Here is a 55,204-nt window from a genome sequence, read left to right as displayed (position 1 = left end):
AAATAGCCGATATAAGCCCCGGACAGAATCAGGATCAGCTGCGCCTCCATACTCTCCACCGTCGCCGCGCTGTGCTTGAAACCATGCCGGGCCAACTCGGCCTGGCTCCAGTAGCCACGCCCTACCATGCGTTGCTGCGTCACCACCGGCTCAGGGATGCGCCGCTCGGTATACAACGGGTGACGGCTGCTGCAGTACAACCAGTGCTGCTCACGGTACAACGGCTGGTACAGCAGGCCGCTCATGCGCGAGGAGAACGCGCCAATGGCCAGGTCCAGGCGGTTGTCCTGCACACCCAGTTGCAGCTCGTAGGGGCTGGACACCGACAGGTGCAGGTGCACCGCCGGGTGCTCCTGGCTGTAGGCGCCGATGGCTTCGGCCAGCGGCAAGGCCCGGTCACCGACCGTGGAGTCGATCACCCCAAGGTTGAGGGTGCCGCGCAGTTCACCCTTGAGGGCAGCGGCATACTGCTCGAAGCCGTCCAGCTCGGCCAACAGGCGCAGGGTTTCCTGGTGGAACAGTTCGCCTTTGCTGGTGAGGCTGAAGCCGCCCCGGCCACGGTGACACAGCACGATACCCAGGGCCCCCTCCAACTGGCTCATGTAAGTACTGATGGCCGAGGTTGAAAGGTTCAGCTCGCGCTGGGCGTTGGCAAAGCCCTGGTGGCGCACCACGCTGATAAAGATGCGCAGCAGTTTCAGGTCGGGCAAGGTCGAGGCCATGGTGCAACGGTTCCGCAGGGGTATTTGCGCGCAGTCTAACCGCTCTGCCCGCCTTTAGTTCAGAAATTCCTGAACTAAGTTTTTGTCGGTAGCGATTCTTCCCCGCCACTACCTTCAGCAGACTTGGCCGAAATGTCCCTGCCCGCCGGCAAAACCACACTTGAAATGGCGCGCGGCGGCACAGGTTCGAACAAACAGAACAATCGACCGACTGATGAGGCCCACCGTGGACAAGACTCTCCACCAACCACTGGGCGGCAACGAAATGCCGCGTTTCGGCGGCATCGCCACCATGCTCCGTCTCCCCCACCTGCAAAGCGCCGAAGGCCTGGATGCCGCCTTCATTGGCGTGCCGCTGGACATCGGCACCTCGCTGCGCTCCGGCACCCGCTTCGGCCCACGGCAGATTCGCGCCGAGTCGGTGATGATCCGCCCGTACAACATGGCCACCGGTGCTGCACCGTTCGACTCGCTGTCGGTGGCCGACATCGGCGACGTGGCGATCAACACCTTCAACCTGCTGGACGCCGTTCGCATCATCGAAGAAGCGTATGACGAGATCGTCGAGCACAATGTCATCCCGATGACCCTGGGTGGCGACCACACCATCACCCTGCCGATCCTGCGCGCACTGCACAAGAAGCACGGCAAGATCGGCCTGGTGCACATCGATGCCCACGCCGACGTCAACGACCACATGTTTGGCGAGAAGATCGCCCACGGCACCACCTTCCGCCGGGCCGTGGAAGAAGGCCTGCTCGATTGCGACCGCGTGGTACAGATCGGCCTGCGCGCCCAGGGCTATACCGCCGACGACTTCAACTGGAGCCGCCGCCAGGGCTTCCGTGTGGTGCAGGCCGAAGAGTGCTGGCACAAGTCGCTGGAGCCACTGATGGCCGAAGTGCGGGAAAAAGTCGGCGGCGGCCCGGTTTACCTGTCGTTCGACATCGACGGCATCGACCCGGCCTGGGCGCCTGGCACCGGCACCCCGGAAATTGGCGGCTTGACCACCATCCAGGCGATGGAGATCATTCGCGGCTGCCACGGCCTGGACCTGATCGGCTGTGACCTTGTCGAAGTCTCCCCGCCTTACGACACCACCGGCAACACCTCGCTGCTCGGTGCCAACCTGCTGTTCGAAATGCTCTGCGTGCTACCGGGCGTAGTGCGTCGCTAATACCGCTACACCCCGGCAGGAGCCATGAGGGAGGGCCACTGAGGCCCGCCAACAACACGACAAGACCGCCGGGCGCCGTGCAACCGCCCGCGTGGTCGATCTCGCCATAATAAAGATAATCGGGAGACCCCCAATGGCCTTGGACATCATTGTTGTAATGATCTATACCGCCGGCATGCTCGGGCTTGGCTGGTATGGCATGCGGCGCGCGAAAACCCACGAAGACTACCTGGTAGCCGGGCGAAACCTCGGCCCTGTCCTGTACATGGGCACCATGGCCACGACCGTGCTCGGTGGTGCTTCTACCGTTGGCACCGTACGCCTGGGCTACGTCCACGGCATTTCCGGCTTCTGGCTGTGTGCAGCCTTGGGCCTGGGCATCATCGCCATCAACCTGTTCCTCGCCAAACCGTTGCTGCGCCTGCGCATCTTCACCGTGACTCAGGTGCTGGAGCAGCGCTACAACCCGACTGCTCGCCAGGCCAGCGCCGTAATCATGCTGGCTTACGCGCTGATGATCGGCGTAACCTCCACCTTGGCCATGGCCACCGTACTGCAAGTGCTGCTGGACCTGCCATTCTGGGCCTCGCTGATGCTCGGCGGCGGTGTAGTGGTGCTGTACTCCACCATTGGCGGCATGTGGTCGCTGACCCTGACCGACATCGTGCAGTTCGTGATCAAGACCGTCGGCCTGATGTTCATCCTGTTGCCAGTGTGCCTGTACAAGGCCGGTGGCTGGGACACCCTGGTGGCCAAGCTGCCGGCGGCCAGCTTCCAGCTGACCACCATTGGCTGGGACACCATCATCACCTACTTCCTGATCTACTTCTTCGGCATCCTCATCGGCCAGGATATCTGGCAGCGGGTGTTCACCGCCCGTGACGAGAAAGTCTGCCAGCGTGCCGGTACCACCGCCGGTGTGTACTGCGTGCTGTACGGCCTGGCCTGCGCCGCGATCGGCATGGCTGCACATGTGCTGATGCCCGACCTGGCCAACCCGAACAATGCGTTCGCCGAAATGATCAAGACCACCCTGCCCGATGGCATCCGTGGCCTGCTGATGGCGGCAGCGCTGGCAGCCATGATGTCCACCGCCAGTGCCGGCCTGCTGGCGGCCTCGACGACCGTGACCGAAGACCTGCTGCCCAAGCTGCGTGGCGGCAAGCAGTCGAGCCTTGGCGTCAGCCGCCTGTTCACCCTGCTCACCGGCCTGGTGGTACTGGGTATCGCGCTGATGGTGAACGACGTGATCAACGCACTGACCCTGGCCTACAACCTGCTGGTCGGCGGCATGCTGATCCCGCTGATCGGGGCGATCTTCTGGAAGCGTGCGACCACCGCCGGCGCCATTGCCAGCATGTCGCTGGGCTTTGCCACCGCGCTGCTGTTCATGTTCAAGGACGGGCTGGAGGCCAATACGCCAATCTACTACAGCCTGGCTATTGGCCTGGTGAGCTTTGTGGTGGTTAGCCTGATGTCGCGTAAGTCGGTGGCAGCAGTGAAGCTGGCCTGATAGATCCTGACAGATAAAACAAGGCCGCTGCATCCAACCGGATGCAGCGGCCTTTGTTTTTTATCAGCGACGACGCGGCTGGCGCTTGCGCTGCTCTTCATCAGTCGGGATCGGCACCGGCTGCAAGGGTGGTGGAATCAGCCCCAAGGCAACCGCCAGGTCGTGGAGCCAGTTGGACAGTGGTTTATTCATAATGCCCCCTTGACGGGTCAGCCTCACGGCAAATCAATCCTGCGATGTTTCATACAGATCATAGCCCGATGTCCTGTATTACGCATGCCTCTGCTCTTACAGATAAGGGCCATTTTGACGCGGATCAAGCCGTAACGGCGCATTCCGACGACTGGTTAATCGTTTCGCTTTGTTGCAGGTCGATCCACGCCTGCAAATTGGCGCCGCGCATACCCTGGCGCCACATCAGCCAGGTGACCGCCTGATCGAACGGTGCTTGCAGACGGTGCACCCTTACCCGGTCGCGCCCAGGCAAGCTGTCGAGCATCGACTGGGCCATCATCGCCACCCCTGCGCCAGCAATCACGCAGGCCAGCATGCTCTGGTAAGACTCGATCTCCATGACCCGGCCCATAGGCGTATGCGCATGGGCATACCAGGCCTCCAGGCGCATACGGTACGAGCAGCCCTGGCGGAACGTGAACACCGCCTTCCCTGCCACATCCTTGGCGGTATGCACTGCCGGGTGCTCCGGGCTGGTGATCAGCACCAGATGTTCGTCACACAACGGCACGCCATCCAGCCCGGCCAGGTTCAGCGGCCCATCCACCAGGGCAGCGTCCAGGCGGTGGCTTAGCAGGCCTTCCAGCAGCTCGCCACTAGGGGCAGCGCGCACCTGCAGGTTCACCGCCGGGTAGGCCTGGTGATAGCGCGCCAGCAACGCCGGCAAATGGGTTGCCGCCGTGCTGTACATGGTCCCCAGCACAAAATCCCCGGCCGGTTGGCCGCCCCGCACGGCAGCCAGCGCCTCGTCGCGCAAGGCCGACATGCGGTGGGCGTAATCCAGCAACACCTTGCCCGCCGGCGACAGCTGCAGGCGCTGGCGTTCACGCAGGAACAGCTCGACACCCAATTGCTCTTCCAGTTGGCGCAGGCGCGTCGAAAGGTTTGACGGCACCCGATGCAGGCGCTCTGCGGCACGGGTGACCGAGCCTTCCTCGGCCACGGCCTGGAAGATACGCAGTTGGCTGAATTCCACGGCATTCTCCAAAACAGAACAAGTTGATCATCATTATTCAATTTTATTGAAAAAGAAACCGCCCTAACCTGCCGGCTATCGCTTACATCCGTGCAGGAGACTTGTCATGTCGCCACTTATCCAACTGCTGGCCAGCGCCGTGGCGCTGATGATGGCCATGGGCATCGGCCGTTTCGCCCTCACGCCACAATTGCCGCAACTGATCGCCGAAGGCCAGTTCGACCTGGCGGTTGCCGGGCTGGTCGCGGCAGCCAACTACCTGGGCTATTTCATTGGCGCGGTAGATGCCATGTTCGCCCGCTCACCCGGCCAAGTGCGACTGCGCCTGCAAGGCGGGCTGTGGCTGTGCGTGCTGCTGACCCTGGCCTCGTGGGCCGCTGATGGGTTGTGGAGCCACCTGCTGCTGCGCTTTGGTACCGGCGTGGCCAGTGCCTGGGTGCTGGTGATGATCACCAGCCTCAGCCAGCAAGTGGCCAATGCACACAACCGCCAGCGCCAAGGCGCCCTGGTGTTCGCCGGGCCGGGCCTGGGCATTGCCGTGACCGGGCTGCTGGCCTTGGTGGCGCATGTGCTGGGGCTGGGCTCGGCCGCCCTGTGGCTGATCTATGCCGTGGCTGCGCTGATGATGTTGCTGGCCGTGCGGCCATGGCTGCCACGCGCCCTGCAAGCGGCGCCAGCCCCGTCGCCAGTGCGCCAAGGCCCTACCCGCAGCGTCGGCATTGGCCGCCTGGGCCTGGTGTATGCGCTGTACGGCGTGGGTTACATCCTGCCGGCCACCTTCCTGTCGCAAATGGCCAACCAACAGTTCCAGGGGCAGTGGCAGGCCGACCTGTTCTGGCCGGCGTTTGGCCTGGCGGCGGCCTTGGGCGTGCTGCTGGTAAGCCTGCGCCGTGGCGGCCGCACCTCAACCTGGCTGACCGCCACGCTGTGGCTGCAAGGGGTCGGCGTGCTGGCCTGCCTGTTGGGCGGGGGCATCGGGCTGGCGCTGGGCGTGGTGCTGTGTGGCGGGCCGTTCCTGGCCTGCATGCAACTGGTGATGCAACGCTCGCGAGAGCTGGCCCCCCATGCCACGCAACGCAATGCCGGGCTATTGACCGCATGCTTTGCCCTGGGGCAACTGAGTGGCCCATTGCTGGCAGCACTCAGCATCCAGTACAGCGGCGGGCTGCAGCCGGCACTGATGGCGGCGGCGGGCGGGTTGGTGGTGGCCGGAGGGCTGGTGCGATTGGCACGCAGCGAGCGGGCCGGCGGCGCCTGCCCAGCAAACCTTTAACCTACATACCGCCGTAGCTGCTTCTTCACCCAAGGCTCGGCACTTACCAGAATCACCCCCAGCAGCACCATCAACGCGCCAATCACAAAGTTGACGCTCAGCGGCTCATCCAGCAGCAGTACACCAAAGGTCACCCCGAACAGCGGGGTGATGAACGAAAACACAGCGAGGTTTGATGCCAGGTACTTGCGCAGCAACCAGAACCAGGTCAGGTAGCTGACGAACGACACCACAATCCCCTGGAACAGCACACTGCCCATGGCCAATGGCGTCAGCGATACGGCGCCGATCTGCCCACTGAGCAAGGCAATCAGCAACAGCCCGGCAAAACCCACCGCCAACTGATAGAACAGGGTCAAGGTCGCCGGGGCCTCCGACAGCCGCGAGCAGCGCACCACCACCGTGGTCGCGCCCCAGGCCAGGCCGGCGATGACACCGAAGGCATCACCCAGCAACATGCGGCCATCCATCTCCTCGAACGACATGCCACCGGCAAACGCCATGGCAATGCCACCAAATGCCAGCAGAATCCCCAGCCACTGCAACAGCCTCAGGCGCTCGCTGGGCAACCGGAAATGCAGGCCCAGCGCGGTAAACACCGGTGCGGTATAGAGGAACACCGACATGTGCGCGGCCGACGTCAGCTTCAGCCCCTCGGCGATGAACAGGAATTCAAGGCCGAACAACCCACCCGCCACCACCCCGGCGCGCCATGTACTGCCGACTTGTTCCCAGCCACCGCGCCAGCACAACATCAGGCCTACCAGAACGGCAGCGATACCATTGCGCAGGGCCGCCTGCATCACCGGGGCGATATCCACGGCGGCGGTTTTGATCAGCACCTGCTGGCAACCCCAGATCAGGCACAGCCCCAGCATCACCTGGAAAGCGAAGGCGTCAGGGTTCTTGCGGACCGCGCTCATGGGCGGGCCTCTGAAGTGATCGTAGGCATGGGCAAAGGCTCGGCAGTATTCAGAAGTTACCGATTATCGGGTTTCCATGCCCACCGTTGCCAGCCTCAAAACGACCTCAAGCAATCTGCGCCTTTGCTGACACCTGTTCGAAGGTGGCTTCATCCAGCGCATCCGCCTGCTCGTCCAGCACCTGACGCGGGTGCTCGAAGCCGGGGATGCTGCTGTCGATCAGGCTCATCAGGCGCAAACCGCGCTCGGTCAGCACAAAGTTTTCGCCATTGCCGCCCTCTTCTTCAGGCCGGCTTTCGATGAAGCCACGCTTGAACAGCAGCTTCTCGTACTCACAGGCAAGGGTTTTAAGCAGGTCCAGGTCTCCCACCGGCTCACCCTTGGCAGCCAGCGCTGCAGCGTGCTGCTCGGCATAGGGGCGTGGGGTAAAGCTGTGACCAGCGCCGTTCTGCACCTCGTGCAACAAGCGCTCGATCAGGTCCCAATCGTAGGGGATGCTCATGGTGATGGGCTCCAGCTATGGTCGGAAGGGGTACACAGGTTGGGACCGGAGAGTGGGTGGTGACGTTCCGGAAAGTTAAATGAGAGCCACGATATGAGTGCCCCACCTCGCTGGATGACTAACCGTTATCGCCATCGGTCGCAATCGCTGAACTTGCCCGCGCCTTTTGCCCTCCACCGCACATAGCCATCGCTGGAGGTAGAAAGGATGAAACCGCTACTGTCCCTCACTTGCGCCATTGCTCTGTCCTGCGCCCTGCCCGCCTGGGCCTGCACACCGGAAGAAGCCACGCAGAAACGTGAAGAGCTGGCCGGGCTGGTTACCCAGTTGACCGAGCAGAATCCGCAAAAGGCCAAGGAGATCAATGATGAACTTCAGGGGATGGATCTGGAGACGGCGAGCAAGGACTTGCCCGACAAGTGTCAGCTGATAGACCAGCGGATCAAGGAATTGAAAACGGCGGAGAAGAAGGCTGAGTAGTTGTCGCCTGTACTGGCCTCTTCGCGGGCACGCCCGCTCCCACAGGTATTGCACAGCTTTCGAAGACTGTGAAAGACCTGTGGGAGCGGGTTCACCCGCGAAGAACCTAGCACCGCAACTAAATGTTACTCAGCAGCCGGCTTGCGCTTTTTCAGCGGTGCCAGGCCGTCAGCGCTGGCCAGTGGTGCGTTGGGCCGTGGCTTGGCGGTCGGCTTGCGCTTGGCAGCAGCTTTCTTGTCGCCGCCCTTCTTGTCGACCTTCTTCTTCTTGGCCCCAACAGCCTTGCCCGACGCCTTGACCTTCTTCGGCCCGCTGTAAGTACCCTTCACTTCCTTGATCACCCGGCGCTCGAACTGCTGCTTGAGGTAGCGTTCGATGCTCGACATCAGGTTCCAGTCGTTGTGAGTGATCAGCGAGATCGCCAGGCCTTCGCCACCGGCGCGGCCGGTACGGCCCACACGGTGCACGTACTCGTCACCGCTGCGTGGCATGTCGAAGTTGATCACCAGGTCCAGGCCGTCGATATCCAGGCCGCGGGCCGCCACGTCAGTAGCCACCAGCACCTTGGAGCTGCCCTGCTTGAAGCGTTCGATGGCCAGCTTGCGGTCCTTCTGGTCCTTTTCGCCGTGCAGCACGAATGCTTTCACGTCCTTGGCCACCAGGTGGCCGTAGATACGGTCGGCCAGGGCGCGGGTGTTGGTGAAGATGATCGCCTTGTCGAAGGTTTCGTTGGCCAGCAGCCACTGCACGATCGCCTCTTTGTGCTGGTCGTGGTCGGCGGTGATGATTTGCTGGCGGGTGCCTTCGGCCAGCTGCGACACGCTGTTGAGCATCAGGTGCTCAGGGTCTTTCAGCACCTTGCCGATGATGTCGCGCAGGGCCGCGCCACCGGTGGTGGCCGAGAACAGCAGGGTTTGCTCGCGGTTCTCGCACTCCTTGCACAGGCGCTCCATGTCTTCGGCGAAGCCCATGTCGAGCATGCGGTCGGCTTCGTCGAGGATCATCACTTGCACGTGGGACAGGTCGAGGTTGCCGGCATTGAGATGCTCCAGCAGGCGGCCCGGGGTGCCGATCAGCACGTCCGGCACCTTGCGCAGCATGGCGGCCTGTTCCTTGAAGTCTTCACCGCCGGTGACCAGGCCCGCCTTGATGTAGGTGAACTGCGAGAACAGCTGCACTTGCTTGAGGGTCTGCTGGGCCAGCTCGCGGGTCGGCAGCAGGATCAGCGAGCGGATCTCTACCCGTCCACCTTTCAGGTCGACCAGTCGGTTGAGCAGCGGCAGCACGAAGGCTGCCGTTTTACCGCTACCGGTCTGCGCAGTCACGCGCAGGTCACGCCCTTGCAGGGCCAGGGGGATGGCCGCGGCCTGCACCGGGGTTGGCTCGACAAATTTAAGCTCGGCCACGGCTTTAAGCAGGCGTTCATGCAGGGCGAATTGGGAGAACACGGAGGTAACCTCGGGCAAGTGCGGGAAATTCAGTTGCATAGGGTAACGTTTTCTGCCGGCTTAGCCGAATTTCTTTTGGCAACTTTGCCGCCATCCGCGCTCTAATGGCACTTCGTTTCGCAACAAGACTGTACGCAAGCCCATGGATATCCAACGAATCTGGCGTGACTCCCTCGACCTGTGGGGCACCCTCGACCAACACCCCATGCTGCACGCGGCCATTGGCCTGGCGGTGCTGCTGCTGATTTCCCTGGTCATCGGCCGGCTGGCACGCTTCCTGGTACTGCACAGCGCCCGCCTGCTGGCACGCCAACCGGCGCTGAAGTGGCTGGACGACCTGCGCCACAACAAGGTGTTCCACCGCCTGGCACAAACCACACCGTCGCTGGTGCTGCAGTTTGGCCTGAAGCTGGTGCCAGAGCTGTCCGACACCGCCCAGCACTTCCTCGGCAATGTCGCCCTGGCCTTCACCCTGCTGTTCATGACCCTGGCGTTGTCGTGCCTGCTGGATGCCCTGCTCGACATCTACGCCCGCACCGAACACGCCCGCACCCGCTCGATCAAGGGCTACGTGCAGCTGGCCAAGATGATGCTGTGGATTTTCGCCGCCATCGTCATCATCGCCACCCTGATCGACCGCTCGCCGCTGTTGCTGCTGTCGGGCCTGGGTGCCATGTCGGCGGTGCTGCTGTTGGTGTACAAGGACACCCTGCTGTCGTTTGTCGCCAGCGTGCAACTGACCAGCAACGACATGCTGCATGTGGGCGACTGGATCGAAATGCCGCAGGTGGGTGCCGACGGCGATGTGGTGGACATCACCCTTCACACCGTCAAGGTACAGAACTTCGACAAGACCATCGTCTCCATCCCCACCTGGCGCCTGATGAGCGAGTCGTTCCGCAACTACCGCGGCATGCAGCAGTCCGGCGGCCGGCGGATCAAGCGCAGCCTGTTCATCGATGCCGCTGGGGTACGCTTCCTCACCCGCGAAGAGGAACAGCGCCTGAGCCAGGTGCAGCTGCTGGGCGACTACCTGGCCGGCAAGCGCCAGGAGCTGCAAAACTGGAACGAGGCCCTGGGGCCGGTGGCGGAGCTGGCGGCCAATCGCCGCAAGCTGACCAACATCGGCACCTTCCGTGCCTTTGCCCTGGCCTACCTGAAAAACCACCCCAACGTGCACCCGAACATGACCTGCATGGTACGGCAGATGCAGACCACCGCCGAGGGTGTGCCGCTGGAGATCTACTGCTTTACCACCACCACGGTGTGGGCGGACTACGAGCGGATTCAGGGGGATATTTTCGACTACCTGCTGGCGGTGTTGCCGGAGTTCGGGTTGAGCCTTTATCAGCAGCCAAGTGGCAATGACATGCGGGCCGGGTTGGCGGGGCGCACAACGCCGGAATCGGCGCCGCGCCGCCTGGAAGCGATGAGCGAGGCTTGAAAACACAGGGGCTGCATTGCAGCCCTTTCGCTTTTCAAGGCAGCCCTAGGGCGCACATTCCAGGGTTGTCGGAAGCGGTTTGCTTTCGCGGCCGTGGACCATGCAATACAGCGCGCCGGCCAGGATCAAGCCCATGGCCCAACTGATGTCCACACCCAGCCATTCGGCCACGAACCCCGTGTAGAACGACAGCTTCATGAACGGGATGGTGCCGATGATCGACACAGCGTATACCGCCAGGCTTCGACGATTGAAACGTCCGTAGCGCCCCTTGGCGTCATACAGCGCTCCCACATCATAGTGGCCCCGGCACACCCAGTAGTAGTCCACCAGGTTGATCGCGCTCCATGGAATCAGCAGGTACAACTGGCCGATCAGGATGTCGGCAAAGAACGTGTCGAAGTTGTACTGGGTGGCGATGGCGATCACCGTTGCCGCTGCAGTCAGGCAGGCCATTACCATGGCTTTGGCAGTTGAGGTCACGTGAGCGATCGTCTTGAACGCACCAAAGATCGTGACTGACGACATGTACGCGCTGTACAGGCACAGGACGTTGTACTGGATCACTCCCAGTGCGATCACTGCCAGCGCCAACGGCGCCAACGGGCCAAACAACGCGGCAATGGCCGTTGCAGGGTCATGTCCCAGTGCGGCGGGCAATTCCACGGCCACCAGCGCACCCAATGCCATCATGGCGAAGGAGCCCAGCGCACAACCGCAATAGGTGGCCCAGAACGTGGCGCGAGGGTTGACGTTGGCCGGGAGGTAGCGCGAGTAATCGGCCACATAGGGGCCGTAGCCCAGTGTCCAGGAGGCAGACTGGGCAACGATCAGGTTGAAGGCGGCGAACGAAAAGCCCGTGCTCACTGCCGTTGTGCTGTTGATGTCGCCAGGGTGCAGCAGGATCAGCACCAGGGCGCCAGCGAAAACCAGGGTGGAGAGCAGGCTCATCCATGCCCCCAGGCGGTGGATGAGTTCGTAGCCGATAAAGCCAATGATGAAGGTCAGTACGCCCACCACCACAATGGCCAGGTCATCGCTCATGGGCACCAGCGCCTGCAACGCTTCACGCATCAGCACGCCGCTTGCAGCAAGGAACAGGACGGCGGCCGTGACCATCACCAACAAAGGGATCGCCGCGCCATGCACACCGAATTGGGCCCGGCTCTGGATCATCTGTGGCACGCCGAGGTGAGGCCCTTGGGCAGAGTGCGCCGCCATGAACACGGTGCCGATCAGGTTGCCGACCAGCAGCGCCAACAATGTCCAGCCAAAACTTAGCCCCGACGCAGCACCCAGGGTGCCGACCATCAAGGCGGTTATCTGGAAGTTGGAGCTGAACCAGATGGTGAACAGACGTTTAGGCGTGCCATAACGCTCAGCGTGTGGGACAAATTCGATACTTCGCGTTTCTAGCTTCACGCCGGTCTCCCGATTCATTTTCATGATTATCGGGTAGGCACCGGCGGGGTTTGGGCTCAGTAACGAACGCGTCATAGCTGGTTGCGCCATGGCATGCTCGATAACGTCAGGGCCGATGAGCGGCCCCGCTTCGGCAGGAAAATGCATTGTTTGTAGGCGCGAGTTTACTCGCGAAGCGGCCTTCAGCTACCCCGCATACCCCAACAGGTACAACAGCCCGGTCAAGGTCACCAGCGAAGCCACGGTCGATAACAGGATCGTCCGCGATATCAGCCCCGCCTCGCGGTTGTAATACTCCGCCAGCATGAACGGCCCGGTCCCGGTCGGCAGCGCCGCCAACAGCACCGCCGAAGCCGCCCACATGCTCGGCAGGCTGAACACCTTGTATGCCAGCACCCAGGTCAGCGCCGGCTGCCCTACCAGCTTCAACCCCACCAACGGCCACGGGCTGGCCTGTGCTCCGGTACGCTTTTCCGCCAGGAACGCGCCCAGCGATATCAAGGCGCACGGCGTGGTCGCCAACGCCAGCATGTCGAGAAAGTGCATTACCGGCTCGGCCAGCCCCAACCCGGTCATGGCCCAGCCAGCGCCGGCCAGCGGCGAAATCACCAACGGGTTCTTCGCCAGCGCCTTGCCCACCACCACGATGGCGCGGCCAATATGCCGCTCTTCCTGCAAACCGATCTCGATCAGTGTCAGCGAAATGGCAAACACCAGGCACACGACGATCAAAGACGAGATCAGGGCCGGCTGCAAGCCCGCCTGACCGAACAGCAACAGACACAACGGGATGCCGATATAGCCGGTATTGGCATAGCCCGCACTGAGCCCGTCGATGCTCGATGCCACCAGGCCATGGCCGCTGTACAGCCGCCACGCCAGCGTGACCACGAACATGGCCAGGGCACCTGCACCAAAAGCCACGATGAACCCAGGGTGCCAGATCTCGCTCCAGGTGGCGGTGGCGGTGACCTTGAACAGCAACGCCGGCAGGCACAGCCAGACCACCATCTTGTTGATTTCGGCAGCCGCCTTGTCGCCCAGCTTGTTGGTCTTGCGGCACAGGTAGCCGACCAGGATCAGAGCGAAGATCGGCGCAACAATGACGAAGATGGTGTGCATGTCAGGCCTTGCCGGCCAGCGGTGCCTGGGTCCGCGCCCCCAGACGGCTCAACCACACCGACGCCAGGATGATCCCACCGCCGATGAACAGCCGCCCCAGCGGCTCGTGCTGGTTCCAGATCAACAGGTTCAGCAGCAGCCCTACCGGTACATGCAGGTTGTTCATCACCGCCAACGTACCGCCAGACACCAGGCACGCGCCCTTGTTCCACCAGTACAGGCCAAGCGCCGTCGGGCACAGGCCCAGGAACAGCAGCACCAGCCATTGCACATCGGTGCTCGGCAGGTGCTGGGCGTTGCCGAACAGCAGGAAGGCCGGCAACACCACCAGCAAGGCGCCCAGGTAGAAGTAGCCGAAGCGCGCGTAATGCGGCAGGTCGCTGGGGTGCCGCGCGACCAGGTGACGGTACAGCACCTGGCCAGCGGCATAGGTGAAGTTGGCCAGTTGCAGCAGCAGGAAGCCGATGAAGAACTCGCCGCTGATGCTGTCGAAGCGGATCACCGCAGCACCGGCCACGGCAACCAGCGCGGCCAGCAGCGCCCACGGGTTGAAACGCCGGTTCATGGCGTCTTCGATCAGCGTCACATGCAGCGGCGTGAGGATGGTGAACAGCAACACCTCCGGCACGGTCAGCACGCGGAAGCTCAGGTACAGGCAGACGTAGGTGATGCCGTACTGCAGCGCGCCGATCAACAGCATCGAGCGCATGAAGCGCGGCTCGACCTGGCGCCAGCGGGTCAATGGCAGGAACACCAGGCCTGCCAGCACCACCCGTGCGAGCACGGCAAAATAGCTGTCGACGTGCCCGGCCAGGTACTCGCCGATCAGGCTGAAGGAAAACGCCTGGATCAGCGCGACGATTATCAGATAGCCCATGGTTGCCTCTTGTGAATCAAGGCCGCGACCTTAGCGGGTTGCGGCGAATGAGTTCAACCATGAGGAATGTAAGGGCTGAACCGGCCCCCACAGAAGCCCAGGCATAAAAAAGCCCGGCCATTGGCCGGGCAGGTACACCCAAAGGAGCAACAAACAGGTGTCAGGGTTGGGAATTCGTTAAGCCTCAGGCGACCGCCGCCAGTTTGGCCTTGGCCTGGTTGACGCCCTTCTCATGGAACTCGCCGCTCATGTTCAGGCCTTCGGCGTGGATGAAATCGACATCGTGAATACCGATGAAGGCCATCACCTGACGCAGGTACGGTTCCTGGTGGTCGCTGCTGGCACCGGCGTGAATGCCGCCACGGGCGGTCAGCACGATGGCGCGCTTGCCGGTCAGTAGGCCCTGCGGGCCGGTCGGGGTGTACTTGAAGGTGATGCCGGCGCGCAGTACGTGGTCCAGCCAGGCCTTGAGGGTGCTGGGGATGGTGAAGTTGTACATCGGCGCGGCCATTACCAGCACATCAGCCGCCAGCACTTCATCGGTCAATTCGTTGGAACGGGCCAGGGCCTCCAGTTCGGCGGCACTGCGCTGCTCTTCGGGCTTCATCCAGCCACCCAGCAGGTTGGCGTCCAGGTGCGGCACCGGGTTCACCGCCAGGTCGCGCACCGTGATCTGATCGGCCGGGTGGGCGGCCTGCCATTGCTGGATGAAATCACGGGTCAGCTGACGGGAAACGGAATCCTGCTGGCGGGCGCTGCTTTCGATGATCAGTACGCGGGACATGGGGTGCCTCCATCGGCGAAAAGGGTTGCGATTCGATGGAGGTGAGATTAAGGCTTGACCTATCGATAAAAAAGCGTAAAAAGTGGGTTCAATCAATCGATTAATCAGTTTATTCCGCGCTGCAGCTCAAGGCGATACGCAGTTTGATGATCTGCCGGTTGAATTTGGCGGTGACATCGACGCTTTTACCGGCCGGTACGTTCACCCGGCGAACCCTGGGGGCTTCGGGGCCATTGCGGAAGGTCACCTTGCAGGCCGCCGGTACCTGCCCATAGTTGTTGAGGGTAATGGCGCCAATGTCGTAGGCCGTGTCATAGGCGGTGTAGTCAAGCTTTACCCCGGTCAGTTCCTTCTCCACATCGATGGGGTAGGCCATGGCCCCGAGGGGCAGGCACATCAGTATTGCCGCACAACATTTCTTCATGGGCCGCTCTCCTTGAAAGAGGGCAGCTTAGGACAACAGGAGCGAAAGATGAAAGCGCCGCGCGTAACCCTTGACCAGTGGCGAACCCTGCAAGCAGTGGTCGATCACGGCGGGTTTGCCCAGGCCGCCGAGGCACTGCATCGCTCGCAGTCCTCGGTCAGCTACACCGTGGCCCGCATGCAAGAGCAACTGGGCGTGCCACTGCTGCGTATCGACGGCCGCAAGGCAGTGCTTACCGACGCCGGCAACGTGCTACTGCGCCGCTCGCGCCACCTGGTAAAGCAGGCCAGCCAGCTGGAGGACCTCGCCCACCACATGGAACAAGGCTGGGAAGCCGAGGTACGCCTGGTGGTCGATGCCGCCTACCCCAGCGCCCGCCTGGTACGTGCCCTGGCCGCGTTCATGCCGCAAAGCCGTGGCTGCCGGGTGCGCCTGCGGGAAGAAGTGCTGTCTGGCGTGGAAGAAGTCATGCATGAAGGCATCGCCGACCTGGCCATCAGCAGCTACAGCATCGGCGGCTACCTGGGCGCCGAACTGAGTGCAGTGGAGTTCGTCGCCGTCGCCCACCCTGAGCACAGCCTGCACCGCCTGGGCCGTGAACTCACCTTCCAGGACCTGGAAAGCCAGTTGCAGGTGGTGATCCGCGACTCCGGCCGCGCGCAGCCACGCGACGTCGGCTGGCTGGGTGCCGAGCAGCGCTGGACCGTCGGCAGCCTGGGCACCGCCGCCACCTTCGTCAGCAGCGGCCTGGGCTTTGCCTGGCTGCCCCGGCACATGATCGAGCGTGAGCTGAGCGAAGGCGTGCTCAAGCCGTTGCCACTGGACCAGGGTGGCAGCCGCCACCCACTGTTCTACCTTTATTCGAGCAAAGAGAAGACCCTGGGCCCGGCCACGCAGATTCTCATCGACCTGCTGCGCAACTTCGACACCGCGCCACTGGACGTGCCCTTCGCAGCCCCCCCACAAGCTTGAGAGAACCGCGCCCATGGCCTATTTCGAACACGAAGGATGCGCACTGCATTACGAGGAATATGGCCAGGGCGAACCACTGGTACTGCTGCACGGCCTGGGCTCCAGTTGCCAGGACTGGGAACTGCAGGTGCCGGCACTCAGCCGCCACTACCGGGTGATCCTCATGGACATTCGCGGCCACGGCCGCTCCGACAAACCCCGCGACGGCTACCAGATCGCCACCTTCAGTGCCGACCTGCTCGCCCTGCTCGAACACCTGCACACGGGCCCCGTGCACTTCGTCGGCCTGTCCATGGGCGGCATGGTCGGCTTCCAGTTTGCCGTCGACCATCCGCAATGGCTGCGCAGCCTGTGCATTGTCAACAGCGCCCCCGAGGTCAAGCGCCGCACCCGCAGTGACTGGATATGGTGGCTAAAGCGCTGGGGCCTGGCGCGGCTGCTCAGTGTCGAAACCGTCGGCAAGGGCCTGGCTGAACGCCTGTTCCCCAAACCTCATCAAGCCGAACTGCGACAGAAGATGGCCCAACGCTGGGCCCGTAACGACAAACACGCCTACCTCAAGAGCTTCGACGCCATCGTCGACTGGGGCGTGCAGGAACGCATCGGGCAGATCCACTGCCCTACCCTGATCATTGCCGCCGACCACGATTACACCCCGATACAACTGAAACAACGCTACGTCGCGCTGATGCCCAACGCCAGGCTGGTCGTCGTCGACGATTCCCGGCACGCTACGCCCCTCGATCAACCCGAGGTCTTCAACCAGACCCTGCTGCAGTTCCTCGCAGCCGCTTCCACCTCTCAAGGATCTTTGAGCCCATGCTGAAAAAACTCCTGCTCACCGCCTGCTCGGTCGCCTTCGCCACCAGCGTCATGGCCTCCGACAAGACCCCGCACGTTCTGCTGGACACCAGCTTCGGCCAGGTCGAAATCGAGCTGAACGCCGAGAAGGCGCCGGTCAGTACCAAGAACTTTCTGCAGTACGTTGACAGCGGCTTCTACAACAACACCATTTTTCACCGTGTGATCCCAGGTTTCATGGTCCAGGGCGGGGGTTTCACTGACCAGATGGTGCAAAAAAACACCAACGACCCAATCAAGAACGAAGCCAGCAACGGCCTGCTGAACACCCGCGGCACCCTGTCGATGGCGCGCACCTCGGACCCGAACTCGGCCACCAGTCAGTTCTTCATCAACGTGGCCGACAACGACTTCCTCAACCCCGGGCGTGACCGTGGCTATGCCGTGTTCGGCAAGGTGACCAAGGGCATGGAGGTGGTCGACCAGATCGTCAACTCGCCGACCACCATCAAGAAAGGCATGCGTGATGTACCGGCCGACCCGGTCTACATCAAGTCGGCCAAACGCATCGACTGACCGCAGGCTTCACAGGGACGTGAACCGCCTGAGGGCAGGATGGAACAGGAGTGTCGTTACCCATGCTGTACCGCCGTTTCGAACAACTGATCGATATTTTCCGCGAAGCACCCAGTGAATCGCCGCCGACTACCGTGTGGCCGTTCTACCTGTATTACCTGCGCCAGGTATGGCCCAGTTTTCTTGCCCTGCTGGTGGTCGGCCTGTTCGCTTCGCTGATCGAGGTGGCCATGTTCAGCTACCTCAGCCGCATCATCGACCTGGCTCAGGGCACGCCCAATGCCAACTTCTTCAGTGAGCACAGTGGCGAGCTGATCTGGATGCTGGTGGTGATCCTGCTGCTGCGGCCGGTGTTCTTCGGCCTGCACGACCTGCTGGTGCACCAGACCATCAACCCCGGCATGACCAGCCTGATCCGCTGGCAGAACCACACCTACGTGCTCAAGCAGAGCCTGAACTTCTTCCAGAGCGACTTTGCCGGGCGCATCGCCCAGCGCATCATGCAGACCGGCAACTCGCTGCGCGACTCCGCCGTGCAGGCGGTGGATGCGCTATGGCATGTGCTGATCTACGCCATTACCTCGCTGGTGCTGTTCGCCGAGGCCGACTGGCGCCTGATGCTGCCGCTGCTGCTGTGGATCGTCGGCTACATCGCCGCGCTCTTCTACTTCGTGCCAAGGGTGAAGGAGCGTTCGGTGATCTCTTCCGACGCCCGCTCCAAGCTGATGGGGCGTATCGTCGATGGCTACACCAACATCGCCACCCTGAAGCTGTTCGCCCACACCGACTACGAGCAGCAATACGCGCGCGAAGCGATCAGCGAACAGACCGAGAAAACCCAACTGGCGGCGCGCGTGGTCACCAGCATGGACGTGGTCATCACCAGCCTCAACGGCCTGCTGGTGGTCACCACCACGGGCCTGGCGCTGTGGCTGTGGAGCCAGTCGCTGATTACCGTCGGCGCCATTGCCCTGGCCACCGGCCTGGTGATCCGCATCGTCAACATGTCGGGCTGGATCATGTGGGTGGTGAACGGCATCTTCGAGAACATCGGCATGGTCCAGGACGGCCTGCAGACCATCGCCCAGCCGGTCACCGTCATCGACCAGCCCAATGCGCCAGCGCTGAAGGTGAGCCGCGGCGCGGTGCGGTTCGATGACGTGGACTTCCACTACGGCAAGGCTGCCAACGTGATCGAAGGGCTCGACCTGAACATCCGCCCGGGCGAAAAAATCGGCTTGATCGGCCCGTCCGGCGCGGGCAAGTCAACCTTGGTCAACCTGCTGCTGCGCCTGTACGACGTGCAGGGCGGGCGTATCCTTATCGATGGCCAGGACATTGCCCAGGTGAGCCAGGCCAGCCTGCGCGCACAAATCGGCATGATCACCCAGGACACCTCGCTGCTGCACCGCTCGATCCGTGACAACCTGCTGTATGGCCGCCCCGGCGCCAGCGAGGCGGAGTTGCTCGAAGCCGTGCGCCGCGCCCGCGCCGACGAGTTTATCCCGCAGCTGTCGGACGCCCAGGGGCGCACCGGCTTCGATGCCCACGTGGGTGAGCGTGGGGTGAAACTGTCGGGTGGCCAGCGCCAGCGCATCGCCATTGCCCGGGTACTGCTGAAGAACGCGCCAATCCTGATCATGGACGAAGCCACTTCGGCGCTGGACTCGGAGGTGGAGGCCGCCATCCAGGAGAGCCTGGAGACGCTGATGCAGGGCAAGACGGTGATCGCCATTGCCCACCGGCTGTCGACCATTGCGCGGATGGACCGGCTGGTGGTGCTGGACAAGGGGCGGATTGTCGAGAGTGGCAGCCACAGTGAGCTGCTGGAGCAACAGGGGTTGTATGCCCGGCTGTGGCATCACCAGACCGGGGGGTTTGTCGGGGTGGACTGATCCAGGCTACGGCGAGCTTCTGCGCTGTGTCGCGATGGGCTGCACAGCAGCCCTCGAAGGCCCGAAATGCAAAAAGCCCCCGGCTTTATCAGCGCGGGGGCTCTTCGCAGAATGTGGCGGTGAAGAAGGGATTTGAACCCTTGATACGATTTCTCGTATACACACTTTCCAGGCGTGCTCCTTCGACCACTCGGACACTTCACCGTTTCTCTTCAAGCCTTGCGGCCCGTCGAGGTGCGCTAATTTAGTGAAAGTGCTTTCCTTTGGCAAGCATTTTTTTCAGTTTTTTCATGTATTTGCATTTGAGCCCCGGTGAACGCTGACCGACCAGTCAGCCTTGCTGCTTTACCTGGCCTCTGGCGCTGGGTAACGTCGTCGCCACGCCAACAAAAGGACTCTGCCATGAGCGAGCTGATTACCTACCACGCCGAAGACGGCATCGCCACCCTGACCCTGAACAACGGCAAGGTCAACGCCATCTCGCCGGATGTCATCACCGCCTTCAATGCCGCGCTCGACCGCGCTACTGAAGAGCGTGCCGTGGTGATCATTACCGGGCAGCCAGGCATTCTGTCGGGCGGTTACGACCTCAAGGTGATGACCAGCGGCCCTCAAGCGGCCATCAGCCTGGTCACTGCTGGCTCCACCCTCGCCCGCCGCCTGCTGTCGCACCCGTTCCCGGTAGTGGTTGCCTGCCCGGGCAATGCCGTGGCCAAGGGCGCCTTCCTGCTGCTGTCGGCCGACTACCGCATTGGCGTCGAAGGGCCGTACAAGGTGTGCCTGAACGAAGTGCAGATCGGCATGACCATGCACCATGCCGGCATCGAACTGGCACGTGATCGCCTGCGTCGCTCGGCTTTCCATCGTTCGGTGATCAACGCCGAGGTATTCGATCCGGTCGCGGCAGTGGATGCCGGCTTCCTCGACAAGGTGGTGCCGGCCGAGCAACTGCAGGAAACAGCACTGGCTGCGGCGCGGGAGTTGAAGAAGCTGAACATGCTGGCGCACAAGAACACCAAGCTGAAGGTGCGCAAAGGGCTGCTGGAGGCATTGGACAAGGCGATCGAGCTGGACCAGCACCACATGGGTTGACCCGACAGGCTCACACCAAGGTTTGCCGCAGCCAGTGCACACCCGTACACTGCCCGGCGACTGTCTGGTGTGAGTCGTACCATGCTTTATTCGTTGCGCATGCTCCTGCTGGCGCTGCATTTTCTTGCCGTTGGCGCCGTGGGCCTGGTCATTGGCCTGTGCCGCCCCTTCAACCCCGATAACAGCCGGGTGTTTGCCCACCTGTACAGCCGGCCAGCCACCTGGCTGATGCGCATCAAGGTCAAGGCCGAGGTCGGGCCGCTGTGGGACCACCCTCCCGGGTGCGTGATTGTCGCCAACCACCAGTCCAACTTCGACCTGTTCGTATTGGGCCAGGTGGTACCACAACGCACCGTGGCCATCGGCAAGAAAAGCCTGGGCTGGATCCCGCTGTTCGGCCAGCTGTTCTGGCTGGGCGGCAACGTGCTGATCGACCGCAAGAACGCCTACCAGGCGCGCAAGGCGCTGCAAAAGACCACGCGGGTGCTGCAGGACGACACCTCCATCTGGATTTTCCCTGAAGGCACGCGTAACGCCGGCGAGCAGCTGATGGCCTTCAAGAAAGGCGCGTTTCACATGGCCATCGAAGCCGGTGTGCCGATCGTGCCGGTATGCGTCAGCCGCTATGCCAGGCGCATGAGCCTGAACAGCTGGCGCCAGCGCACGGTGATCGTGCGCTCGTTGCCACCCATCGTCACGGCGGGCATGACCCAACAGGACATCCCGGCGCTGATAGAGCAGTGCCGGGGGCAGATGCAGCAGTGCATCGACCGCATGGAACACGAGCTGGCCTGAAGCGGGTTGCTCTTGGGCCGGGTACGGCCCAAGCTGTAACCCGTGTTCAACCGGAATAAGCGGGCAACCATGGGTCGTGTCGTGGCATCGGCGGTGTACAGCGCCGGCAGAAAGGTCACCAACATCAGCATCGACGAAGGCAGCGAGTGGGCGCGCAAGCCGGGGCACTTCGTGTGGATCGGCCTGGAAGAGCCCAATGCCGAGGAGCTGGCCAACCTGCAGTGCCAGTTCAACCTGCACGAACTGGCCATTGAAGATGCCCTTGAAAAGCACAGCCGGCCCAAGCTGGAAACCTTCGGTGACGCGCTGTTCATCGTCACCTATTCGCCGGTGCGCCACGAAGGCAAGCTGGAGTTCATCGAAACCCATATCTTCGCTGGCAACGGCTACATCATCACCTGCCGCAACGGCCACTCCAAGTCCTACGCCATGGTGCGCCAGCGCTGCGAGGCACGGCCATTGCTGCTGGAGCACGGCGAAGACTTCGTACTGTACGCCCTGCTCGACTTCGTGACCGAAAACTATCAGCCGGTCAGCGAAGCCATTCATGGCGAGATCGAAGAGCTGGAACAAAGCGTGCTGGGGGGCTCGCTGCAGGAGGACGACATCCGCCGCCTGCACAGCCTGCGCCGCGACATCCTGCGTCTGCGCCGTTATGTGGCGCCGATGGTGGAAGTGAGCGAAGAGCTGCAACGCCTGAGCTTCCCGTTCATCGACAAGAACATGCGGCCCTACTTCCGTGATGTGCAGATACATGTGACGCGGCAGATGGAAGACCTGGCCGGCATCCGCGACATCGCCAGCCAGACCATCGAGATCGGCATGCTGCTGGAGTCGTCACGGCAAAGCATCGTTCAGCGCAAGTTCGCGGCCTGGGCAGCGATTTTGGCGTTCCCCACGGCCATTGCCGGGGTCTACGGGATGAACTTCCAGAACATGCCGGAACTGGCTTGGCACTATGGGTATTTCGGGGTGCTGGGTGTAATCGGGCTGGGGTGTGCGGGGTTGTACGCCAGCTTCAAGAAGTCGGGCTGGCTTTGAGATTGTGGGGGCCGGTTTGCGGCCCCCAGCTTCTTAAGCCGCGTCGTGCTTGCTCACCGGCTGCTGGATAAAGCGCAACATCCACTCCCCCACCAGGTCGCCCTGGTGCTCGGTGGCCAGGCTGGCCACGGCCTTGTGGTACACCTCATCTCCCAGGAATTCCTGACGCGCATCCAGCAGTGCGCGGGAATAGTCGTGCACGAACTCCGGGTGGCCCTGGAAGCACAGCACCTGGTCACGAATGTGGTACGCCGCATTCGGGCAGAAGTCGCTGGAAGCAATCACCGTGGCGCCTTCCGGCAATTCGGTCACCTGGTCCTGGTGGCTGATCAGCAAGGTCAGCTCCGACACTTCAGGGTCCATCCACGGCGCATGGGCCGCCAGCGAGTAGCGATGGATGCCCACGCCCCAGCCCTTGTCGGCCCGCTCGGCCTTGCCACCCAGGGTCAATGCCAGCAACTGGTGGCCAAAACACACCCCCAGCAGCTTCTCGCCACGTTCGTACAATTTCAGCAGGTAGGCCTTGAGGGTCTGGATCCACGGGTCGGAACCAAACGAGTCGGCCTTGCTACCCGTCACCAGGTAGGCATCGAACACTTCACTGTCGGCGGGGTAATCGCCGTTCATCACGTTGTACACACGGAATTCGGCGGCGATCGGCTGACGCGAGAAGAGCTGCTCGAACATCCTGCCGTAGCCCTGGTACTGCGCGGTCAACTCCGGTCGCAGGACATCGGTTTCAAGGATGCAAACGCGTAACGACATAGGGGTAGTCCTGAACGACATGGGTGGGAATCTGCTGTAGAGACTGACGCGAAAGACACGTACAAGCAAGTAGGCTGCACTGACGAACGGTCACATTTCGTCGGCGCCCGCCTGGTACTTGCGCCACTGTCTAGCCAGAGCATGCCAGCCGACTGGCACATGGCCTCATAGCAAAAAGAAATCATCGATCAACATTATTAGAAGAAAGGGTTCTCAAACATGGATGCCACACACCCTACTGTTGGTTGTATATCCACTTTCAAGAGGCAGGCAGTTCAGGCGCCATGCGGCGTCTCTGCGATCGACCCGAAGTGCGACAAGGAAGCCAACGGGTATTCAGGAATAACAAAAAGAAGGCGGTCCGCCATGTTCAGACAATCGAAAATTCGCCAAGCTGGGCTCATTCTCTTCGCCACCACTTTACTGCTGATTTTGCCGAACCTGACACGCTTGTTCGGCTGACAGTGGCGATGGCGCCAACGGGCAGTACACAGGTAACCTGCTGGCCTTGATGGTCGGAGATTGCCCATGCGCCACAGCCTTGCCTTGTTAGCATTGCTCCTGAGCCTGCCGCTGTCGGCGGCGCAGCTGCACCTTGAGCTGGGCGCCAATACGCGCCAGTGGAGCAGCGCCGAACTGCTTGGCCATCCGCAGGCTCGGGATATCAGCATCGAACAAGACGTTTCCTACAAGCGCCCCATGCACTATCGGGCGGTGCCGTTGGCCACGCTGCTAAAAGGCGTCAGCGCCAGTGATCACCTGCAGGCCGTGGCGCTGGATGGCTTTGCCGCTGAAATGCCCGCTGCGCCACTGCTGCAGCAAGGGCCGGCACAGGCCTGGCTGGCGGTGGAAGACCCAGGCCAGCCGTGGCCGGCACTGTGCCAGGGCAAGCCGAGCGCGGGGCCGTTCTACCTGGTGTGGACTGCGCCGCAGGCCAGTGGCATCCGCCCGGAGCAGTGGCCGTTCCAGATTTCCACCATTCGCAAGCTCGCGCCGGTGGCGCAGCGTTTTCCCGCGTTGCTGCCCGACCCCAAGCTGCCCGCCGACAGCCCGGTGCTGCAGGGTTTTGCATTGTTCCAGCAGAATTGCCTGGCGTGCCATCGGCTGAACGGTGCAGGGGATGCGCAGGTGGGGCCGGATTTGAATGTGCCGCACAACCCTACCGAGTATTTTCGGCCAGAATACCTGCGCAAGCTGATTCGGAACCCGCAAAGCCTTCGGCAATGGCCGCAAGCGAAGATGCCGGGGTTTGACGAACGTGTGTTGAGTGAACAGGAGCTGGATGCGTTGCTGGCCTATCTGGGGCATATGGCCAAGCGCAGGCCTTGACGCCCGCGTGTGCTTCTTCGCGGGCGAGCCCGCGAAAAAGGCAACACAATACACTCAGGCAATCGGTCGCTCATGCTTGACGCCCCACCCTTCCACCTCCCCCCCATAAGGTGTCACCAACTGCTCGAAGGCCTCTTCAAAGTCGCCAATCCCGCCATAGGTGGCATACATGACCTTGCTCAGTTCCAGGTGCCAGGCACCGTCGCCCAGCTCCTTCACCTGGGCATTGAGCGATTCGCCACGAAACTGCCCGGCCGCGCGGCGGGCCCCTGCTTCGTCGGGGAACACGGCATAGAACTCGATGGGGTGGATCTGGGTGAAGTCGAACCCGCCTGCTTTCATCTGGCGCAGGACGTTGCTGCTGATATCGTCGTTCTGGCTGCTCATGAATCGTCCTCCTGAATAATGCTATGGATAGACTTTCCGTGCACTACGCACCTGCCGGCAGTCATTGGCCGGGCAGTTCGAGCTGATGCAAGACGCGAATTGAAGCGGTGCCAACCCGCAGAATAGGCGGCACCTTCCAGTAGCGTAGTGCCTGCAAAGGCGCCACGCAAACGTGTGGGTCAGGGTGCTTCGTGAATGCTGGTGATGGTCACGCCGCTATGCTCTTTCAGCCAGCGGGCGGTAGGGGAAATGGTGCGGTCCTGGAAGTCGTTGAGGTCCAGCTCGTCCATCACCGGGAACAGGTGCGAACGGATGGCCCGCGCGGCGTCCTCTTCGCTGGGACAGTGCTCGGCCCGCAGGGTCATGGTGGACGGTTCGCCTTTCTGATCGGCAAAGATGACTTCCCACGCTTTCATTGAACGAGCCCTCTCAATTCAAGAACACCAGTTGGTGTGATGCCTGAATAACTGACCTTGAGGCTGAGAGAATGTTCAGTCAGGGAAGATTTGTGCCGGGCCCATCGCCGGCAAGCCAGCTCCCACAGGTACGGCACAGGATCTGAAACCTGTGCCGTACCTGTGGGAGCTGGCTTGCCGGCGATGGGCCGCATAGCGGCCCCCGCTTTACTTCGGTGTACCGTGCACTACACCGGCAGTGTTATCTAGCAGGCTCTTGGTCGCGGTCTGAATGTACGCTTCGAGCTTCTTGAGCATTTCCGGCTGGTCCGGGCTTTCGATCAGCTCAGCCTTGAACTCGCTGCCCAGCTGGTAGCGGTACATACGCGGGCTCATGTCCTTGGACTCGATCAGGATGCGGTCACCCTGTACCAGCCCCACGATCTGCTCGCTGCCCGACGGCTTGATCATGCCCACACCCTGGTCGCCTTCAGGCAGGTTGAGCAGGTCGCGGCCCCAGCACTGGTGACGGGTCTGGCCACCCAGGCGGCCCATGATGGTCGGCACGATATCGACCTGGGTACCCACGGTGTGATTCACCGCACCGAACTTCTCCTGAATGCCCGGGGCAATCAGCAGCAGCGGTACGTTGAAACGGCCCAGGTCCAACTCGGTGACCTGCTGGTGGTTGCCAAAGCCATGGTCGCCGACGATGACGAACAGGGTTTCCTTGAAGTAAGGCTCTTTACGCGCCTTCTCGAAGAACTGGCCCAGCGCCCAGTCCGAATAGCGCATGGCGGTCAGGTGCTCATCCAGGCGGCCCTGGCCTGTGACCTTCTCGACCGGCAGGTCTTTCGGCAGCGCATAAGGCGTGTGGTTGGACAGCGTCTGCAGCAGCGCGTAGATCGGCTTCTTGCCGTCGTGCTTGGCCAGTTCCTCGTTACCGCGGTCGAACATGTCCTGGTCGGACACGCCCCAGGTCGGGTCGGAGAACACCGGGTTGACGAAGTCGTTACGGCCGATGAAGGTGGTCATGCCCTGATTGCCGAAGAACCCGGACTGGTTGTCCCAGGCAAAGTCGCCGTTGTAGACGTACACGTCGTCGTAGTCGCGGGCGCTGAGCAGGGCCGGCAGGCCAGACAGCTTGTGGCCGCCTTCCGGGGTTTGCATCAGGTACTCGAAGCCTGGCAGGTTGGGGAAGCACGCCATGGTGGCAAACATGCCCTGGTGGGTATGGGTGCCGTTGGAGAAGAAGCGGTCGAACAGCAGGCCTTCTTTGGCCAGCTTGTCGAAGTACGGGGTGATGTTGTTGGGGCTGCCCAGCGCGCCTACCGAATGGCCGGCGAAGCTCTCCATGAGGATCACCACCACGTTCTTGATCGGCAGGGTGCGGTCAGCCGGCGGCACGAAGTCGCGGCGGATGGCGGCCTCGTCGGCATCGACCAGGGTGTCGTTGGCGGTCAGCAGCTGTTCGCGCACGCTTTGCGTGGCCACGTTCTGCTCCAGCACCGGCTTCCAGATGTTGGCGCGGTCTTCGCCGAAGCGGCTCTTGGCGGCGTCGATCAGGGTCAGGGTGCCGTTCAGGCCCAACTGGTTGACGAAGTTGGAGTCGGTGGTGAAAGCATCACCCCAACGCATCGGCGGCCCTTGGCGCAGGGTGCCACGGGCAGCGACCACGGCCACCAGCAAAATCACCATGAACACCGCCAGGCGGTTGTACCACGGTGCAACGCGCTGCACGCCCTCACCCCGGGTGGCACGGTCGATACCCTTGAACAGCAGGCTCAACAGCCAGGTGCCGAAGGCCCAGGCCAGCAGGTAGCGCACCACCGGGAAACCGTACCAGAGCATGCTCATGACGGTTTTCGGGTCTTCCTTGATGTACTGGAACACCAGGCCGTTGAGGCGCTGGTGGAACTCGCGGTAGAAGTCCATCTCCATCAGGCCGAGGAACATCACCACGCTGGAGGTGAGGGTCAGCCAGAAGCGGAACACGCCACGCCGGGCCATGGCCCAGGGGCTGAGGATCGCCAGCAGCAGCGGGATGCTGAGGTACACCACCACCCGCAGGTCGAAGCGCAAGCCGTTGAGGAAGCCTTCGGCTACCGTGGAATACGGCGTATCGCCGACCATGTCGCTGTTGTAGACCAGCAGCGCCAGGCGCACCAGGCTGAGCATCAGCATGATCACCAGGCCACTGAGCAGCGTGTAGGCCAGGTGGGATTTCAGGGTCGGCGAAAACGACGTTCGCGCGCCCTGTTGCTTCAAGGCGTCCGTGTTAGCCATGAATGGGAAGGTCCTAGGATTGCGGTTTGCGAAGAGGCGCTGGCGCTAGACCAACGCAGCATTGTGCGGGTGCGGATTCTGTTTAAACCAATGTGAAAATTTTGTCACCGGGGTGTTGCGGGTTTTGTCTGTGCCGGCCTTTCAGATGCGCACATTTCCCCGCGGCCCCGCGATGGCCCAAATCACCAGGCCCACCACCGGCAGCAAAGCGATCAGCAAGATCCACAACACTTTGATGCCCACCTCGCTGCCACTCTTGATCACATTGAGGATGGCCCAGATATCCAGCGCCAGGATGATCAGCCCTACCAGGCTGTTGAATGTCGACCCCATGCTAAAACTCCTGTCAAAAGGCTTTGCTGCACAGCATAGTCAGCTATCGCGCCGATAGAAGCGAATCCTTGGCGATAGGCGCAGGTCTCTGAGTAGACTGCCGGTATTCATTGATTCGAGGTTCGTATGCCCCCCGCCCACACGCAAAGCGCCGCCCCACCCTCACTGCTGAACGCCTGGCGCCAGCAGGCCGTGAACACCCCTTGGCTCAGCGCCGGTCTCGGCCTTAGCCTGCTGGCGGTGGTCATGCTGCTGGGCGCCAGCGTGTGGAACGCGGTGAACGGCGACCACGCCGATAACCTGCACCTTGCCGTGCTGGGCGGGTTGTCCGGCTTTGGCGCTACCGCCCTGGGTGCTGTGCTGGCGGTGGTGCTGCGCGATGTCAGCGCCCGCACCCAGGATGTAATGCTGGGCTTTGCCGCCGGCATGATGCTGGCGGCCAGCTCGTTTTCGCTGATTCTGCCGGGCCTGGATGCGGCCCGCGAGATTACCGGCAACGGCCCGGCTGCGGCCTTTACCGTGGTGCTGGGCATGGTGTTGGGCGTGCTTTTGATGCTGGGCCTGGACCGCTTCACCCCGCACGAGCATGAAAGCACCGGTCCCTGCGGCCCCGAAGCCGAGCGCATCAGCCGGGTGTGGCTGTTCGTGCTGGCGATCACCCTGCACAACCTGCCTGAAGGCATGGCCATCGGCGTGAGCTTCGCCAATGGCGACATGAACATCGGCCTGCCGCTGACCAGCGCTATCGCCATTCAGGACATCCCTGAAGGGCTGGCCGTGGCCCTGGCACTGCGTGCCACAGGGCTGTCGAGCCTCAAGGCTGCGCTGGTGGCGATCGGTTCGGGTTTGATGGAACCATTGGGGGCGGTGATCGGGCTGGGGATTTCCACAGGCTTCGCCCTGGCCTACCCGATCAGCATGGGGCTGGCGGCAGGGGCGATGATTTTTGTGGTAAGCCACGAGGTGATCCCGGAAACCCACCGCAACGGGCACCAGACGGCGGCGACGTTGGGATTGATGGGTGGGTTTGCCGTCATGATGTTTCTGGATACGGCGCTGGGCTGAGGCTGAACGCCGGCCTGTGGGAGCGGCCTTGTGTCGCGATGGGGCGCGTAGCGGCCCCAAAATTTTCAGCTTCGCCGCATAAATTGCCGGGGCCGCTTTGCGGCCCTTTCGCGACACAAGGCCGCTCCCACAAGGACCACGTCAGGCTTTAGATGTGGACGGCGACCTTCAGGGCTTCCAAAGCCGGCTCCACCTTGATGCCCACCTCTGCCCCCAACTCCAGCACCCGCGCCAGGTCGTTCTGCCCCACCATCACCATCTGCAGCTCGTCATCCAGCAACTGGCTGAAGTTCAGCAGCACATAACCCTCCGCCTCTTTGTTCAACGCCCCCATCTGCACCTGAATGCGGTTGAGCGCAGTCAGTGGCTCGGTACGGGCCAGCTGCTTGGGCTTGAGGGTGAACGGCACGCTATTGTCGAACGAGTCGCTGATCTGCTGGAACAGGTCCTGGTAGCTGTCGGCCTGGAACACCACGGTGTCTGGCAGGCTGCCCAGCACCACCCATTCACCCAGCGGAATCGGGAACGTGTCGTCGTAGTTGATATCGGGGTTGGCGGCCAGGAAAGCAGCCGGGTCGGCATAGGCCTGGGCGGCCTCGTCGGCGATACGCTCGATGTCGGCCTCGCGCATGCAGCCAGCGCCAATGAGGCTGATGAATTCGAGCAACTGAGTTTTCATGAAAGGGGGCCTGCGACGGGTGAAAAGTCGCCAAGGATAGCCGCAAATGCCCCCAGGTGGTTAGCCGGCCAGCGCTTGCAGGCGGGCGGCGGCGTCTACGGCCCCCATGGTTTGCGCCGCCATCAGCGCAGTGGCGCCGCGGGCATCCTGGCGCGCCGGGTCGGCGCCTTGGGCCAGCAGGTAGTCGAGGATCTCGCTGCGATTGAACATGGCCGCCAGCATCAACGCCGTGCGCCCGTCCTGCGCAGCAGCGTCTACAGGGACACCGTGCTCAAGCAACAACCGGATCATTGCCAGGTCTCCCTTGAAGGCGGCCCCGGCGATAGGCAGCTGGCCGTTGTCGTTGGCAATCAACGGGTCGGCATCGCGGGCCAGCAGCACGCGCACTGCTTCGTGGTGGCCGTGGTAGCTGGCCAGCATCAGCAGGGTATCGCCCTTATGGTTGCGCAGGTTGGCCGGCAGGCCGCTGGCGAGCAGGCGCTCAAGCATTTCGGCATCGCCCTGGCGGGCACGTTCGAATACCTGCTCGGCGAATGCGGCGGTTTCGTCGTCGGTCATGGTGGCGGGGGCGGTCTGGCGGGTCATCGGAACCTCCTGGCATAAATGATTGCCCAAGTGTTTGTCAGGCACGCCAGTGGGGTCAAAGGTTCAGTTTCTATGGGGCCGATAGGCAATGCCTGACTCGTGCAAAATGCACTGTGCAAAATGCATGACCATGCAACCTGCACGGTGGCGCCTTCGTAGAGTTTCCGTAAAGCCCTGTATTTACTGGATTTTTTATAGAATCAGGATCTGGCACGGTCGCTGCAATTATCTACTCATGTCTGCCACACAACAGCCAGGAGTTGATATGGACCTCATCCAGCAAAAGTTCGTCTCGGTATTTTCTGCTTACCAGGTCAATACCCAGGCCCGCCCCGATGGCGGCGTGCTGCTGACCCTGCGCGCAGCCGATGGCAAGGTTACCCGCCGGGTGCTGACCTATGCGCAACTGCACAGTGCCGAGCAGCTGTCCTGGGCGATCAGTGCCATTCGCCGTGACCTGGCTGAACAGGCCAGCGAACTGCCGGTGATTTCGATGTTGCAGAGCCAGCAGCGGTTTGCCCTGCCGACCTATCGCTGAGTTTTGTGATGTTGCTACTGGCCTCATCGCCGGCAAGCCAGCTCCCACATTGACCGCGCCAACCTCAAGGCCTGCGCATATCCTGTGGGAGCTGGCTTGCCGGCGATAGGGCCGTCCAAGCAATCACAACTCGTCAATCCCCAGAAACGCCCGCGCAGTCACATCCCCGGTAAACCGCGCCTGCACACCCTGCTCGCTGCCATACAACCGCAGCGCCAGGCAAAACGGCGTATCCCCCAGCTCTATCCAACGCCGCGTCCCCGCCGGCACCACCAACCGGTCACCCTTCTCGCACAGCACCGAATACACCCGGTCGCCCAAACGCAGGCCAACCTGCGCACGCCCGCTGACTACGGCAAACACCTCTTCGGCGTCATGCACATGTTCATCGCGCACATCGACCTGCGCCGGGTCGTCACCGTCGCGGTTCAACAGCACGAATGCCTTGCTGCCATGCGCCGTCATCAACTGGTCCAGATGCTCACGGCATGCGTCCAGCACCTCGCCTTCGGCCGTACCAGGGCGCACCCGCAAGCCATGCCCGGCATGCACAAAACGCACGCCCTGCTCGGCCAGGGTGGCGACGATATCGTCGTGGTGCGTCAGCACCTTGTTCGGCAGTTCCGGGCTGGAGGGGTGGAAAACGCTGAGAATGCTCATCAGGGGCGGGTCCTGGTCGGTTGCGAACAAAGGGCAATGATAACGGCTGCGGCCAAGGCTGCGGCACTGGCCATACCAAAGGTGAAGGTGGGGCCCAGCAGTTTCCAGCTGTAGCCCGAATACAACGCCCCCAATGCGCCCCCGGTACCCGACAGCGCCGCATACAGCGCCTGGCCCTGGCCTTGTTGGCGGGCGCCAAAGCTGGCCTGCACGAAGGCGATGCTGGCGGCATGGAAGCAGCCAAAGGTGGCCGCGTGCAGCAACTGGGCAAAGATCAGCACGGCCGGCTCACCTGCCAGGTTGCCCAGCAACAGCCAGCGTACGGCCGCCAGCAGGAAACTGGCCAGCAACACCCGCTGCACGCTGAAGCGGGCAAACAGGCGGCTCATGACCATGAACATCAGCACTTCGGCCACCACCCCCAGCGCCCACAGCAAGCCGATGGCTCCACGGCTATAGCCCAGGTGCTCCAGGTGAAGGGTCAGAAAGGTGTAGTAAGGCCCGTGGCTGAGCTGCATCAGCGCCACGCAAGCGTAGAACGCGATCACCCCGGGGGCGCGCAACTGCTGCAAAAAACCACCGGCGCTGCTGCGCTCACCTTGCTCCACCGGCTGGGCATTGGGTACCCACAGGCTGGCGGCGACAATGCCGGCCATGATGGTGACCAGCGCCACCGGGTAGATGTCCAGGCTCAACCATTCGAACAGGCGGCCCAGGCCGACCACGGTCAGGATGAAGCCGATCGAGCCCCACAGGCGCACCTGGCTGTAGCGCGACGTTTGCCCGTGCAGGTGAGCCAGGGTAATGACCTCGAACTGGGGCAGTACCGCGTGCCAGAAGAACGCGTGCAGGGCCATTACCAGCGCCAGCCACGCGTAACTTTTGCCGAAGAAGATCAGGGCGAAGGTGGCCAGGGTGCACAACGCCCCCAGGCGCACGATCAGCAGGCGCTGGCCGGTGCGGTCGCCCAACCAGCCCCACAGGTTGGGGGCAACGCAGCGCATCAGCATGGGGATGGCCACCAGCTCGCCGATGCGTGCCGGGGAGAAACCCAGGTGGTCGAAGTACAGCGCCAGGAAAGGGGCAGTGGAGCCTAGCAGAGCGAAGTAGAAGAGATAGAAGCTGGACAGGCGCCAGTAGGGGATCGGGGGCATGGGATGGCCTTGTGTAGACCTGTCCCGGCCCTATCGCCGGCAAGCCAGCTCCCACAGGATTACCACAGGCCTGAGCATTGCGGGGTAACTGTGGGAGCTGGCTTGCCGGCGATAGGGCCGGTGCAGGCGAATCAGAGCTGGCCCAGCACCGGGGTATTCACCTTCACATCGGCATTCTGCGCACGGTGACGCAGCAGGTGGTCCATCAGCGCGATGGCCATCATCGCCTCGGCGATCGGCGTAGCGCGGATGCCCACGCACGGGTCGTGGCGGCCTTTGGTGATGACGTCCACCGGGTTGCCGTCGATGTCGATCGAACGGCCCGGGGTGGTGATGCTGGAGGTCGGCTTCAATGCCAGGTGAGCAACGATCGGCTGGCCCGACGAAATGCCACCCAGGATGCCGCCGGCGTTGTTGCTGAGGAAGCCTTCCGGGGTCAGCTCGTCACGGTGTTCGGTACCACGCTGGGCAACGCTGGCGAAGCCGGCGCCAATTTCCACGCCCTTGACCGCGTTGATGCTCATCAGCGCGTGGGCCAACTCTGCGTCCAGACGGTCAAAGATCGGTTCGCCCAAACCCGGCATCACGCCTTCGGCCACCACGGTGATTTTGGCACCCACCGAATCCTGGTCCCGGCGCAGCTGGTCCATGTAAGCCTCAAGCTCCGGTACCTTGTCCGGGTCGGGGCTGAAGAAAGCGTTCTGCTCCACCGATTCCCAGGTCTTGAACGGGATTTCGATCGGGCCCAGCTGGCTCATGTAGCCACGCACGGTAATGCCCTGGGTGGCCAGGTACTTCTTGGCAATGGCACCGGCAGCCACGCGCATGGCGGTTTCGCGGGCCGAGCTGCGGCCACCACCGCGGTAGTCGCGGATGCCGTACTTGTGATGGTAGGTGTAGTCGGCGTGGGCCGGGCGGAACAGGTCCTTGATGGCCGAGTAGTCCTTGGACTTCTGGTCAGTGTTGCGGATCAGCAGGCCGATCGAGCAGCCCGTGGTACGGCCTTCGAACACGCCGGAGAGGATTTCCACCTCGTCGGCTTCCTGACGCTGCGTGGTGTGCCGGCTGGTGCCGGGCTTGCGCCGGTCGAGGTCGTGCTGCAGGTCGGCCAGGGAAATCTCCAGGCCCGGTGGGCATCCATCGACAATGGCGACCAACGCCGGGCCATGGCTTTCGCCAGCGGTGGTGACAGTGAACAGCTTGCCGTAGGTATTGCCGGACATGGACGCTCCGCGAGTTCTGCCTGAGGTGAACGAAAGCAGGCAGTATACAGATGGATTGCCCACCTGTGCTGGCCTCTTCGCGGGCTCGCCCGCTCCCACAGGTACCCCACAATGTTCAAGCCTGTGGTAATCCTGTGGGAGCGGGCAAGCCCGCGAAGAGGACGAACCTGCCATGCACTGCCAGAGAACCTTCCAGAAAACATTGGGTCAAACCACCATCTCCCCATGTAGTACCGCATGATGTCGCGCCTCGTCGCCCTGCTCTTCCTGCTGTGCACCAGCCTGGCCCAGGCCGCCGCCCCTACCGTGCTGCAACGCCCCATCGACCTGGACACCGGCCAGGGCGTGCTGCACGGCAGCCTGCTGTTGCCGCAACAGGCCACGCCGCCGCCGGTGGTGCTGATCATCGCCGGCTCCGGCCCCACCGACCGCGATGGCAACAACCCGGCGTCAGGCCGGGTCGACAACCTCAAGCGCCTGGCCCTGCTGCTGGCCAACGAGCACATCGCCAGCGTGCGCTACGACAAGCGTGGGGTGGCCGCCAGCCAGCCGGCCACGCCTGACGAGCGCGACCTCAGCGTGGAGCGCTATGTCGCGGATGTGGTCGCCTGGAGCCACAAGCTGAAAGCCGACCCCCGCTTCGGCCAGCTGATCCTCGTTGGCCACAGCGAGGGCGCGCTGATCGCCAGCCTGGCCGCCGAGCAGGCAGGCGCCAGTGCGGTGATCACCCTCGCCGGCAGCGGGCGGCCGCTGGCCGAAGTCCTGCGCGAACAGCTGGCCCGTCGCCTGCCGCCAGCGCAACTGGCCGGTGGCAGCGCCCTGCTCGACCGCCTGCAAGCCGGGCAGACCAGCCTGGAAGTGCCCGCGCCGCTGCGCCAGGTGTTCCGTCCCAGCGTGCAGCCGTACCTGATTTCGCTGTTTCAGCAAAACCCGGCAGCCGCCTTTGCCCGTCTGCCCATGCCCGCCTTGATCGTGCAAGGGCGCAACGATGTGCAGGTGAATGTGGCCGATGCCGAACGGCTGAAGGCAGCCAAGCCGGATGCACAGCTGGTGCTGATCGACGGCATGAACCACATGCTGCGCATCAGCCCCAAAAGCATGAGCCAGCAGCGCGACAGCTACCTCAACCCAGAACTACCGCTGGCACACGAGCTAGGTGAGCGAATTGTGACGTTCATCCAGCATTTGCCTTCCGCGTAAAGTAATCGGGCTCAGGTCCTTGGCAAGCCTGCCGATACAGCAGGCATAGCCGAGGACTTGCCCTGATGACAATTGCCCCCGCCGCCGTAGAGCCGGCCGAAGAGCCCCAGCCAAGCGCCGCCCTGCCCTGGGCCGACCTTGGTGCCGAACATTTCCAGCTGCTGCGCCTGGCAGCCCTGCCCACAGACCGCAGCACCGGCGCGCGGCCGCTGCGCTTTGTGCAGTTCGGCTATGCCGAGCGCCACGACAAGGCACACAGCCTGTTGCGCATGGAAATCCAGCTGCCCGGACAGAAAGTGCACAAAGAGCAGAACCGCCTGGACATCCGCGTCGACCATGCCGAGCGCCTGGTACGTATCGGCAATGAACAGGGCCTGCAACTGGAACCGGTGAACCGTGGTATCGGCCGCTTCATGCTGGCCCAGGCCGTGCAGTGGCTGCAGCGCAAGTGGTCGCACTATCGGGTGGAGGGCATGGCGCTGCCGAGCAAGGATGCGTTGAACGAAGACTCGCGCCTGCGCCGTGACCACTGCTTGCGCGGGGTGGGTATCGAGGTGGAGTACGAGGACAGCCAGCATTTGAAGGGCCGTACCGTGGACATCACCGTGGGCCAGCTCAAGGCCGCCTGGAGCAGCGAGCGGCTGCAGCGGGTGGAGATTCTGGATGCCGCCAACCTGCTGCAGCAGGCCGACCAGCAGTTGCAGGAAAAGGAAGGGCAACTGCGCGAGCGTGATGAGCGGGTGGCCAAATACCAGCGCGAAGACGGCGGGTTGCGCTTTACCATTACCTGCCTGGTGGCGTTTGCGGTGTTTCAGGCGGGGTTGTTGATCTGGATCGCCACCCGCTGAAACCGCGTGAGCCGGTGGAAATTGGGGCCGCCTTGCGGCCCCGAATGGCTCAGACCCGGGCTTTGAACAATTCCTGATGCTGGCGGCACTGCTCGGCCGTCAGCATGAACACCCCATGCCCGCCGCGCTCGAATTCCAACCAGGCAAAGTCCACCTCAGGGTACAGCGCCTCGACATGCACCTGGCTGTTGCCCACCTCGACAATCAGCAAGCCCTTGTCAGTCAGATGGTCTGCCGCTTCAGCCAGCATGCGCCGCACCAGGTCCAGGCCGTCGTTGCCGCAGGCCAGGCCCAGCTCGGGCTCATGGTGGTACTCGGCCGGCATGTCATCGAAGTCTTCGGCATCGACATACGGCGGGTTGGACAGGATCAGGTCGAAACGCTGCCCCGGCAGGCCGCCAAAACCGTCACCCTGCACGGTGTACACGCGGCCGTCGAGGCCGTGGCGTTCGATGTTCTGGTTGGCCACTTCAAGCGCCTGGAACGACAGGTCAGCCAGCACCACCTCGGCCTCGGGGAACACGTCGGCAGCTACGATGCCGATGCAGCCCGAGCCGGTGCACAGGTCGAGAATGCGCGCAGGCTCGCTGGCCAGCCACGGCTCGAAGCGTTTTTCGATCAGTTCGCCAATGGGTGAGCGCGGTACCAGTACCCGTTCGTCGACGATGAACGACATGCCGCAGAACCAGGCCTCGCCCAGCAGGTAGGCGGCAGGCACGCGTTCTTCAATGCGGCGTTTGAGCAGGTGCTGCAGGCGTACCCGCTCGTCGTCCTCGAGCATGCAGTCCAGGTAGCTGTCGGCCACCTCCCATGGCAGGTGCACCGCACCCAGCACCAGCAGGCGGGCCTCGTCCCAGGCGTTGTCGGCACCGTGGCCGAAGAACAGGTCGTGCTCGTGGAAGCGGCTGACCGCCCAGCGGATGTAGTCGCGCAGCGTGCGCAGACGGGATGTGATCACGGGGTACTCCTATTTCAGACCGGACAAAAGTCTAACAGCCCCACCCGCACATTTGTTCCTTTGCCTTACCCAAAGGCTAGCCACAGGCCAGTAACCATGCCGCTTGCGTTGTCAACCATTCCCATTGGCGCCAAGGCAGGGGACAATAGGTATACAAAAGCCCTATCCAAGGAGCCCTTGATGTCCGTTCCAACCACGATGTTCCGCCTCACTGGCCGCGACTACCCGCCGGCCAAGCTGAGCCACGCCAGCCTGATCATCATCGATGCGCAAAAGGAGTACCTCAGTGGTCCCCTGCAGCTGTCGGGCATGGACGAGGCCGTGGCCAACATCGCCAGGTTGCTCGACGCCGCGCGCAAAAGCGGCCGTCCGATCATCCATGTACGCCACCTGGGCACTGTCGGTGGCCGCTTCGACCCACAGGGCCCGGCCGGCCAGTTCATTCCGGGGCTGGAGCCCCAGGAAGGCGAAATCGTCATCGAAAAGCGCATGCCTAACGCGTTCAAGAACACCAAACTGCACGAAACCCTGCAGGAGCTCGGCCACCTGGACCTGATCGTCTGCGGTTTCATGAGCCACTCCAGTGTCAGCACCACCGTGCGCCGCGCCAAGGACTATGGTTACCGGTGCACCCTGGTGGAAGACGCCTCGGCAACCCGCGACCTGGCCTTCAAGGACGGGGTAATCCCGGCCGCACAGATCCACCAGTGCGAAATGGCCGTGATGGCCGACAACTTCGCTTGCGTGGCCCCCACCGCCAGCCTGATCTAAGGGGCTGGGCACGACCGCCCGGCAGCCGGGCGGAACCCGATGGGCGGCAGCAGGTCGAATTCCGGATATCCACAGAGGAGAGCGGAATGAAGCTTAAAGGCAGTTTCGACGCCAAGCGCCTGCGCCCGCGCCAACCGCGTAACTGGGGCGCCCGCCTGGCGGCCGGCCTGTCGGCCCTGCTGGCGACCTTGGGCGTGCTGCTGGCCATGGCCGGTGTTGCCGGCCTGCTGGGTAACTACCCTGCCCTGCAAGAACTCAATGCCAACAAGCCGCTGTCCAGCATCCTCACCGGGGCTGGCTTGTTGCTGCTTTGGCTGGGTGTGCGGTTTTGGCGGCGCAGCCGTATTCGCTTGCGTCGCGGGCGGGAATTGAACCTCTCGCCACACCTGATGAAGAAGCATGATTGATGGCTTGGTATCACCTGCGCCCCACAGTCGCGTAAACTACGCCGCCAACGTGGAGGCATCATGCAAGACGACGATTTTTCCCTGTTCAAGGCCGAAGTGCGCGGCGTAAAGCAAATCCGCCACGACCGTGCCGAAGTCGGCAAGCCCAAGGCCGACCGCCAGCAGCTGGCTGGCCTTCGCCAGGCAGCGACAGTGCGCAGTGACAAGGCCCTGGTCATCGACGGCATGTCCGATCAGTTTGTTATCGACGTAGGCGCCGAAGACGAACTGATGTGGCGCCGCGACGGCGTGCAGGAAGGCCAGTTGCGCAAGCTGAAACTGGGGCAAATCCCGTTCGAAGGCAGCCTCGACCTGCACGGCATGACCGTGGAAAAGGCCCGCGAAACCCTGTGGGACTTCATCGCCGAAGCCACCAAGCTGGAAGTGCGCTGCGTGCGGGTGACCCACGGCAAGGCCGCACGCCTGGACGGCAAGCGCCCGATGATCAAGAGCCACGTCAACACCTGGCTGCGCCAGCACCCGCAGGTGCTCGGTTTTGCCTCGTGCAGCGCCCGCCACGGCGGCACCGGCGCGGTGTATGTGATGCTCAAGCGAACCATGCTCGAAGGCCGCGACGAGTAACGCCGCGCTTGCAGCGCCGCCCGCACCGCCGTACCCTTCGTTTTTGCGATTTTTTCCCACAGGTAGATCCATGTCCCTGGAACAGAACTACACCGAGATCCTCAGCCAGATTGGCGAGGACGTCTCCCGTGAGGGCCTGCTCGACACGCCCAAGCGGGCTGCAAAGGCGATGAAGTACCTTTGCCGCGGTTATGAGCAAACACTGGAAGAAGTCACCAACAACGCTTTGTTCAGCTCTGACAACAGCGAAATGGTGCTGGTCCGGGACATCGAGCTGTATTCGATGTGCGAACACCACATGCTGCCGTTCATCGGCAAGGCACACGTTGCCTACCTGCCCAAGGGCAAGGTACTGGGCCTGTCCAAGGTTGCGCGTATCGTCGACATGTACGCCCGCCGCCTGCAGATCCAGGAAAACCTCAGCCGCCAGATCGCCGAAGCCGTGCAGCAGGTAACCGGTGCCGCCGGCGTGGCCGTGGTGGTCGAAGCCAAGCACATGTGCATGATGATGCGCGGTGTCGAGAAGCAGAACTCGACCATGATCACTTCGGTGATGCTGGGTGAGTTCCGCGAGAACGCCGCCACCCGCAGCGAGTTCCTCAGCCTGATCAAGTGATTGGCTGCTGACCCCAAGCCGACCCCGCCGGGTCGGCTTTTTCATTTCAGGAGTTGCCCATGATCGTCAAAGCCCTGCGGGTTGGCCTCGGCCAGCTCATCGTGTTCGGCGACTGGATCAGCCGCCCGGCCAAGCGCAAACGCGACGCCGCAGCCCAGGCCCGCGTCGAGCAAGCGGCCAAGGGCCTGGCGCTGTACCAGTTCCACGCCTGCCCGTTCTGCGTCAAGACCCGCCGCACCCTGCACCGGCTGAACGTGCCGGTGGCGCTGCGCGATGCCAAGAACGACCCGGTGCATCGTCAGGCCCTGCAAGAGGGTGGCGGCCGGGTGAAAGTGCCGTGCTTGCGGATCGAGGAAGGTGACAAAGTGACCTGGATGTATGAGTCCAAAGCCATCATTGCCTACCTGGATGAGCGGTTTGCTTCAGTCTGATGATCTGTAGCTTTCCTGCACCGGCCTCTTTGCAGGTTCACCCGCGAAGAGGCCGGTGCAGGCTAAAGATCAACCCACCATCGGCACATGCCGCGGGTGGCTGCTGACCCGCTCCAGCCAGGCCCGTACCGCCGGGTAATCGGCCAGATCGAACCCGCCCTGCTGCGCCACATGGGTGTAGGCATACAACGCCACATCGGCAATCGAATACTGCTCACCTACCAGATACGGCGTCATCTGCAACTGCCGCTCCATCACCTTCAGTGCCTTGTAACCACCCTTGTGCAGCTTGCGGTACTCCTCCAGGCGCTCATCCGGCAGCCCCAGGTAGAACTGGATAAACCGGGCCACGGCAATGTACGGCTCATGGCTGTACTGCTCGAAGAACTGCCACTGCAGCACCTGGGTACGCAAACGCGGTTCGCTGGGCAGGAACTCGCTGCCATCGGCCAGGAAGTTGAGAATGGCATTGGACTCCCACAGGTAACTGCCATCTTCCAGTTCCAGCACCGGCACCTTGCCATTAGGGTTCATCGCCAGAAACTCGGGCGTTTCGGTCTCGCCCTTGAGGATATCCACCGGGTGCCATTCATACGGCCGGCCCAGCAGGCTCAACATCAGCTTGACCTTGTAGCAGTTGCCCGACTGGTAGTCGCCATAGACCTTGTACATTGCCCCTCCCCTTCCAAGCAGTTTTGCATTTGCGCCCAATAGTTGGCGACTGTACGGCTAAAAGCAATGGCCGCTGTATGGCAAGGATCAACCTTGCGCGCTGTAGTCTGAAAAAACTGCTTACACCTTTACAAGGACATTGTTCATGACCGATGCCACCTCCGCACGCCTGCGGCCCCTGGCAGACAGCTCCCCGTCGGCGGTCGTCGCCGGCTTTATTGCCATGCTCACCGGCTATACCAGTTCGCTGGTGCTGATGTTCCAGGCCGGCCAGGCAGCCGGGCTTACCACTGCACAGATTTCGTCCTGGATCTGGGCGCTTTCAATCGGCATGGCGGTGTGCAGCATCGGCCTGTCACTGCGCTACCGCACACCGATCACCGTCGCCTGGTCCACCCCCGGTGCCGCCTTGCTGATCACCAGCCTGGGCGGCGTGAGCTATGGCGAAGCCATTGGCGCCTACATCACCTGCGCCGTGCTGGTGCTCATCTGCGGCCTGACCGGCAGCTTCGAGCGCCTGGTCAAACGCATCCCGGCTTCGCTGGCCTCGGCGCTGCTGGCGGGCATTCTGTTCAAGATCGGCAGCGAAATCTTCGTTGCCGCCCAGCACCGCACGTTGCTGGTGCTGGGCATGTTCTTCAGCTACCTGCTGGTCAAGCGCCTGTCGCCGCGCTACTGCGTGCTGGCCGCGCTGCTGGTGGGCACTGCGTTATCCGGGGCCTTGGGCCTGCTGGACTTCAGCGGCTTCCACCTGGAAGTGGCCAAACCGGTATGGACCACCCCGAGCTTCTCGCTGGCAGCCACCATCAGCATCGGCATTCCGCTGTTCGTGGTAGCGATGACCTCGCAGAACATGCCCGGCGTGGCTGTGCTGCGCGCCGACGGCTACCAGGTGCCGGCCTCGCCACTGATCTCGGCCACTGGCTTTGCCTCGCTGCTACTGGCACCATTCGGTTCGCATGGGGTTAACCTGGCGGCGATCAGCGCGGCGATCTGCACGGGGCCGCATGCCCATGAAGACCCGGCCAAGCGCTACACCGCAGCAGTGTGGTGCGGGATTTTCTATGGCATTGCCGGGGTGTTCGGCGCGACCCTGGCGGCGTTGTTTGCGGCGCTGCCGAAAGAGCTGGTGCTGTCGATTGCCGCCTTGGCGCTGTTTGGTTCGATCATGAACGGGCTGACCGTGGCCATGAGCGAGGCGCGTGAGCGGGAGGCGGCGTTGATCACCTTTATGGTCACGGCTTCGGGGCTGACACTGTTTTCGATTGGCTCGGCGTTCTGGGGGATTGTGGCGGGGGTGGTGACCTTGATGATCCTCAACCCGCGTAAAGCCTGACGGTTTTATGTTGCCTGTGCCGCGAAGAGGCCGGCACAGGCAATAGACATTCCTGGCCCGGCTCACAACCTGAAATGCCCCACCATCCCTTTCAAATCCGTACCCAACTGCGCCAGCTCCACACTGGACCTGGCATTGTCCTGCATCGCCAACGCCGCCTGATCCGCACTGCCGCGAATCTGCGTGACACTGCGACTGATCTCCTCCGCCACCGAGCTTTGCTGCTCGGCCGCGGCGGCAATCTGCTGGTTCATCTGCTGAATCAACGAAACCGCCGCCGCAATGCTGCCCAACGCACTCTCGGTCTGTAGCGCATCTGCCACTGCCAGGCGCACCAGTTCGGTACTGCCGCGAATCTGCGCCACCGACTGCTGGGCGTTGCCACGCAGGCTGGCGACCAGTGTCTCGATCTGCTCGGTAGACTGCCGGGTACGCCGCGCCAAGGCGCGTACTTCATCGGCCACCACGGCAAAACCACGCCCCTGCTCACCCGCACGGGCGGCCTCGATGGCAGCGTTGAGCGCCAGCAGGTTGGTCTGCTCGGCCACGCTCTTGATCACTTCCAGCACATCGCCAATGGTGTGGATTTCGGCGCTGAGGCTGTCGATACCGGCACTGGCCGTTTCCGCCGCCGCCGCCAACTGCTCGATGCGCTGCATGCTCTGACGCACCACCTGTTGCCCCGACTCGACCTTGTCGTCCGCAGCCTGTGCCGCCTGCGCCGCTTCCTCGGCATTGCGCGCCACATCGTGCACAGTGGCGGTCATCTGCTGCATGGCGGTGGCCACCTGTTCGGTTTCCTCTTTCTGGCTGCCCACCTCGCGGTTGGTCTGCTCGGTCACTGCCGACAACGCCTGGGCATTGCCCGCCAGCTGCTCGATACCTTGCTGCAAGCCACTGACAATACCCGACAGGCCCGCCGCCATCTGCTGCATGGCCTGCATCAGTTGCCCCACTTCGTCACGACGTGGCGCCTGGGCGTCGAACCCCAACTCGCCAGCGGCAATGCGCTGGGCACGGGCGATCACATGCTTGAGCGGGCCGACGACCGCACGGGTAATCAGCCAGGCTGCCAGCAAGCCGACAACCAGCGCCAATGCCGTGGCCAGGCCAATAGCTATGGCATTGCGCTGCAGCTCACCCTGCAGCACCTGTTCCTGGCCCAGATAGGCCTGGTCGACCCGGCCGGTGACTTGCTCGGCGCTGGCTTGCAACTGGGCTTTGAGCCCCTGCTCACGGGCCAGCTGGTCGGTGTATTCGTTGAGTTTTTCCGAGAAGCTGCCAATGTGCCCCGCCACCTCGCCCAATACACTCTGGTAGCCGGCATCACTGACCGTACCCTGCAACTGGCCCACCAGGCTGGCGGCTTCCACCGTCTGGGCAATACGTTCCTGGCTTACGCCCTCTTCACCCTTGCGGCTTTTTTCCAGGCGCACCCGCGCTTCGTCCATGGCCTGCAACATCAGCCGCGACACCTGCGCCACCTGCGCAGCCTGCTCCAGAAACTCGCCGCCCTGCTGGCCCTGGGACTGCTTGAGGGTATACACACCGTCATCGGCCAGGCCGGCCTGCAGCACATCGAGGTTATTGGCCACGCTGGACACCGACCAGCTGGCCATGTCCAGCGCCAGCTCCTTGGCCTGCACAGCCTCCACAAAGGCCTCGAATGCCTCGCCGTAGGCGGTCAGGTCGCTTTGCGCCGCCGCCAGCGACGGCAAGCCACGGGCGCGCTCGGCAAGGCCCTGCAGGCCGTTGCGCAAAGCCTCGGCCTGCTGGATGTCGGAGCGCAAGGCAAACGCCTGCTCGTGCTGGCGCAAGCGCAGCAGGTCGGTATTGAACTGCGCCAACTGGCGCAAACTGTCAAAACGCTGGCCAACGCTGTGCAAGGCAGCAATGCCGATGGCCGCCACTGCCAGGGTAAGCACCAGCACCAGGGCAAAGCCTAAGCCGAGTTTGCGGGCCATGCCCAGGTTGGCCAGCACACCGTGCTTGCTCGCGCCCATCGCCGACTCCCCTTCTGCGTGTAAGGTTATCCCGAGGGCCAAGGGTGGCAACGTTGCCAACCGATGAACAAGGGCCTGGCGTCAGAATAGTGTCAAATAGCTATGAGCGTGTCGTTTTCAGCTTGGCAGAGGTCGCCCTGCATGCCGGAGGAAAGCCTGAACGCGGGAATCCTGCCCGTAAGCGACATTGATACGCAGCCAGGCTGCTGGCCTCGCCGTGGCATTCAACGGCGCTGCCAGGCACAGTATCGGCTCAGATCGCCGTCGCCCCACCGTCCACTGTCAGGCAATGCCCGGTGGTAAACGCCGCGCCGTCGCTGCACAGGTACAACACGGCGCTGGCAATTTCCTCGACCTTGCCGATCCGCCCCACCGGGTGCATGGCGGCGGCGAACTCGGCTTTGCGCGGGTCCGCCTCGTAGGCACGACGGAACATGTCGGTGTCGATCACTGCCGGGCAAACGGCGTTCACACGGATGCCCTTCTTCGCGTACTCGATGGCCGCCGACTTGGTCAGGCCAATCACCGCATGTTTGCTGGCACTGTAAATGCTCATCTTCGGTGCCGCCCCCAATCCCGCCACCGAAGCGGTATTGACGATTACCCCACCGCCCTGGGCCAGCAGCAAGGGCAGCTGGTATTTCATGCACAACCACACGCCCTTCACGTTCACACCCATGATGGCATCGAACTCGGCCTCGCTACCCTCTGCCAGGCGGTTTTGCTCTATCTCGATGCCGGCGTTGTTGTAGGCGTAGTCCAGCCGACCGTATGCGGTAATCAGCCGCTCATGCAACTGACGCACCTCGGCGTCGCGGGTAACGTCGCAGGCAATGAACAGCGCGTCACCGCCCGCCGCGTGAATCAGCGCTACAGTGGCTTCGCCGCCAATCGGGTCGAGGTCGGCTACCACCACTTTCAGGCCCTCACGGGCAAACGCCAGGGCAGTTGCCCGGCCGATACCGGCGGCGGCGCCGGTAACCAGGGCTACCTGGCCAGAAAAGGTCATGCTCATCGCGTGCTCCTGTGAGGGTTGGCTGGGGTTCAGAGCATAGTCAGCCACCGCAGGGCCGGGCAGCATCATCACACCAGCGGTTGGGCTACCATGCTTGTCAGTGATGTTACGGACCTGGCTACATCAACAAGGTAGATTGAACGCCTGACTCCCTCCACTGCCCACAAGGACCCGCCATGACCCAGACCAACCGCCGTTTCCTGCTCGCCAAACGCCCGGTCGGCGCCGTGCGCCGTGATGACTTCAACTTCGAGACCGTACCCACCGAACAACCCGGCGAAGGCCAGGTACTGGTGCGCAACCTGTACCTGTCACTGGACCCGGCCATGCGCGGCTGGATGAACGAAGGCAAGTCTTACATCCCGCCTGTGGCCCTGGGCCAGGTGATGCGTGCACTGGGCGTTGGCGAAGTGGTTGCCTCCAACCACCCCGCCTTCAAGCCGGGCGACCATGTAAGCGGCGCCCTTGGCGTGCAGAACTACTTCACTGGCGAGCCCCAGGGCCTGCACAAGATCGACCCCAACCTGGCGCCCCTGCCCCGCTACCTGTCGGCACTGGGCATGACCGGCATGACCGCCTATTTCGCCCTGCTGGACGTCGGCCAGCCAAAGGCCGGCGACACCGTGGTCATTTCCGGCGCGGCCGGTGCGGTGGGCAGCATTGTCGGACAGATCGCCAAGGTCAAAGGCTGCCACGTGGTCGGTATTGCCGGCGGCGCCGAGAAGTGCCAGTACCTGAAGGACGAACTGGGCTTTGACGGGGTGATCGACTACAAAGCCGAAGACGTGCTGGCCGGCCTGAAGCGTGAATGCCCCAAAGGCGTGGACGTGTACTTCGACAACGTGGGCGGCGACATCCTCGATGCCGTGCTGACCCGCATCAACTACAAGGCCCGTATCGTGATTTGCGGCGCCATCAGCCAGTACAACAACAACAAAGAGGCCGTCAAAGGCCCGGCCAACTACCTGTCGCTGCTGGTGAACCGTGCGCGCATGGAAGGCTTTGTTGTGATGGATTACAGCAAGGACTACGGCAAGGCCGCGCTGGAGATTGCCGGGTGGCTGGCCAGTGGGCAGGTGAAGAGCAAGGAGGATGTGGTGGAGGGGCTGGAGACGTTCCCCGAGACACTGTTGAAGCTGTTCAGTGGGGAGAACTTTGGCAAGTTGGTGCTGAAAGTCTAACGCCGGAAAGCCTGCGCCGCCCCCCCTGCAGGAGCGGCGCAGGCCCTTAAATCGGGCGTCAGCCCCGGTTGTGGCGCTTTCGCCGCTTGCAGTTTCCCCCGCCCGCCCTACATTCAGGCATCCACAGACACCCATTACGCAGGGCAGCGATAAGGTGGGCAACCCATGCAGCAACGCTTGAATGCCGGACTCGACTTTTGCAGGATCGCCGCCTGCTTCATGGTCATACTGCTTCACATTGCATCAGCCGGGGCAATGCAACTGGATGACAACTGGATGTCCTCCAACATCTACAACTCCTTGGTCAGGTCTTGCGTCCCCCTGTTCCTGATGCTGTCTGGCGCCCTGCTGCTTGAGCGGACAGAGGGTGCAATCACGTTCTACCAGAAACGCTTTGTGCGCATACTGCCGCCGTTGCTCTTCTGGTCGGTGTTCTACGCGCTGTGGCGGACTACCCTGGGCACCGGGTACGGCAGCATGTGGCAAGCGGCAGTGGCCATGCTCCACGGCCCTGTCTACTACCACCTCTGGTACCTGTACGCGATCATCGGCATCTACCTGTTCATGCCATTCATGGCCAAGGTCTACCAACATTGCGGATTGCAGGAAAAGCGTGTGTTCCTGGGCCTGTGGCTGGTGATCAGTTGCCTGCTGCCCACCGCCGCACAGTACAGCCCGGCGCTGGCCAACATGGTGCATACCTATGAGCTGTTTTCGTTCATGGGGTATGCGGGCTACGCGTTTCTGGGGGCTTATGTGTTTGAACAGATTCGCCAGCACGGCCCTGGCAACAACTGGGTAAATCTTGGCGGGTTCGCCATCAGCGGCCTCCTGACCGCCGCCGCCACGCATGCCATGTCCATGCTGCAAGGGCAGCCCAGCCAGATTTTCTATTCCTACGTATCTCCGTTGGTGGTACTGGCCGCCATCTTTGCCTTTCGCCTGCTACTTGCGCTGGGTGGCCAACTGGTACAGCACAGCAAACTGCTGGCCGAGCTGTCAGGTTGCACGTTGGGGCTGTACTGCTTGCACGTGTTCATCATGAACCGGGCCAGCCTCCTTTATGGTCCACTGATCGAGGGGCATTCGCTGGCGTGGTTGATTCCGTTGCTGGCAGTGGCGGTGTTCGTGCTGACATGGGTACCGATCTACTTGCTCAGGCTGTTCAAGCCAGTGCGCGTCGTAATCTGACCGCGGCTGCCGAAGTGGGGTGCAAACCCTGTCGGCGGCCAATAAAAAAGGCCAGCACACAGGTGCTGGCCTTTCTGTGACACACAGGCTACTTACCCGCGAATCTCCGCCACCACCGCCGCCAGCGCCTGCGCCGGGTCTGCCGCCTGGCTGATCGGACGGCCGATCACCAGGTAATCCGAACCTGCATCCAGCGCCTGACGCGGGGTGAGGATACGGCGCTGGTCATCCTGCGCACTGCCCGCCGGGCGAATACCCGGGGTCACCAGTTGCAACGACGGGTGCGCAGCCTTCAACGCCGGGGCTTCCAGCGCCGAGCACACCAAACCGTCCATGCCAGCCTTCTGCGCCAATGCCGCCAGACGCAGCACCTGCTCTTGCGGGTCGATATCCAGGCCGATACCGGCCAGGTCTTCACGCTCCATGCTGGTCAGCACGGTCACGCCGATCAACAACGGCTGCGGGCCGCTACGCTTGGCCAGCTCTTCACGGCAGGCGGCCATCATGCGCAGGCCACCGGAGCAATGCACGTTCACCATCCACACACCCATCTCGGCGGCTGCCTTGACCGCCATGGCGGTGGTGTTGGGAATGTCGTGGAACTTGAGGTCCAGGAACACTTCGAAGCCTTTGTCGCACAGGGTTTCGACAATGCCCGAAGCGCTGCTGGTGAACAGCTCCTTGCCAACCTTCACCCGGCACAGCGCAGGGTCAAGCTGGTCAGCCAGCTTCAGGGCGGCCTCACGGGTAGGGAAATCCAGGGCGACGATCAGGGGCGTCTGGCAGGCGGACATGGGCAGGGTCTCTTGGCAAGTCGAAAACGGCGCGCATTGTAAACGAAGTGACGCAGGCTTTGGGGCCCACGGGTCACGGAATTGGCCCGACGGCGGCTGGCTCCTATAATTGAACCAATGGAACGGGCTACTGCTCAAATTTTGTACAAGCAATGCTCCCCCCGTTTAAGGAGAACGACAATGCCCTGGTATGCCTGGCTGATCCTCATCATAGCCCTCGGCTCCATCGTCGGTGGGCTGATGATGCTGCGCGACACGGCAAAAAAACTGCCCCTGACCGAAGAACAATTGCGCAAGGTGCATGAGCGCAATGCCGAAGCGGATGCGAAGGATGCGCAGGACCGGTAAAAGGTTAAAGCAACGGGTTAAAACCCAAGATGACGGGCAATTTTTTGACGCCCACAAAAGCAATGGATAAGCCATTGTTTTATTGAATTTTTATTACTAATGGCGTTGCCCCCCTCAACATATAAAGCCGCCCCCACATAAACCACCCATTCAACAATGAACGTGGTGACTGCAGGAGCGGCCTTGAGCCACGATGGGCTGCAAAGCAGCCGTTGCCGCGCTCCTTACTCCACCATCACCTTATCCCGGTTGCGCTCCAGCAACGCATTCCCGATCCCTTTTATCTCCAACAGCTCATCCACCGAAGCGAACGGCCCATTGGCCTCACGGTAGGCCACGATGGCCTCGGCCTTGGCCTTCCCGATGCCGTTCAGCTCCTTCTGCAAGGTCAGTGCATCAGCCTTGTTCAGGTCAAGCCGTGGCGCCTCCTGCGCCTGCATCTGGGCCACAACCGGCACCGGCTCGGGCACCGCCGTGGCACTGGCAGGTGCCGCGCTGAGGGAGAACGACAGGCTGGCGAACAGCGGCAGCAGCAGGTACGACAGAACGTTGTTACGCATGAGTGAACACTCCTTGGGTTGGTCATTTTCCAACAGCCGTTTTCCTTCGGCTGCGCAATCAACCCTAGCGGTTCTGCCATTTTGCAAACAGTCACTTGACCTGGTTAATCGTTACCGAATCAAACATTAAAAAAACCAACTTCGACCCCCCAAAAATGATGGCGTTCAGCCATGTTTCGAGTTAACTTCATGAAAAAAAAGCGATGGCAAATCGCCGCTAGGTAAATTCCCGTTTAACCTGGCTTTCATTCAGACCAAAAGCTGTTGTTTTTCCTACAAGCCTTGCCGGACAAGGCTCCCACCCGTTCGTCGCATACGATAGTTATATTGACTTCGTTGGCATGATGTCTGTATGGCATCAAACAATCGTTTTATCCGATATATATATCCAACATCGGATCCAATCCCTAGATATTTATGGGCAAATTCGCTCGATCAGGGGAAAAAAACGTGCCAGACGGGATGCCATATTGATGACAAAATGATAAATTCTCGGCCATAGGACAGCCGCTTCGCTTGAAGGATCCGAGCAATATGAAATTTTTTTCACCTCCCCCTCACTGGCCCTGCCCGATTTCGGTCGTGCTGCGCCAGCCAGGCCCCCCTCGGCCGACCTGAGCAACACCCAGATCCTCGCGTTTAGCAGTCGTTCCAACCGCCTTCACTCAATACACAGAAGACCGTCGCCGTGTCCCTCAAGACCCTCATCGTATTTGGCACCCGCCCAGAAGCCATCAAAATGGCACCACTGGCCCTCAACCTTGCCCAGGACGACCGTTTCGAGTCGCGCGTCTGCGTAACCGGCCAACATCGTCAGATGCTTGACCAGGTACTGGAGCTGTTCGAGATCACGCCCGACTACGACTTGAACATCATGAAGCCAGGCCAGGACCTGACCGACGTGACCACTGCCATCCTGCAGGGCCTGAAGCCTGTGCTGGCCGAGTTCAAGCCCGACGTGGTGCTGGTGCACGGCGACACCGCAACAACACTGGCCACCAGCCTGGCCGCCTACTACCAGCAGATTCCGATCGCCCATGTGGAAGCAGGCCTGCGCACCGGCAACCTGTACTCGCCATGGCCGGAAGAAGGCAACCGCCGCCTGACCGGCGCCCTGGCCGCCCTGCACTTCGCGCCAACCTCCACCTCGCAGGACAACCTGCTGCGTGAAGGCACTGACGCCGCGACCATCTACACCACCGGCAACACGGTGATCGACGCGCTGCTGGAAGTCGTCCGCAAGCTGGAAAGCCCGGCCCTGAAAAACCAGTTCGAAGCCCAGTTCAGCTTCCTGAACCCCGAACGCCGCATGGTGCTGGTCACTGGCCACCGCCGTGAAAACTTTGGTGGCGGCTTCGAGCGCATCTGCCAGGCGCTGGTACACACCGCGCGTCAATTCCCTGACGTGGATATCGTCTACCCGGTGCACCTCAACCCGAACGTGCGCGAACCGGTGAACCGCCTGCTGGCTGACGTCAACAACATCCACCTGATCGAACCGCTGGACTACCTGCCGTTCGTGTACCTGATGACCCGCTCGTACCTGATCCTCACCGACTCCGGCGGCATCCAGGAAGAAGCCCCTGCCCTGGGCAAGCCGGTACTGGTCATGCGTGACACCACCGAGCGCCCGGAAGCCGTGGCTGCCGGCACCGTCAAGCTGGTAGGCACCGACGTGGAATCGATTACCGAGAACCTGGCAAAACTGCTCACCGACGACGCGACCTACCGCGAGATGAGCTTTGCCCATAACCCTTACGGCGATGGAAAAGCGTGCACGCGAATCCTCGACGCACTTTCCGCATTCTCTAACTCCAAGGACGCAGCATGAGTTTCAACAAAATTTCCGTCGTAGGCCTGGGCTATATCGGCCTGCCAACCGCCGCCGTTTTCGCCGCCCGCAAGAAGCACGTGATCGGTATCGATGTGAACCAGCACGCGGTCGACACCATCAACCGTGGCGAGATCCACATCGTCGAGCCTGAGCTGGACATGGTGGTACACGCAGCGGTAACCGAAGGTTTCCTGCGCGCCTCCACCGTGCCAGAAGCTGCCGACGCCTTCCTGATCGCCGTGCCGACCCCGTTCATGGATGACCACCAGCCGGACCTGAGCTACATCGAGTCCGCCAGCAAGGCCATTGCGCCCGTGCTGAAAAAAGGCGACCTGGTCATCCTGGAGTCCACCTCCCCGGTCGGCGCCACCGAGCAGATGGCCTTCTGGCTGGCACAAGCCCGCCCGGACCTGAGCTTCCCACAAACCCACGGCGAAGACTCCGACATCCGCATTGCCCACTGCCCTGAGCGCGTACTGCCAGGCCACGTGCTGCGCGAACTGGTAGAAAACGACCGCATCATCGGCGGCATGACCAAGAAGTGCTCGGACGCAGCCGTACGCCTGTACCGCACCTTCGTTGAAGGCGAGTGCATCGTCACCAACGCCCGCACTGCCGAAATGTGCAAGCTGACCGAAAACAGCTTCCGTGACGTGAACATTGCCTTCGCCAACGAACTGTCGATCATCTGCGACAAGCTGGACATCGACGTGTGGGAGCTGATTCGCCTGGCCAACCACCACCCACGCGTCAACATTCTGCAGCCTGGCCCGGGTGTTGGCGGCCACTGCATCGCGGTAGACCCATGGTTCATCGTCAGCCAGACCCCAGAGCAGGCTCGCCTGATCCGCACCGCCCGTGTGGTCAACGACAGCAAACCTGAGTGGGTAATCGACAAGGTCAAGATGGCGCTGGCCAACTTCCTGATCAAAAACCCGGGCAAGTCGGCCCAGCAAGTGAAAATCGCCTGCTACGGCCTGGCCTTCAAGGCCGACATCGACGACCTGCGCGAAAGCCCTGCCCTGAGCATCGCCGAACGCCTGGGCAACGAGCTGGAAGCCACCCTGCAGCTGGTCGAGCCGAACATCGAAGCCCTGCCGCAGCGCCTGGCGCGCCACGAGCACGTCGATTTCGTCTATGCCCAAGACAGCGCAGATATTCACGTATTGCTGGTAAAGCACCGTGAATTCAAAGAAGCCTTCAACGTCCGAGACGCCGCATTCGTAATCGATGCTGCTGGCGTTACTCAAAACTGAACCCTTTGCTCTGATGGAACGTTTTGACCTCTCCCTCACGATTTACCGGTTCGCCCGGCGAGCCGTGGTGGCCGGTCAAAATGTTCATGCACCTGCGTTCACGCTCCGTGGCAGACCACATTCCCTAATCCGGAATGTTTCTGCCACTTTGAACAAGGTGTAACGATCATGAAAAAAATTGCCATGATCGTATGGAACGAGTTTCTCAATGATGCCCGCGTGCTCAAAGAGGCTCAGACCCTTCAAAACGCGGGTTACCAGGTTAGGGTGTTCGCCCTGCACAAGCCTGGTGTGACACAGCCAAGTGAAACCCTGTTAGACGGCATTCAAGTACTGCGTGTACGTCCTGACCTGTTCTCGCTTTGGCCGAAAAACAAGCTGGCCTCGCAAGATAAAAAAGCCAAGCCGCTAGCTCAAACTGAATCTCGCGTTTCTGCGCCAATGCTGATGCTTCGTGCCTGTGGCAGGGCTTGGGCGCATCTAAAGTTCTTCGCCTACGTAGTGAGCTATCGGCCAGACGCCGTTCATGCTCACGATGTGAATACACTGCCTACCGCTTGGCTAGCAGCCGTCACTAGCCGGGCTGCACTGGTTTACGACGCTCATGAAATAAGCACTAGCCGTGAAGGCTACAAAAACATACGGCGGATAGTCGGCTTTATCGAAAAGCATCTAATGCCTCGCGCTTCGGGTGTCATTACTACTACCGACGCTCGTTCAACATTTTTTGCCAGAGCGTATGGTGTCGTGCGACCTATGGTTCTCCAGAACCGACCACGCTACCTACCGAGTGCTCACACCAACCGAATTCGTAATGAATTGGCCTTGGATAAGCCATGGCCCATCGTCCTTTATCAAGGTGGCCTGCAACAGGGCCGTGGTTTGCAGAAGTTGGTACATGCTGCCACCCTGGTTCCTCATGCCTATTTCGTCTTCATAGGTGGCGGCCGCTTGACACAATCACTGATCAACCTAAGCCAGTCGCTGGGTGTGAGTGATCGCGTGCATTTTATTCCAACTGTCAGATTGGCTGAACTGCCTGAATACACAGCATCCGCAGACATTGGTGTTCAGCCTATCGAAAACACTTGCTTTAACCATTTCACCACAGACTCAAACAAGCTGTTTGAGTACTTGATAGCTGGCCTTCCAATTATCGCGACCAATCTGCCCGAGATCAGAAAGGTGGTTGATACATATAGCGTCGGCCTGCTTCTCAACGGAAAGGATACCCAAGCACTCGCAAGCGCAGTAAAACGCCTGATTGAAAACCCAGCCATGCGGAAAACCATGGCGGGCAACTCGGAACGTGCTGCACTGAAACTTAACTGGGAAGAACAGGAATATAAATTGGTTGAAATGTACAACCAGTTACTTGGCAAAAGTGTCGGGGTTCGCTCATGAGCCCTAGAATCCTAATTCTCAGTTTTTATTACACTCCCGACCTTTCTGCAGGGGCATTTCGTGCGGAAGCATTGGTAAAGTCGCTCCAACTCCAGCTGGGGGACAGTGCTGAGATCGACGTAATCACGACACGTCCGAACCGCTATCATAACTATGTGAAAGACGCGCCTCAATCTGAGCAAAACGGAACCATCAACATTCGAAGAGTTGATCTTCCTTGTCACAAGAGCGGAATCATAGACCAAACCCTTGCCTTTGTTGCCTATGCAAGGTCGGTCTATGCCTCAGTTAAAGGGCAGCGTTACGACTTAGTTGTAGCTACTTCGTCCAGGCTGATGACTGCCTCTCTTGGAGCACTGGTAGCAAAACGAACCCGCGCCCGCTTGTACCTGGATATTCGTGATATTTTCGTTGATACCCTGCCGGAACTGTTCCCCTATAGACTTGGTAAATTTGCAGCCACTATTTTTTCTCCAATTGAGCGGTGGACCATACGTCAAGCAAGCCGTGTAAATCTTATATCGCCTGGATTTCTACCCTACTTCTCCAAGCGCTATCCTGATTTGGCATTCGCGCAGTACACGAATGGTGTCGATGAGCTCTTTTTGAGTATGAAACCGGCTCAATCTCGCCTTGCTGAGTCTGATGACAAAAAGCGATTACGTGTCGTTTATGCCGGCAACCTCGGCGTCGGACAAGGCTTGCACCTGATCATTCCAAAGCTCGCTAAACGCTTGGAACATAGAGTGGAGTTCCATCTGATCGGAGCAGGCGGGGCATCTGACCGCCTATTCCGCGAACTGCAACTGCACGGCGTATCCAACGTGCTAATTAACCCTCCCATGAAACGGGACAAGTTACTCAAAGCCTATGAAGCCGCCGATGTGTTGTTCCTTCATTTGAACGACTTAAAAGCATTCAGAAAGGTATTACCATCCAAGCTATTTGAATACGCCGCAACAGGAAAGCCAATCTGGGCTGGCCTTACAGGTTATGCCCAACGCTTCGCCAACCATCGGATAAACAACATAGCCATATTCTCACCAGGTGATATTGAGAGCGCTATCGAAGCACTGGAGCAGCTGGACCTCGAGCACGTATGCAGGCAGAGTTTTGTAGCTCAATACTCTAGAACCTTCATCAAACAGCAGATGGCACAGGACATTTTTGAAACCTTGCCAAAACGAAGCCCGCAGGGCTAACCGAAACTTTTCATTTGAATCACTCACCTTAATTAAAGCAAATATCATGGAAGAAAATACAGCAAAGCAAAAGCCAAAAAATTGCCAGTAAGAAACTGACAAATTTAACAGACAACACTAATTTACCACTATTATCAGCTTTGTAGTTTCACGGGGATGAGCACATGAAAAAATGGGGGCGTCGATGGTTGAAGAAAATGGCGCAAAGTTTAGGTATCTACGAGTCTTTGGTGAAAAACCAAAAGGTAGCTGTTCGCATTGGCATAGAGAAAGAAGAGCCTCTTCCGACTGTCGAAATCGTTGAAAGCAACCGAATCACTCTGACTGCCTCCCCACAGTGGAATAGCGCCGCTGTCAAACCAGGTGATACCGTTTCGGTTCGTGTCGCAGTAAAATACGAAACCACGGCTGACGTAAATCGAAAAGCGCTGCTTCTAGTTAAACTACTGGATCTTGATGGTGAAGAAATTGTAGAGATTGGGGGCAAGCTCGCGCGCTCCACAAAACTGAACTCGCATTATAAATATTTGCCCTGCACGCTTGGAAAAGTAGTTACGCTTTACGAGTTTAAAGTCCCTGACGGCGGTGTGAATCTCGAAATTGGTTTCTGCACGTTCAATGCAGGTGCTGATGACGCGATCCACATAGATCAAGTTGAGATCAT

58 protein-coding genes, 1 tRNA gene and 1 pseudogene (2 of these 60 only partly in view) are annotated in these 55,204 nt (G+C 61.5%); 31 read left to right on the top strand and 29 right to left on the bottom strand.

The window, feature by feature from the left end:
* Positions 1-722, bottom strand: partial view of a LysR family transcriptional regulator gene (locus A0O30_RS07280; protein ID WP_016711883.1) — the 5' portion only. The gene continues 172 nt to the left of window position 1, outside the view; the window shows 722 of its 894 coding nt (coding positions 1-722); the start codon lies at positions 720-722; its stop codon lies beyond the left edge, outside the window.
* Between the two features lie 226 nt (positions 723-948).
* Between A0O30_RS07280 and speB the strand changes: the two genes are divergently transcribed.
* Positions 949-1,899 (top strand): agmatinase, encoded by a 951-nt coding sequence (gene speB, locus A0O30_RS07275; protein ID WP_003254586.1) that lies wholly within the window; start codon positions 949-951, stop codon positions 1,897-1,899.
* Positions 1,900-2,032: 133 nt separating this feature from the next.
* Positions 2,033-3,412 (top strand): sodium:solute symporter, encoded by a 1,380-nt coding sequence (locus A0O30_RS07270; RefSeq protein WP_105946029.1) that lies wholly within the window; start codon positions 2,033-2,035, stop codon positions 3,410-3,412.
* A 63-nt stretch (positions 3,413-3,475) separates the two neighbouring features.
* Here the strand turns inward: A0O30_RS07270 and A0O30_RS27955 are convergent, their stop codons facing one another.
* The gene (locus tag A0O30_RS27955; RefSeq protein WP_009683677.1) at positions 3,476-3,604 is read right to left on the bottom strand and encodes a PA1414 family protein; all 129 of its coding nucleotides are present in this window, start codon (positions 3,602-3,604) and stop codon (positions 3,476-3,478) included.
* A gap of 124 nt (positions 3,605-3,728) precedes the next feature.
* Entirely contained in the window at positions 3,729-4,622 is an 894-nt protein-coding gene (locus A0O30_RS07265) for a LysR family transcriptional regulator (RefSeq protein ID WP_016711885.1), read from the bottom strand.
* Positions 4,623-4,728: 106 nt separating this feature from the next.
* On the opposite strand from A0O30_RS07265, the gene A0O30_RS07260 reads away from it, so the two are divergent.
* The gene (locus tag A0O30_RS07260) at positions 4,729-5,895 is read left to right on the top strand and encodes an MFS transporter (RefSeq protein WP_105946028.1); all 1,167 of its coding nucleotides are present in this window, start codon (positions 4,729-4,731) and stop codon (positions 5,893-5,895) included.
* On the opposite strand, the gene A0O30_RS07255 is transcribed toward A0O30_RS07260, so the two are convergent.
* Entirely contained in the window at positions 5,892-6,818 is a 927-nt protein-coding gene (locus A0O30_RS07255) for a DMT family transporter (protein WP_025753882.1), read from the bottom strand. The genes A0O30_RS07260 and A0O30_RS07255 overlap by 4 nt on opposite strands.
* A gap of 106 nt (positions 6,819-6,924) precedes the next feature.
* A complete protein-coding gene (locus tag A0O30_RS07250; RefSeq protein WP_104834183.1) occupies positions 6,925-7,320 on the bottom strand; it encodes a transcriptional regulator in 396 nt (131 codons plus the stop codon).
* A gap of 207 nt (positions 7,321-7,527) precedes the next feature.
* Here A0O30_RS07250 and A0O30_RS07245 point away from each other — a divergent pair, with 207 nt between their 5' ends.
* Positions 7,528-7,800, top strand: coding sequence for a hypothetical protein (locus A0O30_RS07245; RefSeq protein ID WP_105946027.1), 273 nt, complete (start codon positions 7,528-7,530; stop codon positions 7,798-7,800).
* Between the two features lie 125 nt (positions 7,801-7,925).
* Here A0O30_RS07245 and A0O30_RS07240 read toward each other — a convergent pair whose 3' ends face one another.
* Positions 7,926-9,287 (bottom strand): DEAD/DEAH box helicase, encoded by a 1,362-nt coding sequence (locus tag A0O30_RS07240; protein WP_105946026.1) that lies wholly within the window; start codon positions 9,285-9,287, stop codon positions 7,926-7,928.
* Positions 9,288-9,390: 103 nt separating this feature from the next.
* On the opposite strand from A0O30_RS07240, the gene A0O30_RS07235 reads away from it, so the two are divergent.
* Positions 9,391-10,692, top strand: a complete 1,302-nt coding sequence (locus A0O30_RS07235; protein WP_105946025.1) for a mechanosensitive ion channel family protein — start codon at positions 9,391-9,393, stop codon at positions 10,690-10,692.
* Positions 10,693-10,737: 45 nt separating this feature from the next.
* On the opposite strand, the gene A0O30_RS07230 is transcribed toward A0O30_RS07235, so the two are convergent.
* The 5 genes from A0O30_RS07230 to A0O30_RS07210 form a co-directional block, all read right to left on the bottom strand.
* A complete protein-coding gene (locus A0O30_RS07230; RefSeq protein ID WP_105946113.1) occupies positions 10,738-12,114 on the bottom strand; it encodes a cytosine permease in 1,377 nt (458 codons plus the stop codon).
* Between the two features lie 186 nt (positions 12,115-12,300).
* Positions 12,301-13,236 carry an AEC family transporter gene (locus tag A0O30_RS07225; protein WP_028699601.1) on the bottom strand — a complete coding sequence of 312 codons (936 nt, stop codon included), beginning with the start codon at positions 13,234-13,236 and terminating at the stop codon, positions 12,301-12,303.
* A gap of 1 nt (position 13,237) precedes the next feature.
* Positions 13,238-14,113: a carboxylate/amino acid/amine transporter gene (locus A0O30_RS07220; protein ID WP_105946024.1), complete on the bottom strand. Its 876-nt coding sequence runs from the start codon at positions 14,111-14,113 to the stop codon at positions 13,238-13,240.
* A 184-nt stretch (positions 14,114-14,297) separates the two neighbouring features.
* Entirely contained in the window at positions 14,298-14,897 is a 600-nt protein-coding gene (locus A0O30_RS07215) for an FMN-dependent NADH-azoreductase (protein ID WP_019099146.1), read from the bottom strand.
* Positions 14,898-15,006: 109 nt separating this feature from the next.
* A complete protein-coding gene (locus tag A0O30_RS07210; RefSeq protein ID WP_025753884.1) occupies positions 15,007-15,321 on the bottom strand; it encodes a hypothetical protein in 315 nt (104 codons plus the stop codon).
* 48 nt (positions 15,322-15,369) lie between these two features.
* On the opposite strand from A0O30_RS07210, the gene A0O30_RS07205 reads away from it, so the two are divergent.
* The 4 genes from A0O30_RS07205 (at position 15,370) to A0O30_RS07190 (ending at position 19,565) form a co-directional block, all read left to right on the top strand.
* Positions 15,370-16,293, top strand: a complete 924-nt coding sequence (locus A0O30_RS07205; RefSeq protein ID WP_105946023.1) for a LysR family transcriptional regulator — start codon at positions 15,370-15,372, stop codon at positions 16,291-16,293.
* A gap of 13 nt (positions 16,294-16,306) precedes the next feature.
* Positions 16,307-17,119, top strand: coding sequence for an alpha/beta fold hydrolase (locus A0O30_RS07200; protein ID WP_105946022.1), 813 nt, complete (start codon positions 16,307-16,309; stop codon positions 17,117-17,119).
* Complete coding sequence (locus A0O30_RS07195) at positions 17,113-17,670, top strand: peptidylprolyl isomerase A (protein WP_012273622.1); 558 nt, start codon at positions 17,113-17,115, stop codon at positions 17,668-17,670. Before A0O30_RS07200 ends, A0O30_RS07195 begins: the two co-directional genes overlap by 7 nt.
* A 62-nt stretch (positions 17,671-17,732) precedes the next feature.
* Positions 17,733-19,565 (top strand): ABC transporter ATP-binding protein, encoded by a 1,833-nt coding sequence (locus A0O30_RS07190; RefSeq protein WP_105946021.1) that lies wholly within the window; start codon positions 17,733-17,735, stop codon positions 19,563-19,565.
* Between the two features lie 114 nt (positions 19,566-19,679).
* On the opposite strand, the gene A0O30_RS07185 is transcribed toward A0O30_RS07190, so the two are convergent.
* Positions 19,680-19,769: transfer RNA gene (locus tag A0O30_RS07185), tRNA-Ser, on the bottom strand.
* A gap of 198 nt (positions 19,770-19,967) precedes the next feature.
* Between A0O30_RS07185 and A0O30_RS07180 the strand changes: the two genes are divergently transcribed.
* From A0O30_RS07180 to A0O30_RS07170, 3 genes are all read left to right on the top strand, one after another.
* Entirely contained in the window at positions 19,968-20,657 is a 690-nt protein-coding gene (locus A0O30_RS07180) for a crotonase/enoyl-CoA hydratase family protein (protein WP_105946020.1), read from the top strand.
* 81 nt (positions 20,658-20,738) lie between these two features.
* The gene (locus A0O30_RS07175; RefSeq protein WP_105946019.1) at positions 20,739-21,452 is read left to right on the top strand and encodes a 1-acyl-sn-glycerol-3-phosphate acyltransferase; all 714 of its coding nucleotides are present in this window, start codon (positions 20,739-20,741) and stop codon (positions 21,450-21,452) included.
* Between the two features lie 69 nt (positions 21,453-21,521).
* Positions 21,522-22,493, top strand: coding sequence for a magnesium and cobalt transport protein CorA (locus A0O30_RS07170; protein ID WP_016715080.1), 972 nt, complete (start codon positions 21,522-21,524; stop codon positions 22,491-22,493).
* 33 nt (positions 22,494-22,526) lie between these two features.
* Here the strand turns inward: A0O30_RS07170 and A0O30_RS07165 are convergent, their stop codons facing one another.
* Complete coding sequence (locus A0O30_RS07165; RefSeq protein WP_019096934.1) at positions 22,527-23,258, bottom strand: amidotransferase; 732 nt, start codon at positions 23,256-23,258, stop codon at positions 22,527-22,529.
* A gap of 528 nt (positions 23,259-23,786) precedes the next feature.
* Here A0O30_RS07165 and A0O30_RS07160 point away from each other — a divergent pair.
* On the top strand, positions 23,787-24,587 hold the full coding sequence (locus tag A0O30_RS07160) for a cytochrome c (protein WP_105946018.1): 801 nt from the start codon (positions 23,787-23,789) through the stop codon (positions 24,585-24,587).
* Positions 24,588-24,641: 54 nt separating this feature from the next.
* Here the strand turns inward: A0O30_RS07160 and A0O30_RS07155 are convergent, their stop codons facing one another.
* The 4 genes from A0O30_RS07155 to A0O30_RS07140 form a co-directional block, all read right to left on the bottom strand.
* A complete protein-coding gene (locus A0O30_RS07155; RefSeq protein ID WP_016715077.1) occupies positions 24,642-24,974 on the bottom strand; it encodes a ribonuclease E inhibitor RraB in 333 nt (110 codons plus the stop codon).
* Positions 24,975-25,153: 179 nt separating this feature from the next.
* Entirely contained in the window at positions 25,154-25,390 is a 237-nt protein-coding gene (locus tag A0O30_RS07150; protein ID WP_016715076.1) for a hypothetical protein, read from the bottom strand.
* Positions 25,391-25,597: 207 nt separating this feature from the next.
* Complete coding sequence (locus tag A0O30_RS07145; RefSeq protein ID WP_016715075.1) at positions 25,598-27,655, bottom strand: LTA synthase family protein; 2,058 nt, start codon at positions 27,653-27,655, stop codon at positions 25,598-25,600.
* 141 nt (positions 27,656-27,796) lie between these two features.
* Positions 27,797-27,988 (bottom strand): PLDc N-terminal domain-containing protein, encoded by a 192-nt coding sequence (locus A0O30_RS07140; protein WP_012271091.1) that lies wholly within the window; start codon positions 27,986-27,988, stop codon positions 27,797-27,799.
* A gap of 126 nt (positions 27,989-28,114) precedes the next feature.
* Here A0O30_RS07140 and A0O30_RS07135 point away from each other — a divergent pair, with 126 nt between their 5' ends.
* On the top strand, positions 28,115-29,053 hold the full coding sequence (locus A0O30_RS07135; RefSeq protein ID WP_177410259.1) for a ZIP family metal transporter: 939 nt from the start codon (positions 28,115-28,117) through the stop codon (positions 29,051-29,053).
* A 148-nt stretch (positions 29,054-29,201) separates the two neighbouring features.
* Here the strand turns inward: A0O30_RS07135 and A0O30_RS07130 are convergent, their stop codons facing one another.
* Together A0O30_RS07130 and A0O30_RS07125 are read right to left on the bottom strand one after the other, a co-directional pair.
* Positions 29,202-29,732, bottom strand: a complete 531-nt coding sequence (locus A0O30_RS07130) for a hypothetical protein (RefSeq protein WP_105946017.1) — start codon at positions 29,730-29,732, stop codon at positions 29,202-29,204.
* Positions 29,733-29,792: 60 nt separating this feature from the next.
* Positions 29,793-30,317, bottom strand: a complete 525-nt coding sequence (locus A0O30_RS07125; RefSeq protein ID WP_105946016.1) for an ankyrin repeat domain-containing protein — start codon at positions 30,315-30,317, stop codon at positions 29,793-29,795.
* A 265-nt stretch (positions 30,318-30,582) separates the two neighbouring features.
* On the opposite strand from A0O30_RS07125, the gene A0O30_RS07115 reads away from it, so the two are divergent.
* Entirely contained in the window at positions 30,583-30,855 is a 273-nt protein-coding gene (locus A0O30_RS07115) for a DUF3509 domain-containing protein (protein WP_016715071.1), read from the top strand.
* Between the two features lie 123 nt (positions 30,856-30,978).
* Here the strand turns inward: A0O30_RS07115 and A0O30_RS07110 are convergent, their stop codons facing one another.
* The 3 genes from A0O30_RS07110 to aroC form a co-directional block, all read right to left on the bottom strand.
* Positions 30,979-31,515: an oxidase gene (locus A0O30_RS07110; protein ID WP_105946015.1), complete on the bottom strand. Its 537-nt coding sequence runs from the start codon at positions 31,513-31,515 to the stop codon at positions 30,979-30,981.
* Positions 31,515-32,669: an MFS transporter gene (locus A0O30_RS07105; RefSeq protein ID WP_105946014.1), complete on the bottom strand. Its 1,155-nt coding sequence runs from the start codon at positions 32,667-32,669 to the stop codon at positions 31,515-31,517. The genes A0O30_RS07110 and A0O30_RS07105 overlap by 1 nt, the downstream gene beginning before the upstream one ends.
* 131 nt (positions 32,670-32,800) lie before the next feature.
* Positions 32,801-33,892, bottom strand: a complete 1,092-nt coding sequence (gene aroC / locus A0O30_RS07100) for a chorismate synthase (protein WP_016715068.1) — start codon at positions 33,890-33,892, stop codon at positions 32,801-32,803.
* 237 nt (positions 33,893-34,129) lie between these two features.
* Here aroC and A0O30_RS07095 point away from each other — a divergent pair, with 237 nt between their 5' ends.
* Together A0O30_RS07095 and A0O30_RS07090 are read left to right on the top strand one after the other, a co-directional pair.
* Positions 34,130-35,092, top strand: coding sequence for an alpha/beta hydrolase (locus A0O30_RS07095; RefSeq protein WP_105946013.1), 963 nt, complete (start codon positions 34,130-34,132; stop codon positions 35,090-35,092).
* 65 nt (positions 35,093-35,157) lie between these two features.
* The gene (locus A0O30_RS07090) at positions 35,158-35,940 is read left to right on the top strand and encodes a hypothetical protein (RefSeq protein ID WP_060497500.1); all 783 of its coding nucleotides are present in this window, start codon (positions 35,158-35,160) and stop codon (positions 35,938-35,940) included.
* A 49-nt stretch (positions 35,941-35,989) separates the two neighbouring features.
* Here the strand turns inward: A0O30_RS07090 and prmB are convergent, their stop codons facing one another.
* Positions 35,990-36,898: a 50S ribosomal protein L3 N(5)-glutamine methyltransferase gene (prmB, locus tag A0O30_RS07085; protein WP_016715065.1), complete on the bottom strand. Its 909-nt coding sequence runs from the start codon at positions 36,896-36,898 to the stop codon at positions 35,990-35,992.
* A 180-nt stretch (positions 36,899-37,078) separates the two neighbouring features.
* Between prmB and A0O30_RS07080 the strand changes: the two genes are divergently transcribed.
* From A0O30_RS07080 to A0O30_RS07060, 5 genes are all read left to right on the top strand, one after another.
* Complete coding sequence (locus A0O30_RS07080) at positions 37,079-37,669, top strand: cysteine hydrolase family protein (RefSeq protein ID WP_016715064.1); 591 nt, start codon at positions 37,079-37,081, stop codon at positions 37,667-37,669.
* Between the two features lie 86 nt (positions 37,670-37,755).
* Complete coding sequence (locus A0O30_RS07075; protein ID WP_016715063.1) at positions 37,756-38,076, top strand: hypothetical protein; 321 nt, start codon at positions 37,756-37,758, stop codon at positions 38,074-38,076.
* Positions 38,077-38,136: 60 nt separating this feature from the next.
* A complete protein-coding gene (locus tag A0O30_RS07070) occupies positions 38,137-38,697 on the top strand; it encodes a Smr/MutS family protein (RefSeq protein ID WP_016715062.1) in 561 nt (186 codons plus the stop codon).
* A 70-nt stretch (positions 38,698-38,767) separates the two neighbouring features.
* A complete protein-coding gene (gene folE, locus A0O30_RS07065) occupies positions 38,768-39,313 on the top strand; it encodes a GTP cyclohydrolase I FolE (protein WP_012271077.1) in 546 nt (181 codons plus the stop codon).
* Positions 39,314-39,372: 59 nt separating this feature from the next.
* Positions 39,373-39,744 (top strand): glutaredoxin domain-containing protein, encoded by a 372-nt coding sequence (locus A0O30_RS07060; RefSeq protein WP_105946012.1) that lies wholly within the window; start codon positions 39,373-39,375, stop codon positions 39,742-39,744.
* 69 nt (positions 39,745-39,813) lie between these two features.
* Here A0O30_RS07060 and A0O30_RS07055 read toward each other — a convergent pair whose 3' ends face one another.
* Positions 39,814-40,416, bottom strand: coding sequence for a glutathione S-transferase family protein (locus tag A0O30_RS07055; protein ID WP_012271075.1), 603 nt, complete (start codon positions 40,414-40,416; stop codon positions 39,814-39,816).
* Between the two features lie 145 nt (positions 40,417-40,561).
* On the opposite strand from A0O30_RS07055, the gene A0O30_RS07050 reads away from it, so the two are divergent.
* Complete coding sequence (locus tag A0O30_RS07050; RefSeq protein WP_105946011.1) at positions 40,562-41,752, top strand: benzoate/H(+) symporter BenE family transporter; 1,191 nt, start codon at positions 40,562-40,564, stop codon at positions 41,750-41,752.
* Positions 41,753-41,814: 62 nt separating this feature from the next.
* On the opposite strand, the gene A0O30_RS28170 is transcribed toward A0O30_RS07050, so the two are convergent.
* The 3 genes and pseudogenes from A0O30_RS28170 to A0O30_RS07040 all read right to left on the bottom strand — a co-directional run bounded on the left by A0O30_RS28170 (position 41,815) and on the right by A0O30_RS07040 (position 44,770).
* Positions 41,815-42,519 (bottom strand): methyl-accepting chemotaxis protein, encoded by a 705-nt coding sequence (locus A0O30_RS28170; RefSeq protein ID WP_371921617.1) that lies wholly within the window; start codon positions 42,517-42,519, stop codon positions 41,815-41,817.
* Between the two features lie 204 nt (positions 42,520-42,723).
* Positions 42,724-43,203 (bottom strand): annotated as a pseudogene (locus A0O30_RS28165) (methyl-accepting chemotaxis protein); the annotation flags it as partial.
* A gap of 805 nt (positions 43,204-44,008) precedes the next feature.
* Positions 44,009-44,770 (bottom strand): SDR family oxidoreductase, encoded by a 762-nt coding sequence (locus tag A0O30_RS07040; protein WP_105946009.1) that lies wholly within the window; start codon positions 44,768-44,770, stop codon positions 44,009-44,011.
* Between the two features lie 176 nt (positions 44,771-44,946).
* On the opposite strand from A0O30_RS07040, the gene A0O30_RS07035 reads away from it, so the two are divergent.
* Together A0O30_RS07035 and A0O30_RS07030 are read left to right on the top strand one after the other, a co-directional pair.
* Complete coding sequence (locus A0O30_RS07035) at positions 44,947-45,951, top strand: NADP-dependent oxidoreductase (RefSeq protein ID WP_105946008.1); 1,005 nt, start codon at positions 44,947-44,949, stop codon at positions 45,949-45,951.
* A 165-nt stretch (positions 45,952-46,116) separates the two neighbouring features.
* Positions 46,117-47,142 carry an acyltransferase gene (locus A0O30_RS07030; RefSeq protein WP_105946007.1) on the top strand — a complete coding sequence of 342 codons (1,026 nt, stop codon included), beginning with the start codon at positions 46,117-46,119 and terminating at the stop codon, positions 47,140-47,142.
* Between the two features lie 92 nt (positions 47,143-47,234).
* Here A0O30_RS07030 and pyrF read toward each other — a convergent pair whose 3' ends face one another.
* Complete coding sequence (pyrF, locus tag A0O30_RS07025; RefSeq protein WP_019096946.1) at positions 47,235-47,936, bottom strand: orotidine-5'-phosphate decarboxylase; 702 nt, start codon at positions 47,934-47,936, stop codon at positions 47,235-47,237.
* A 180-nt stretch (positions 47,937-48,116) separates the two neighbouring features.
* Here pyrF and A0O30_RS07020 point away from each other — a divergent pair, with 180 nt between their 5' ends.
* Positions 48,117-48,284, top strand: coding sequence for a DUF2897 family protein (locus A0O30_RS07020; protein WP_003252762.1), 168 nt, complete (start codon positions 48,117-48,119; stop codon positions 48,282-48,284).
* Positions 48,285-48,508: 224 nt separating this feature from the next.
* Here A0O30_RS07020 and A0O30_RS07015 read toward each other — a convergent pair whose 3' ends face one another.
* Positions 48,509-48,844, bottom strand: coding sequence for a ComEA family DNA-binding protein (locus tag A0O30_RS07015; protein WP_016715053.1), 336 nt, complete (start codon positions 48,842-48,844; stop codon positions 48,509-48,511).
* A gap of 688 nt (positions 48,845-49,532) precedes the next feature.
* Here A0O30_RS07015 and wecB point away from each other — a divergent pair.
* The 5 genes from wecB to A0O30_RS06990 all read left to right on the top strand — a co-directional run.
* Positions 49,533-50,675 (top strand): non-hydrolyzing UDP-N-acetylglucosamine 2-epimerase, encoded by a 1,143-nt coding sequence (gene wecB, locus A0O30_RS07010; protein ID WP_105946006.1) that lies wholly within the window; start codon positions 49,533-49,535, stop codon positions 50,673-50,675.
* Complete coding sequence (gene wecC / locus A0O30_RS07005; protein ID WP_105946005.1) at positions 50,672-51,934, top strand: UDP-N-acetyl-D-mannosamine dehydrogenase; 1,263 nt, start codon at positions 50,672-50,674, stop codon at positions 51,932-51,934. Before wecB ends, wecC begins: the two co-directional genes overlap by 4 nt.
* Positions 51,935-52,102: 168 nt before the next feature.
* Positions 52,103-53,338 (top strand): glycosyltransferase family 4 protein, encoded by a 1,236-nt coding sequence (locus A0O30_RS07000; protein WP_105946004.1) that lies wholly within the window; start codon positions 52,103-52,105, stop codon positions 53,336-53,338.
* Positions 53,335-54,540: a glycosyltransferase family 4 protein gene (locus A0O30_RS06995; RefSeq protein ID WP_105946003.1), complete on the top strand. Its 1,206-nt coding sequence runs from the start codon at positions 53,335-53,337 to the stop codon at positions 54,538-54,540. Before A0O30_RS07000 ends, A0O30_RS06995 begins: the two co-directional genes overlap by 4 nt.
* A gap of 164 nt (positions 54,541-54,704) precedes the next feature.
* Positions 54,705-55,204: the start of a glycosyltransferase gene (locus A0O30_RS06990; protein WP_105946002.1), read on the top strand. Its footprint extends 1,591 nt past the window's final position; the window shows 500 of its 2,091 coding nt (coding positions 1-500); the start codon lies at positions 54,705-54,707; its stop codon lies off the right edge, out of view.

Origin of the sequence: Pseudomonas sp. LLC-1, assembly GCF_002992185.1 — a bacterium.
GTDB classification, from domain to species: Bacteria; Pseudomonadota; Gammaproteobacteria; order Pseudomonadales; family Pseudomonadaceae; genus Aquipseudomonas; species Aquipseudomonas monteilii.
Note: the sequence above shows the minus strand (reverse complement) of the source record. Positions and strands in the feature narration are given on the sequence as shown.

Excerpts from the sequence above, each read along its gene's own strand:
- A0O30_RS07175 (WP_105946019.1), top strand. The coding sequence starts at position 20,739 with ATGCTTTATTCGTTGCGCATGCTCCTGCTGGCGCTGCATTTTCTTGCC.
- A0O30_RS07160 (WP_105946018.1), top strand. The coding sequence starts at position 23,787 with ATGCGCCACAGCCTTGCCTTGTTAGCATTGCTCCTGAGCCTGCCGCTG.
- A0O30_RS07075 (WP_016715063.1), top strand. The coding sequence starts at position 37,756 with ATGAAGCTTAAAGGCAGTTTCGACGCCAAGCGCCTGCGCCCGCGCCAA.
- A0O30_RS07110 (WP_105946015.1), bottom strand. The coding sequence starts at position 31,515 with ATGAGCATTCTCAGCGTTTTCCACCCCTCCAGCCCGGAACTGCCGAAC.
- A0O30_RS07225 (WP_028699601.1), bottom strand. The coding sequence starts at position 13,236 with ATGCACACCATCTTCGTCATTGTTGCGCCGATCTTCGCTCTGATCCTG.
- A0O30_RS07130 (WP_105946017.1), bottom strand. The coding sequence starts at position 29,732 with ATGAAAACTCAGTTGCTCGAATTCATCAGCCTCATTGGCGCTGGCTGC.
- A0O30_RS07030 (WP_105946007.1), top strand. The coding sequence starts at position 46,117 with ATGCAGCAACGCTTGAATGCCGGACTCGACTTTTGCAGGATCGCCGCC.
- A0O30_RS07020 (WP_003252762.1), top strand. The coding sequence starts at position 48,117 with ATGCCCTGGTATGCCTGGCTGATCCTCATCATAGCCCTCGGCTCCATC.
- A0O30_RS06995 (WP_105946003.1), top strand. The coding sequence starts at position 53,335 with ATGAGCCCTAGAATCCTAATTCTCAGTTTTTATTACACTCCCGACCTT.
- A0O30_RS07000 (WP_105946004.1), top strand. The coding sequence starts at position 52,103 with ATGAAAAAAATTGCCATGATCGTATGGAACGAGTTTCTCAATGATGCC.
- A0O30_RS07205 (WP_105946023.1), top strand. The coding sequence starts at position 15,370 with ATGAAAGCGCCGCGCGTAACCCTTGACCAGTGGCGAACCCTGCAAGCA.
- A0O30_RS07145 (WP_016715075.1), bottom strand. The coding sequence starts at position 27,655 with ATGGCTAACACGGACGCCTTGAAGCAACAGGGCGCGCGAACGTCGTTT.
- A0O30_RS07125 (WP_105946016.1), bottom strand. The coding sequence starts at position 30,317 with ATGACCCGCCAGACCGCCCCCGCCACCATGACCGACGACGAAACCGCC.
- A0O30_RS07250 (WP_104834183.1), bottom strand. The coding sequence starts at position 7,320 with ATGAGCATCCCCTACGATTGGGACCTGATCGAGCGCTTGTTGCACGAG.
- A0O30_RS07055 (WP_012271075.1), bottom strand. The coding sequence starts at position 40,416 with ATGTACAAGGTCTATGGCGACTACCAGTCGGGCAACTGCTACAAGGTC.
- A0O30_RS07180 (WP_105946020.1), top strand. The coding sequence starts at position 19,968 with ATGAGCGAGCTGATTACCTACCACGCCGAAGACGGCATCGCCACCCTG.
- aroC (WP_016715068.1), bottom strand. The coding sequence starts at position 33,892 with ATGTCCGGCAATACCTACGGCAAGCTGTTCACTGTCACCACCGCTGGC.
- A0O30_RS07035 (WP_105946008.1), top strand. The coding sequence starts at position 44,947 with ATGACCCAGACCAACCGCCGTTTCCTGCTCGCCAAACGCCCGGTCGGC.
- A0O30_RS07240 (WP_105946026.1), bottom strand. The coding sequence starts at position 9,287 with ATGCAACTGAATTTCCCGCACTTGCCCGAGGTTACCTCCGTGTTCTCC.
- A0O30_RS07090 (WP_060497500.1), top strand. The coding sequence starts at position 35,158 with ATGACAATTGCCCCCGCCGCCGTAGAGCCGGCCGAAGAGCCCCAGCCA.
- A0O30_RS07080 (WP_016715064.1), top strand. The coding sequence starts at position 37,079 with ATGTCCGTTCCAACCACGATGTTCCGCCTCACTGGCCGCGACTACCCG.
- A0O30_RS07015 (WP_016715053.1), bottom strand. The coding sequence starts at position 48,844 with ATGCGTAACAACGTTCTGTCGTACCTGCTGCTGCCGCTGTTCGCCAGC.
- A0O30_RS07260 (WP_105946028.1), top strand. The coding sequence starts at position 4,729 with ATGTCGCCACTTATCCAACTGCTGGCCAGCGCCGTGGCGCTGATGATG.
- A0O30_RS28170 (WP_371921617.1), bottom strand. The coding sequence starts at position 42,519 with ATGACCGCCACTGTGCACGATGTGGCGCGCAATGCCGAGGAAGCGGCG.
- A0O30_RS07150 (WP_016715076.1), bottom strand. The coding sequence starts at position 25,390 with ATGAAAGCGTGGGAAGTCATCTTTGCCGATCAGAAAGGCGAACCGTCC.
- A0O30_RS07235 (WP_105946025.1), top strand. The coding sequence starts at position 9,391 with ATGGATATCCAACGAATCTGGCGTGACTCCCTCGACCTGTGGGGCACC.
- A0O30_RS07105 (WP_105946014.1), bottom strand. The coding sequence starts at position 32,669 with ATGCCCCCGATCCCCTACTGGCGCCTGTCCAGCTTCTATCTCTTCTAC.
- pyrF (WP_019096946.1), bottom strand. The coding sequence starts at position 47,936 with ATGTCCGCCTGCCAGACGCCCCTGATCGTCGCCCTGGATTTCCCTACC.
- A0O30_RS07245 (WP_105946027.1), top strand. The coding sequence starts at position 7,528 with ATGAAACCGCTACTGTCCCTCACTTGCGCCATTGCTCTGTCCTGCGCC.
- A0O30_RS07040 (WP_105946009.1), bottom strand. The coding sequence starts at position 44,770 with ATGAGCATGACCTTTTCTGGCCAGGTAGCCCTGGTTACCGGCGCCGCC.
- A0O30_RS27955 (WP_009683677.1), bottom strand. The coding sequence starts at position 3,604 with ATGAATAAACCACTGTCCAACTGGCTCCACGACCTGGCGGTTGCCTTG.
- A0O30_RS07210 (WP_025753884.1), bottom strand. The coding sequence starts at position 15,321 with ATGAAGAAATGTTGTGCGGCAATACTGATGTGCCTGCCCCTCGGGGCC.
- A0O30_RS07140 (WP_012271091.1), bottom strand. The coding sequence starts at position 27,988 with ATGGGGTCGACATTCAACAGCCTGGTAGGGCTGATCATCCTGGCGCTG.
- A0O30_RS07170 (WP_016715080.1), top strand. The coding sequence starts at position 21,522 with ATGGGTCGTGTCGTGGCATCGGCGGTGTACAGCGCCGGCAGAAAGGTC.
- A0O30_RS07190 (WP_105946021.1), top strand. The coding sequence starts at position 17,733 with ATGCTGTACCGCCGTTTCGAACAACTGATCGATATTTTCCGCGAAGCA.
- A0O30_RS07135 (WP_177410259.1), top strand. The coding sequence starts at position 28,115 with ATGCCCCCCGCCCACACGCAAAGCGCCGCCCCACCCTCACTGCTGAAC.
- folE (WP_012271077.1), top strand. The coding sequence starts at position 38,768 with ATGTCCCTGGAACAGAACTACACCGAGATCCTCAGCCAGATTGGCGAG.
- A0O30_RS07165 (WP_019096934.1), bottom strand. The coding sequence starts at position 23,258 with ATGTCGTTACGCGTTTGCATCCTTGAAACCGATGTCCTGCGACCGGAG.
- A0O30_RS07195 (WP_012273622.1), top strand. The coding sequence starts at position 17,113 with ATGCTGAAAAAACTCCTGCTCACCGCCTGCTCGGTCGCCTTCGCCACC.
- A0O30_RS07200 (WP_105946022.1), top strand. The coding sequence starts at position 16,307 with ATGGCCTATTTCGAACACGAAGGATGCGCACTGCATTACGAGGAATAT.
- A0O30_RS07255 (WP_025753882.1), bottom strand. The coding sequence starts at position 6,818 with ATGAGCGCGGTCCGCAAGAACCCTGACGCCTTCGCTTTCCAGGTGATG.
- A0O30_RS07050 (WP_105946011.1), top strand. The coding sequence starts at position 40,562 with ATGACCGATGCCACCTCCGCACGCCTGCGGCCCCTGGCAGACAGCTCC.
- wecC (WP_105946005.1), top strand. The coding sequence starts at position 50,672 with ATGAGTTTCAACAAAATTTCCGTCGTAGGCCTGGGCTATATCGGCCTG.
- A0O30_RS07060 (WP_105946012.1), top strand. The coding sequence starts at position 39,373 with ATGATCGTCAAAGCCCTGCGGGTTGGCCTCGGCCAGCTCATCGTGTTC.
- A0O30_RS07215 (WP_019099146.1), bottom strand. The coding sequence starts at position 14,897 with ATGTCCCGCGTACTGATCATCGAAAGCAGCGCCCGCCAGCAGGATTCC.
- A0O30_RS07115 (WP_016715071.1), top strand. The coding sequence starts at position 30,583 with ATGGACCTCATCCAGCAAAAGTTCGTCTCGGTATTTTCTGCTTACCAG.
- A0O30_RS07070 (WP_016715062.1), top strand. The coding sequence starts at position 38,137 with ATGCAAGACGACGATTTTTCCCTGTTCAAGGCCGAAGTGCGCGGCGTA.
- A0O30_RS07270 (WP_105946029.1), top strand. The coding sequence starts at position 2,033 with ATGGCCTTGGACATCATTGTTGTAATGATCTATACCGCCGGCATGCTC.
- A0O30_RS07220 (WP_105946024.1), bottom strand. The coding sequence starts at position 14,113 with ATGGGCTATCTGATAATCGTCGCGCTGATCCAGGCGTTTTCCTTCAGC.
- A0O30_RS07155 (WP_016715077.1), bottom strand. The coding sequence starts at position 24,974 with ATGAGCAGCCAGAACGACGATATCAGCAGCAACGTCCTGCGCCAGATG.
- A0O30_RS07095 (WP_105946013.1), top strand. The coding sequence starts at position 34,130 with ATGATGTCGCGCCTCGTCGCCCTGCTCTTCCTGCTGTGCACCAGCCTG.